Annotated in this window: 39 protein-coding genes (2 of these 39 running past the window's edge); 23 read left to right on the forward strand and 16 right to left on the reverse strand. The window is 32.5% G+C overall.

The window, feature by feature from the left end; all coding sequences use genetic code 11:
• The 18 genes from WNY78_RS04120 to uvrB form a co-directional block, all read left to right on the forward strand.
• On the forward strand, positions 1-2178 hold the 3' portion of the coding sequence (locus WNY78_RS04120; protein ID WP_342871920.1) for a T9SS type B sorting domain-containing protein. The gene continues 1218 nt to the left of window position 1, outside the view; only the last 2178 of its 3396 coding nucleotides appear in the window; its start codon lies off the left edge, out of view; it ends in the stop codon at positions 2176-2178.
• Between the two features lie 7 nt (positions 2179-2185).
• Entirely contained in the window at positions 2186-4603 is a 2418-nt protein-coding gene (locus WNY78_RS04125) for a T9SS type B sorting domain-containing protein (protein ID WP_342871921.1), read from the forward strand.
• A gap of 47 nt (positions 4604-4650) precedes the next feature.
• Positions 4651-6486 (forward strand): gliding motility-associated C-terminal domain-containing protein, encoded by a 1836-nt coding sequence (locus tag WNY78_RS04130; RefSeq protein WP_342871922.1) that lies wholly within the window; start codon positions 4651-4653, stop codon positions 6484-6486.
• 178 nt (positions 6487-6664) lie between these two features.
• Complete coding sequence (locus tag WNY78_RS04135) at positions 6665-11506, forward strand: choice-of-anchor L domain-containing protein (RefSeq protein ID WP_342871923.1); 4842 nt, start codon at positions 6665-6667, stop codon at positions 11504-11506.
• A gap of 172 nt (positions 11507-11678) precedes the next feature.
• Positions 11679-17345 (forward strand): choice-of-anchor L domain-containing protein, encoded by a 5667-nt coding sequence (locus tag WNY78_RS04140; RefSeq protein ID WP_342871924.1) that lies wholly within the window; start codon positions 11679-11681, stop codon positions 17343-17345.
• A gap of 129 nt (positions 17346-17474) precedes the next feature.
• Positions 17475-19811 carry a choice-of-anchor L domain-containing protein gene (locus WNY78_RS04145; protein ID WP_342871925.1) on the forward strand — a complete coding sequence of 779 codons (2337 nt, stop codon included), beginning with the start codon at positions 17475-17477 and terminating at the stop codon, positions 19809-19811.
• Positions 19812-19875: 64 nt separating this feature from the next.
• A complete protein-coding gene (locus tag WNY78_RS04150; RefSeq protein WP_342871926.1) occupies positions 19876-23748 on the forward strand; it encodes a two-component regulator propeller domain-containing protein in 3873 nt (1290 codons plus the stop codon).
• Between the two features lie 150 nt (positions 23749-23898).
• Entirely contained in the window at positions 23899-24030 is a 132-nt protein-coding gene (locus WNY78_RS04155; protein WP_342871927.1) for a hypothetical protein, read from the forward strand.
• Positions 24031-24222: 192 nt separating this feature from the next.
• Complete coding sequence (locus WNY78_RS04160) at positions 24223-25422, forward strand: hypothetical protein (RefSeq protein WP_342871928.1); 1200 nt, start codon at positions 24223-24225, stop codon at positions 25420-25422.
• Between the two features lie 42 nt (positions 25423-25464).
• On the forward strand, positions 25465-27183 hold the full coding sequence (locus WNY78_RS04165; protein ID WP_342871929.1) for a tail fiber domain-containing protein: 1719 nt from the start codon (positions 25465-25467) through the stop codon (positions 27181-27183).
• A 4-nt stretch (positions 27184-27187) separates the two neighbouring features.
• Positions 27188-28162, forward strand: a complete 975-nt coding sequence (locus WNY78_RS04170) for a hemagglutinin protein (protein ID WP_342871930.1) — start codon at positions 27188-27190, stop codon at positions 28160-28162.
• Between the two features lie 4 nt (positions 28163-28166).
• Positions 28167-28961 carry a T9SS type A sorting domain-containing protein gene (locus WNY78_RS04175; protein ID WP_342871931.1) on the forward strand — a complete coding sequence of 265 codons (795 nt, stop codon included), beginning with the start codon at positions 28167-28169 and terminating at the stop codon, positions 28959-28961.
• 13 nt (positions 28962-28974) lie between these two features.
• A complete protein-coding gene (locus tag WNY78_RS04180; RefSeq protein WP_342871932.1) occupies positions 28975-29385 on the forward strand; it encodes a lipocalin family protein in 411 nt (136 codons plus the stop codon).
• 12 nt (positions 29386-29397) lie between these two features.
• Entirely contained in the window at positions 29398-31092 is a 1695-nt protein-coding gene (locus WNY78_RS04185) for a tail fiber domain-containing protein (protein WP_342871933.1), read from the forward strand.
• Positions 31093-31098: 6 nt separating this feature from the next.
• Positions 31099-32889 (forward strand): tail fiber domain-containing protein, encoded by a 1791-nt coding sequence (locus tag WNY78_RS04190; protein WP_342871934.1) that lies wholly within the window; start codon positions 31099-31101, stop codon positions 32887-32889.
• A gap of 72 nt (positions 32890-32961) precedes the next feature.
• Entirely contained in the window at positions 32962-34701 is a 1740-nt protein-coding gene (locus WNY78_RS04195) for a tail fiber domain-containing protein (RefSeq protein ID WP_342871935.1), read from the forward strand.
• A gap of 22 nt (positions 34702-34723) precedes the next feature.
• The gene (locus WNY78_RS04200) at positions 34724-36076 is read left to right on the forward strand and encodes a serine hydrolase (RefSeq protein ID WP_342871936.1); all 1353 of its coding nucleotides are present in this window, start codon (positions 34724-34726) and stop codon (positions 36074-36076) included.
• Between the two features lie 49 nt (positions 36077-36125).
• Positions 36126-38132, forward strand: a complete 2007-nt coding sequence (gene uvrB / locus WNY78_RS04205; protein WP_342871937.1) for an excinuclease ABC subunit UvrB — start codon at positions 36126-36128, stop codon at positions 38130-38132.
• 219 nt (positions 38133-38351) lie between these two features.
• Here uvrB and WNY78_RS04210 read toward each other — a convergent pair whose 3' ends face one another.
• Positions 38352-38753: a TerB family tellurite resistance protein gene (locus WNY78_RS04210; protein ID WP_342872326.1), complete on the reverse strand. Its 402-nt coding sequence runs from the start codon at positions 38751-38753 to the stop codon at positions 38352-38354.
• Positions 38754-39187: 434 nt separating this feature from the next.
• Between WNY78_RS04210 and WNY78_RS04215 the strand changes: the two genes are divergently transcribed.
• Together WNY78_RS04215 and WNY78_RS04220 are read left to right on the forward strand one after the other, a co-directional pair.
• Positions 39188-39433, forward strand: coding sequence for a DUF1456 family protein (locus tag WNY78_RS04215; protein WP_342871938.1), 246 nt, complete (start codon positions 39188-39190; stop codon positions 39431-39433).
• Between the two features lie 103 nt (positions 39434-39536).
• Complete coding sequence (locus tag WNY78_RS04220; RefSeq protein ID WP_342871939.1) at positions 39537-40136, forward strand: hypothetical protein; 600 nt, start codon at positions 39537-39539, stop codon at positions 40134-40136.
• Positions 40137-40150: 14 nt separating this feature from the next.
• Here WNY78_RS04220 and WNY78_RS04225 read toward each other — a convergent pair whose 3' ends face one another.
• The 3 genes from WNY78_RS04225 to WNY78_RS04235 all read right to left on the reverse strand — a co-directional run bounded on the left by WNY78_RS04225 (position 40151) and on the right by WNY78_RS04235 (position 42704).
• The gene (locus WNY78_RS04225) at positions 40151-40552 is read right to left on the reverse strand and encodes a hypothetical protein (protein WP_342871940.1); all 402 of its coding nucleotides are present in this window, start codon (positions 40550-40552) and stop codon (positions 40151-40153) included.
• Positions 40553-40660: 108 nt separating this feature from the next.
• Positions 40661-41851, reverse strand: coding sequence for an ADP-forming succinate--CoA ligase subunit beta (gene sucC / locus WNY78_RS04230; RefSeq protein WP_342871941.1), 1191 nt, complete (start codon positions 41849-41851; stop codon positions 40661-40663).
• Between the two features lie 196 nt (positions 41852-42047).
• Positions 42048-42704 carry a hypothetical protein gene (locus WNY78_RS04235; RefSeq protein WP_342871942.1) on the reverse strand — a complete coding sequence of 219 codons (657 nt, stop codon included), beginning with the start codon at positions 42702-42704 and terminating at the stop codon, positions 42048-42050.
• Between the two features lie 123 nt (positions 42705-42827).
• Here WNY78_RS04235 and lysA point away from each other — a divergent pair, with 123 nt between their 5' ends.
• Both lysA and WNY78_RS04245 read left to right on the forward strand, forming a co-directional pair.
• On the forward strand, positions 42828-44033 hold the full coding sequence (lysA, locus tag WNY78_RS04240) for a diaminopimelate decarboxylase (protein WP_342871943.1): 1206 nt from the start codon (positions 42828-42830) through the stop codon (positions 44031-44033).
• A gap of 31 nt (positions 44034-44064) precedes the next feature.
• Complete coding sequence (locus tag WNY78_RS04245; RefSeq protein WP_342871944.1) at positions 44065-44550, forward strand: hypothetical protein; 486 nt, start codon at positions 44065-44067, stop codon at positions 44548-44550.
• A gap of 103 nt (positions 44551-44653) precedes the next feature.
• Here the strand turns inward: WNY78_RS04245 and WNY78_RS04250 are convergent, their stop codons facing one another.
• The 12 genes from WNY78_RS04250 to WNY78_RS04305 form a co-directional block, all read right to left on the reverse strand.
• Positions 44654-46210, reverse strand: a complete 1557-nt coding sequence (locus WNY78_RS04250; RefSeq protein ID WP_342871945.1) for a carboxypeptidase-like regulatory domain-containing protein — start codon at positions 46208-46210, stop codon at positions 44654-44656.
• 64 nt (positions 46211-46274) lie between these two features.
• Positions 46275-46850: a hypothetical protein gene (locus tag WNY78_RS04255; RefSeq protein ID WP_342871946.1), complete on the reverse strand. Its 576-nt coding sequence runs from the start codon at positions 46848-46850 to the stop codon at positions 46275-46277.
• Positions 46851-46861: 11 nt separating this feature from the next.
• A complete protein-coding gene (locus tag WNY78_RS04260) occupies positions 46862-47323 on the reverse strand; it encodes a type II secretion system protein GspG (protein WP_342871947.1) in 462 nt (153 codons plus the stop codon).
• 17 nt (positions 47324-47340) lie between these two features.
• The gene (locus WNY78_RS04265) at positions 47341-48744 is read right to left on the reverse strand and encodes a M20/M25/M40 family metallo-hydrolase (RefSeq protein WP_342871948.1); all 1404 of its coding nucleotides are present in this window, start codon (positions 48742-48744) and stop codon (positions 47341-47343) included.
• A 78-nt stretch (positions 48745-48822) separates the two neighbouring features.
• Positions 48823-49701 (reverse strand): PPK2 family polyphosphate kinase, encoded by an 879-nt coding sequence (locus WNY78_RS04270; protein ID WP_342871949.1) that lies wholly within the window; start codon positions 49699-49701, stop codon positions 48823-48825.
• A 7-nt stretch (positions 49702-49708) separates the two neighbouring features.
• Positions 49709-50872, reverse strand: coding sequence for a sigma-54 dependent transcriptional regulator (locus WNY78_RS04275; protein WP_342871950.1), 1164 nt, complete (start codon positions 50870-50872; stop codon positions 49709-49711).
• Positions 50873-50874: 2 nt separating this feature from the next.
• Complete coding sequence (locus WNY78_RS04280; protein ID WP_342871951.1) at positions 50875-51759, reverse strand: DUF6268 family outer membrane beta-barrel protein; 885 nt, start codon at positions 51757-51759, stop codon at positions 50875-50877.
• A gap of 26 nt (positions 51760-51785) precedes the next feature.
• The gene (locus tag WNY78_RS04285) at positions 51786-52667 is read right to left on the reverse strand and encodes a mechanosensitive ion channel domain-containing protein (protein WP_342871952.1); all 882 of its coding nucleotides are present in this window, start codon (positions 52665-52667) and stop codon (positions 51786-51788) included.
• A gap of 2 nt (positions 52668-52669) precedes the next feature.
• Positions 52670-53983 (reverse strand): ABC transporter permease, encoded by a 1314-nt coding sequence (locus tag WNY78_RS04290; RefSeq protein WP_342871953.1) that lies wholly within the window; start codon positions 53981-53983, stop codon positions 52670-52672.
• Position 53984: 1 nt separating this feature from the next.
• Positions 53985-54911, reverse strand: coding sequence for an ABC transporter ATP-binding protein (locus WNY78_RS04295; RefSeq protein WP_342871954.1), 927 nt, complete (start codon positions 54909-54911; stop codon positions 53985-53987).
• Between the two features lie 275 nt (positions 54912-55186).
• Positions 55187-56302, reverse strand: coding sequence for a molecular chaperone DnaJ (gene dnaJ / locus WNY78_RS04300; RefSeq protein WP_342871955.1), 1116 nt, complete (start codon positions 56300-56302; stop codon positions 55187-55189).
• A 52-nt stretch (positions 56303-56354) separates the two neighbouring features.
• Positions 56355-56900: a nucleotide exchange factor GrpE gene (locus tag WNY78_RS04305; protein ID WP_342871956.1), complete on the reverse strand. Its 546-nt coding sequence runs from the start codon at positions 56898-56900 to the stop codon at positions 56355-56357.
• Between the two features lie 157 nt (positions 56901-57057).
• Between WNY78_RS04305 and WNY78_RS04310 the strand changes: the two genes are divergently transcribed.
• Positions 57058-57671 carry the 5' portion of a YceI family protein gene (locus tag WNY78_RS04310; RefSeq protein ID WP_342871957.1) on the forward strand. It continues 61 nt past the right edge of the window, so the window shows 614 of its 675 coding nt (coding positions 1-614); the start codon lies at positions 57058-57060; the stop codon falls past the right edge of the window.

Genomic DNA, 57671 nt, shown 5'->3' on the forward strand with positions numbered 1-57671 from the left:
GGTGGTTTTCAAAACTTAAGTCGCATTGGCTTACCTCCTTTTATACAATCCTTGTTTAATTCTCAAATTGATATCATTCAAAATGGAATTAGTACAACAGAGCTTAAATTGTGTGTAGGTGATAGTTATACCTTAACAGCTGAAGAAGTTCCAGGAGCTACTTATGCTTGGACAAAAGATGAAGTTATATTATCTGAAACAAGCTTTGAATTAGATATTAATGGTCCTGGATTTTATGAAGTTTTTATAGAACCTAATAATGGCGAATGTCCTATTGAAGGTGAAGCTGTTGTTGGTGTGTTTGATATTCCAACGGCTACGCAACCTCAAAATATGGTCAATTGTGATTTGACAGATAGTTCAGTTTTTGATCTCACCACTCAAGATGCAGAAATACTAGACACTCAAGACCCTTTGCAATACACGGTTCATTATTACACATCACAAGAGGATGCAGATGATAATATGAACGAAATTATTGACGATTTTACTTCCGAAGAAAACCCTCAAACTATTTACGCTCGCGTAGATAATAATGATAATCCAAATTGTTATGCAACAACATCTTTTGCACTTACTGTTTTTATAACACCTGTGATAAACACACTAGATGATATTACTGTTTGTGATACAGATTTTACTGCAAATAGTATGGACGGATTAACAACATTAGACTTAGATATTCAAAATGCTGGAATTCTTGGTACTCAAGATCCTTCACTTTACACAATAACATATCATCCAACACAACAAGATGCAGATGATAACACAAGTGCTTTTGCAAATACATACACCAATACAACAGCTTATACAGAAGAGATTTTTGTACGAATAGAAAATAATGCAAACACAGATTGTTTTTCTACAAGTTCTTTTTTATTGAATATAAACGATGCACCAGAAGCTATTGACACGACATTAATACAATGTGATGAAGATGGCATTCCAGAAGGATTTACAAACTTTGATCTCAATCAAGTATTTGATGATATTACAGGTGGAGCTGCCAATAGAACCATTCAGTTTTATGTATCGCTTGAAGATCTAGAAAACGATGAAGACGAGCTTAATGCAGATGCTTTTGAGAATTATTTTGATCCGCATATCATTTATGCTTTAGTCACCAATACAGAAACAGGTTGTACCAATATTGCTGAGTTAACTTTGCAGGCAAGTTCAACCTCTTCAAACAATACAAGTATAGAAGCTTGTGATGATGATGGCACTGAAGATGGATTTGTTAATTTTAATCTCGCAAGTGCGTTGGACGATATTCTCTTTGGGATTGATCCTGATCTAGACGTCACTTTCTATGAAACTTATGACGACGCTTTATTAGAAGATAATGCTTTAGGAACTAACTTTACAAATACAACTGCCTATAATCAAACTATTTATGCTCGTGTAGAAAACATGAATGCTTGTTTTGGGATTAGTGAAATAGAGCTCACCGTTTTTGAGTTACCTAATATTGTCATTCAAGAAGACATTTATTATTGTTTAAACACATTTCCGCAGACAATCGTATTAAATGGAGGATTAATAGACGATACTCCAAACAATTACTATTATGATTGGTCTACAGGTGAAGATGAATTTGAAATTGAAGTCAACGAACCTGGAACATATACTGTGAGAGTGACCTCTACAGATGGTTGCTTTAAAGACAGAACAATTAATGTACTAGCCTCAGACATTGCTTCATTTACAGATATTCAAGTAACAGATGCAACAAATAACAATACGATTTCAGTTTTTGTATCAGGAGATGGTATTTACGATTATGCCTTAGATGATCCTGAAGGACCTTACCAAGACAGTAACATATTTGAAAATGTGAGTTTTGGGTTTCATACAGTTTATGTAAGAGATATAGAAAATGATTGTGGTATTGTAGATGAAATTGTTTCGGTTATAGGGTTCCCAAAATATTTCACTCCAAATGGAGATACGTTTAATCCTACTTGGCAAGTCAAAGGAATTTCTAGCGACTTCCAACCTAATTCTCAAGTTCTAATTTTTGATCGCTATGGGAAATTATTAGCAGAAATTGATCCTCTTGGTCCTGGATGGGATGGTACTTTTAATGGTTTTAATATGCCTGCAAGTGATTATTGGTTTGTTGTTACCTTAGAAGACGGTCGCGTTTTTAAAAGTCATTTTGCCCTAATTCGTTAAACCTACTATGAATAAACTATTTTCGATTGCTTTATTATTTTTCATTACTACCTTATCATACTCACAAACGCCCAATGATTGTATAAATGCTATACAAATCTGCGGAAATTCTAACATTGACCTAGATGTCGCTGGTGTTGGAACTCAAGAATTTTTCGATAATGAATGTAGTATGGTTGAAAACAATACTATTTGGTTTAGACTTACTTTTGAACAAGCTGGTAATTTTGGTTTTATATTGACGCCAAATAGCACTGCAATAACAGAAGATTATGACTTTGCATTATTTGGACCAACAGACTCTTGTTCAAATCTAGGCGCTGCAATTCGATGTTCATCTACAAATCCTTTCGCAGCTAATCAAGGTAATAATCTTACTGGAATGAACACAACAGATCCAGATCCTGATGAAGGACCAGGAGAAGATGGTGATAGTTTTGTTAGTGAAATTGATGTCTTGGCAGGAGAAACCTACTATCTATTAATTGATAGACCTGTTGGTAATAGTCCGTTTAGTTTAGAATGGACAGGAACTTCAGAATTCCCTAATCCGCCAGAAAACCAATTGGCAACTACTGATGTCATAGAACTTAATGAATGTGATAGAATTGCGCCTTTTGGAGATGGTATCACTCAATTTGATTTAGAAGCTAATACTTTAGGTCTTATTGGAGGTCAAACAAATGTTGATATTACGTATCATGATTCTGAAGAAAATGCTGTTTTAGGAATTAATCCATTAGCTAGTCCTTATACAAACACCAATAATCCTCAATCTGTTTATGCAAGAATACTTAACACTGTTTCTTTATGTTTTATAACAACCCAAATAGATTTAAATGTTACTGAAATTGGCATCTCAACACCATCTGATCTTGAAATTTGTGACAATCCGTTGTTACCAACTGGAATTACCGAATTTGATTTAACATCAAAAATTCCAGAAATTTTAAACGGATTAAATCCTGATGACTACAGCTTTACTTTTCATGTATCTCAAGATAATGTAGAGATGAACTCCAATCCTATTTCATCAATATTTCAAAATACTGCACCAGGAAATCAACAAATATTTGCACGTGTTGAGGAAATCGCAACACAATGTTTTGCATTTGTACCTATAAATTTAATTGTCATTCCGCTTCCTGATGCATTTGACACCACATTAATACAATGTGATGAAGATGGCATTCCAGAAGGATTTACAAACTTTGATCTCAATCAAGTATTTGATGATATTACAGGTGGTGCTGCCAATAGAACTATTCAGTTTTATGTATCGCTTGAAGATTTAGAAAACGATGAAGACGAACTAAATGCAGATGCTTTTGAGAATTATTTTGATCCGCATATTATTTATGCTCTAGTCACCAATACAGAAACTGGTTGTACCAATATTGCTGAGTTAACTTTGCAGGCAAGTTCAACCTCTTCAAACGATACAAGCATAGAAGCTTGTGATGATGATGGCACAGAAGATGGATTTGTAAACTTTAATCTCACAAGTGCATTGGATGCTATTCTCTTTGGAATAGATCCAGATCTAGACGTCACTTTCTATCAAACTTATGACGACGCTTTATTAGAAGATAATGCTTTAGGTACTAATTTTACAAACACAACAGCCTACAACCAAACCATTTATGCTCGAGTTGAAAACATGAATGCTTGTTTTGGGATTAGTGAAATAGAGCTCACCGTTTTTGAGTTACCTAATATTGTGATTCAAGAAGATATTTTTTATTGTTTAAACACATTTCCGCAGACGATCATATTAACAGGAGGTTTAATAGACGACACACCAAACAATTACTATTATGATTGGTCTACTGGTGAAGATGAATTTGAAATTGAAGTCAATGAACCTGGAACATATACTGTGAGAGTAACCTCAACAGATGGTTGTTTTAAAGATAGAACAATTAATGTACTAGCCTCAGACATTGCTTCATTTACAGATATTCAAGTTACAGATGCAACAAATAACAATACGATTTCAGTTTTTGTATCAGGAGATGGTGTTTACGATTATGCATTAGATGATCCCGAAGGTCCTTACCAAGACAGTAATATATTTGAAAATGTGAGTTTCGGATTTCATACGGTTTATGTTCGCGATATAGAAAATGATTGTGGTATTGTAGATGAACTTGTTTCAGTAATTGGGTTCCCAAAATATTTCACTCCAAATGGAGATACGTTTAATCCTACTTGGCAAGTCAAAGGTATTTCTAGCGATTTCCAACCTAATTCTCAAGTTCTGATTTTTGATCGCTATGGTAAATTATTAGCAGAAATTGATCCTCTTGGTCCTGGATGGGATGGTACTTTTGATGGTTATACGATGCCAGCAAGTGATTATTGGTTTGCTGTCACTCTAGAAGATGGTCGTGTTATTAAAAGTCATTTTGCCTTAATTCGCTAAGTATAAGTATAAAAAAATATGTAAATTTAAAGTATTAATCAACTCTCATGAGGTTTATCAAATCTGTATTTATTCTATTCATTTTTGTTTTTACAACATCCTCATTTGCCCAAGACATTCAATTATTTCAGCAGTTTAATGGACGATATGATTATACTGCAATTGGTAATACATTAAATCCATTTGAAAATAATCTCGATCAAAGCTTTTGTTTTCCGTTAGAATCATCGAGTGCAGATTTAAATCTATCTACTTCAAATACAATTACTGCAGCCTACTTGTATTGGGCTGGTTCTGGAAGTGGTGATACTAATGTGACACTCAACGGACTTTCAGTTGATGCAGATGATACGTATACTGTAGATTACATTGAAGGAACTACCACATATACTTATTTTTCTTGTTATACTGATATCACGAGTTTTATCATTTCCGAAGGAAATACAACCTACCAATTATCAGATTTAGACATTACAGACGCCTTAACAAACACCAACTACTGTACAAATCGTACAAATTTTGCAGGATGGAGCATTTATATCGTTTATGAAGATGCTGCACTACCATTGAATCAAGTAAACTTATATCAAGGTCTAGAAATAATCAATAGAAATAATCAAGAAAAAATTATTGAAATTGATAACCTAAATGTGATTGATAATGTTGGAGCAAAAATTGGATTTCTGGCTTGGGAAGGTGATAATAGTTTAAATTTTGGTGAAAGCTTATCTATAAATAATAATGTGATTTCAAATCCGCCTTTAAATTTAGGCGACAATGCGTTTAATGGTACCAACACGTTTACAAATTCTAGCACCTTTTATAATTGTGATTTAGATGTGTATGATATTCAAGATAATATAGCTATTGGTGATACGAGCGCAACGATTAAATTAACAACTGGTGACTTTGATGAAAATGGACAATTTAGAGCAGACCTTATCATTATCAATAATATTATTACGGTTTTAAATAGTCAATTACCAGATGCGACCATAGTTTTAGATGATTTTATTATTAATTGTGGTGACAGAACTGTTGTGGTAGACTACACCGTTTTTAATGTTAATAGCACAGATATATTACCTGCAAATACACCAATTGCTTTTTATGCTGAAGGGACTCTCGTTGGACAATCACAAACTCAAAATGATATTGCTATTGATGCTTCGGAAAGTGGCACAATCACACTAACTCTGCCAGATGACATTGGTGATATTATATTACTAACACTAGCGGTTGATGATGATGGCACAGGAGCAGGTACAGTTGCTGAAATCATTGAAACTAATAATAGTACAGACAGTATTATAGAATTATTAGTCTTACCTCCTATTCTAATGTTGCCAAAACATTTGGAGTGTAATGAAGGCTTTAATAGTGCAACATTTAATTTGGTTGACATTTTTTTAAGTTCAGAAAACATAGAAAGTGGTTTCTTCTTTTACGAATCTTTAGAAGATTTAGAAGCAAATGATAATGAACTTATAAACCCAGAAAATTATTCTAACTCTAACAATCCGCAAACCATATATGTTAAAGTTGATAATCCGCCTTGTTATGATATTTATGAATTTCAGGTATTGGTTGAAAATTGTCCGCCTTATGTTCCTGATGGATTCTCACCAAATGATGATGGCACTAATGACTGGTTTAACATTCAAGGATTGTATGATATTTTTGAAGAACATGAACTCAAAATTTTTAATCGTTATGGTACCTTAATCTTTGAAGGTGACAATGATAAAAAATGGCATGGACTTGTCAATAGAGGTCTAAATAATCATGGTAATATTGTTCCTGTTGGCACCTATTTTTACATTTTAAATCCCAATGATTCTAATTATGGACCTTTGATGGGTTGGGTTTATGTGAGTTATTAAAACTAACAACATTCTAAATTGTAAGAATTTTACTCTGCATTGTTAAAATATATTGTATTTCGTCGTCTTTTCTTGTATTTCAACTTAATTACCTCTACTTTTCGACCCAACAAAAGATCAATATTTAATAATAGTCCCAAACTAAACATTATTGACTTCATAACTTAACCGCTTACAAATGAATTTATTCAGAAAATCCCTCAGCCTTTTTGCATGTTTATTATGTTGTACACTTAGTGCTCAACAAATTAATATAGACGATTCATTTACAGAACAAGAACTTATAGAAAACAACCTTATTCAAGGTTGTGTAGAAACCTCAAATATTCAATCACAATTTAATGGTGAAATCAACGGTTTTAATAGCTTTGGTTATTTTGAACGTGCAGGATCTTCTTTTCCTTTTGAAAATGGAATTATGTTATCAACGGGAAACGCTATTTCTGGAGGTAACACTCAAAACAACGCCATTTTAAATGAAGGGCAACCTAACTGGGCAACAGATCCAGATCTTGAAGCTGCTTTAGGAATTACAGGAACTTTAAACGCTACATCAATTGAGTTTGACTTTATATCTGTAACTAACCAAATACAATTTAACTACATATTAGCTTCCGAAGAATACTTTGGGGATTTTCCTTGTAACTATTCAGATGGTTTTGCATTTCTTATCAAACAAACTGGTACAGCTGATCCTTATGTAAATATTGCGGTTATTCCTGGAACCACTACTCCTGTGAATACGAATACGATTCATGATGAAATTGTTGGATTCTGTTCAGCATCAAATGAAGAGTATTTTGAAGGTTACAATCTTGGTGACACCAATTATAATGGTAGAACTGTTGTGATGACAGCAATGGCAGATATTCTACCAAATGTACAATATAGTATCAAACTCGTTATTGCAGATCAAACCGATAAAAATTATGATTCGGCTGTATTTATAGAAGGTAATAGTTTTAATGCAACGGTAGATTTAGGTGATGATATTCAAACCTGTGCAAGTACTGTAACATTAGACGGCAATATAGATAATCCTGATGCGACATACTCATGGTATCTAGATAGTAATTTATTAGCTGGAGAAACACAATCTACTTTAGATGCAACACAAACTGGAGTTTATAGTGTTTTTGTTGAAATTCCTTTAGCAGGCTCAACATGTGTTATTGAAGATACAATTAATGTGACTTTGAGTTCTACTCAAGCTGCAGGTGCTATTACAAATTACGAATTATGTGATGATGCTAGTGGTAATGAACAAGAAGTTTTTGATTTATCTACTAAAGATGCTGAAGTTTTAGCTTCGGTTCCTGCTTCAAGTTATGTGATTTCTTATCATTTAACAGCTAGTGATGCTCAAAATGACAGTGGTGTGATATCTGGCTCATTTCAGAATATAACAAATCCGCAAACCATATATGTTAAAATAGAAGATACCGTTAATGGTTGTTTAGCATATCAAAGTTTTGATTTGATAGTGAATCCATTACCAATTATAACGGCTCCTACAGAATTAATCGCATGTGCAGATAGTGCAATAGATGGGTCAACAGTAATAGATTTATCTGAGAAAGATGATGAAATCACAAATGGAAATTTAGATTTAGTTGTCACTTACCATTTAACACAAGATGATGCTACAAATGGCACAAATGCTATTGCATTACCTTATGCTAATACAAGCACCAACGAAACGATTTTTGTTAATGTAACAAACAGTATTACTGGATGTTCTACGACAACAACATTAGATTTTGAAGTTATCAATAAACCTATTATTAATCAAGAGGATCATTATATTGATGCTTGTGATACAGATCATGATGGTTTTGCAATATTTGATTTAAGCTCTATTATTGATGATGTTTTAGAAGGACTTACAGGAGTTACAGTTACTTTTCATGAAACTCAAGAAGATGCAGATTTAGGTGTAAACCCAATTGCAGACGACACAAATTACACTAACATTAATAGCAATGTACAAACCGTATATATTAGAGTAGAAGATAATGTTACAGGATGTGCCTCAACAACTCCAATTGAAATACACACCAACTTATTATTAACAGCTACAAATATTAGAGATTATGGCCTTTGTGATGAAGATAATGATGGTGAAGAAGAGTTTGATTTTAATGATATTACTGATACAATTTTAGGAGACCTAGAAGAGATCATGGATTATGACATTGATATTGAGTATTATTTAACCGAAGAAGATAGAGACAATCAAACAAACCCTATTGATATCACTTTGCCTTTTGTACCAACAGAAAATCCTCAAACTATTTATATCACGTTAACGAGTCCTACGTGTCAAGAAGTATCAGATTTTGACTTAATAATAAACCCAATCGTTGAATTTGATTCTATTGGTAATCAAATTATTTGTGATGAAGATCAAGATGAAATTACAACACTCAATTTAAGTGATTTTGATTTATTGGTAACTGGAGGTCTAGCAGATTTTACAGTTCGTTATTTTGCTACAGAAGAAGATGCAGAAAACAATTCAAATTCGCTACCAATAATTTACACAAATACAAATAGTACAGAAACACTTTATGCTAGAATAACATTTGGACCAACCTCATGTGCAGATATTAATTCTTTTCAAATTGAGATCTTACCTGCTCCAGTATCTAATGAACCAACAGATATTATTATTTGTGATGATGACCAAGACGGAATTTCAATCATTAACTTGAATGCTAAAATTTCAGAAATAGTAAATGATACAAACAATACAAATATCACGTTTCATACGCTTTTTGTTGATTCAGAAAATGGGATGAATGCGATAACTAATACAGCATTTTATCCTGCTTCTACGAGCACTATTTTTGTGAGAATTGAAAATGCAACTTCAGGATGTGCTAGTTATGAAAGTTTTGATGTGATTGTAAATACTGTACCTATTATCAATAATATTAACTTATATAAATTTTGTGAAATTGGAGATGATGGATTTGGAGAGTTTATATTTTCAACTCAAGATGTTGATATTTTAAATGGTCAAACAGGTAAAGAAGTATTCTATTTTGAAACTGCAATAGATGCAGAAAACAATATTAATGCAATAGACAAAGATGCTGTTTATATTAATCAATCAAACCCACAAACCATTTATGTTCGTGTTGAGAATATTACTGATCCAGACTGTTATTCTACCTCATCATTTATAATTGAAGTTGGTACAAATCCAGAATTTAATGAACCTACAGATATTTTTATCTGTGATGACATCACCAATGATGGTAGTATAAATTTTGATTTTAATGTTCAATTAGCTGAAATTACACAAGGCTTTTCAGATATTCAAGATGTTACATTTCATGCTTCACAATTAGATGCCGAAAATAACAATGACCCATTACCACTAAGTTTTGACAATACAGTAAATCCGCAACAAATTTATGTAAGAATCAATAATGGTTCTATTTGTGAATCATACACCTCTTTTGTACTTAATGTCATTGCTGCACCAGATGTAAATCCCTCAATTCCATTAGAACAATGTGACAATGATTATGATGGGATTACCACATTTGACTTAACACAAACAGAATTTGATATTCTAGATGTAAGACATGATAATATTGTGATTTCATATCACGAAACAATTGAAGATTCATTTTCATATACTAACGCAATACCAGATCCCACAAATTATACTAATCTTACAAATCCGCAAACCGTTTATATTCGTGTTACTAATACAATTTCAGATTGTTTTGTTTCTCTACCTCTAGAGCTTATTGTTAATCTTCCTCCTGCAATTAATCCAATTAGCAGTTATGAGATTTGTGATACAGAAACAGATACGACAGATTTAACTCAAATAAACGCAGTTTTACTTATAGACACTGAAAATGTGGTTGTGACTTATTTTTCTTCGGAAGAAGATGCTCGTAATCAAGTCAACGCTTTAGACACTGATTATACGTATCTAACAACTAACGATTTGTTATTTGCACGTGTTTCCTTTTCAACGACACAATGTTTTTTCATTCATTCATTCAATCTAGTTGTAAATCCTTTACCAGTTGCTAATCAACCTATTAATCTAGAAGCATGTGACGATGATTTTGATGGCTTCTTAGAGTTTGATTTATTACAACAAAATGCACAGGTATTAGGAAATCAAAATCCAAATAACTTTACAGTAAGTTATTATTTAGACCAACTATTAGCAGAAGAAGGTGTTGATGACCTTGGAGATTCTTATGAGTCTTTAACAAACGAAACTATTTATGTAAGAGTTGAAAATAATATGACTGGATGTTATAGTACGACATCATTTATGATTATAGTATTTGAAAGACCAGTTTTAGATATTGGTGAGCAAGTAATATGTTTAGAGAACTTACCATTAATAGTAAGTGCGAATACAAATAACGCTGGAGATGTATATCAATGGTCAACAAATGAATCAACTCCAGAAATTGAAATCACAGAAGTTGGTACCTACTCTGTCACAGTAACTACTATTCATGGTTGTGTAACTTCAGAGGTATTTACAGTAACAGAATCTGAAGCTGCAACTATAGAAATTACAGAAACCATCGATTTCTCAGACCCAAACAACATCACAGTAACCATTAGTGGTATTGGTAATTACTTGTATCAATTAGATGATTATCCTCCACAAGAATCAGGATTTTTTGAAAATGTAAGTTTAGGTTATCATACCATTACGATTATAGATTTAAATGGATGTTCTGAAGTTAGTAAAGACATTGTGGTTATTGATGCACCTAAATTTTTCACGCCTAATAATGACTCTTATTTTGACACTTGGCATATTACAGGTGTAGAAACTTTGACAGGTACTATGGTCTATATTTATGATCGCTACGGAAAATTGCTAACCACATTAGACTCGCAATCTAGAGGTTGGGATGGCTATTATAACGGAAATCTTATGAGAGCAAGTGATTACTGGTTTGTTGCCGATGTTAAAAAAGGCAATATTGAGTTTCAAGTAAAAGGCCATTTTGCACTACGATTGTAATGCATATGAAAATAGCATAGTGACCTAAACAAGTCGTTTAACCAAAAAAGCACCTCTTAGACTAAAAATACTCAGCAATGGGTATTTTTTAATTAGCTTACCTACCCTAAATTTACGCTTCCCAAAAGTAAGTCTAGAATGACTTAACCTAAATCACAATTAGTTGCTAATAATGATAAGGGATTACTTTTGCTTTTTTGTACTGTTTTTAGTTCTAATAACTGGAGCTAAGGCGCAGCAAATCACAACAGATGATACGCTACCTCTTCAATCACTTATAGAGAATAATTTTGGACAAGGGTGTGTTGAGATATCAAATATCTCATCTTCAATTAATGGATCTATAAATGGACTTTCAAGTTATGGATCTTTTGAAAAAGGAGCTTCAAATTTCCCTTTTGAAAACGGCATTCTATTAAGTACAGGAAATATTACTTCCGCAGGAAATACAATTAACTCAAACCCTTTAAATGAAGGTGGTAATAATTGGGGAACAGATTCCGATTTAGAAAACGCTCTCGCACTAACAGGAACTATAAACGCTACAGCAATTGAATTTGATTTTATTTCCGTAGCAAACCAAATTCAGTTTAATTATTTATTAGCTTCCGAAGAATACCTTGGCACCAACCCTTGCTCCTATTCAGATGGTTTTGCTTTTTTAATTAGAGAAGCAAATTCTACAGGACCTTTTACAAATATTGCTATTATTCCTAGTACGTCAATTCCTGTAAACACAAATACAATCCATGATGAAATTGTGGGTTTTTGTCCTGCATCAAATGACACTTATTTTGATGGTTACAATCTTGGAGATACCAATTATAATGGACGCACAACTGTTTTAACTGCAACAGCATCTATACAACCTAATGTGCAATATAGTATCAAATTGGTGATCGCAGATCAAGGTGATAAATTTTACGATTCCGCAGTATTTATTGAAGGGAATAGTTTTAATGCAACAGTTGATTTGGGTCCAGATATTGTGACGTGTGGAGATGCAGTAGAACTTAACGGAAACATAGACAACAGTCAAGCAAGTTACGAATGGTTTCAAAACGGAACTCCAATTACTGGCGAAACGAATCCAACTTTAGAAGTTACCGAGTCTGGAACTTATAAAGTACAAATAAGCATTATATTAAATAATACGTCTTGTGTAATAGAAGACGAAGTTATAGTCACCTTAAATTCTGAACAAGATTCTGGTGAGATTTCAGATTATTTAATTTGTGATGATCCTTCTAATGATGGTGTAGAAATGTTTGACCTTTCAACCAAAGATCTTGAGATAGAACTTTTATTACCGCCTTCTAATTATAATATTACTTATCATATCTCTTCGGAAGATGCGCAGAACGGAGAAAACCCATTACCAAATAATTACCAAAACACATCGTCTCCTCAACAAATTTTTGTTCGCACAGAAGATTTAGACAATGGATGTTTGGCTTTTGCAACGTTTAACATCATTGTTAACGAACCTCCAATTCTTGAAGAACCAACAGCAGTGACTGTTTGTGATGATGGGATTGCAGATGGACTGACGATGATAAATCTAGATGAAACGACTAATGAAATCACTAATGGAAATCCTAATCTTTATGTAAGCTATCATTATTCTCAACAAGATGCTAATACAGGTCAAAACCCATTATTTTCTCCATACAGCAATATAAATCCTAATGAAACTTTATATATTAGAGTGTATGATGCAACTACAGGATGTTCTAGTACAACTTCTGTAGATATTTCTGTACAAGACAATCCTATGGTAGACACTACCAATCCTCAATACATCAATGCTTGTGATGACAATGAAAATGGTATAGCCGATTTTGATCTAACGAGTGCTATTGAAGAACTCTTAGACGGTTTAACAGGAGTTAATGTAACATTTCATGAAACTTATGAAGATGCAGAAACAGGAGATAATCCTATTGCAGATCCAGATACCTATCAAAATATAGTACCTGGTTTACAAGTTATATATATTCGTATTGTTGACGAAGTGAGTGGTTGTTATATAATTGTGCCATTAGAATTACACTCTAACCTTCCAGATAGTGGATTTGGAGGCGATGTTTTTAACGTTTGTGATGATATTTCTGCAGATGGTATTGCAGATTTTGACCTCAACGAAGTAGAACAAGACTTAACTAATGGTTATGATGAGTTTGGAGTTACATTTTATGAAACAGAAGACGACCTTAATAATGAAATAAATCCTATTGACAAATCAATTCCTTACACAGTTACATCCAGTCCAACCACTATTTATGCCGTAACATCAGATGGAGATTGCGCATCAGATTTATCAATTAATTTAGTTATTTATCCACCAGTTGATATTCAAGGACTTGAAGATGTAGATTATTGTGATGAAGATACAGATGGTTACACCACCATTTTTTTAGAGACATTTAATAATCACGTAAGTCCTAATGCTAATGCGTATAACATTAAATATTATTTAACAGAGGAAGATGCAATTAATAATGAAAACATCTTAGAACCTTATTATAATAATGTTTCCAATCCGCAAGTGGTTTGGGTTAAAGTTACGAGCACAAATACAGGATGCTACGATATTGCTCCTTTAACAATTAATATCTCAAATGCTCCAACGGCAAACGTCCCAACAGATATTATTATTTGTGATGACAACCAAGATGGGATTTTCAACATAGATTTAACAACCAAAATCTCCGAAACTGTATCAAACACGAATAATCTCGATATTACATTTTACACCGATTATAATGATGCTTTTAATGCTGAAAATAGCATAGTAACTCCAACTAGTTATGATTCAACATCACAATACATTTTTATAAGAGTAGAAAACGCAACTACAAGTTGTTTTACTGTTGTTTGGTTTTACGCTTACATTAATACCGAACCAGATTTTATACCTATTACTAATTTTGAAAACTGCGAAGCAGATGGCAATGGCATAGCCGATTTTTTCTTTTATTTAAAAGACACAGAAATCCTCAACGGTCAAGCAGGAAAAGATGTTTTGTATTTTGAAACTGAGCAAGATGCTATCGACAGAACAGGAATTATCGATAAATACGCAGCATATCAAAATACAACAAGTCCACAAACAATACATGTGAGAGTTGAGAATATTTCAGATATTAGTTGCTTCGGAACATCGGAGTTTGAACTTGAAGTTGGCTCGCTTCCACCATTTAATGAACCACAAGATATTTTTGTCTGTGATGATGTTTCTAACGACGGAATTGAAAATTTTGATCTCAATCTTAAAATTTTAGAAATTTCCGAAGGTATTGATCAAACATTGAGCATCTCCTTCCATCCTTCTCAATATGAAGCCGATCAAGACCTTAATGAATTTCCTTTAGATTTTGATAATTATACAAATCCGCAACAAGTCTATGCACGAATTGAAAATGGCACGTACTGTCACGCCATCGTAGAATTTGACATTAATGTGATCCAGATTCCAGATGTGAATGCACCATCAGAATTAATACAATGCGATACAGATAATGATGGTTTTGTAACTTTTGATTTGACACTTGTTGAATTTGAAATTTTAGATGTAAGGCAAGATGATATTGTGATTTCATACCATGAGTCTATTGAAGGTGCAGATACAGATACTGAAATTATAAGTGACCCAGAGAATTATACTAATACTTCAAATCCGCAAACGGTCTACATTAAAATTAATAATACTGTTTCTGATTGTTATGTCACTTTACCTATTAATTTAATTGTTAATCTTCCTCCTGAAGTCATTGATTTCCAGACGTACCAAATTTGTGACAACATACTAAATGAGTTTAATCTCAATACTATTAATACTGAAGTTACTAACGAAGCAGAAACACTTATAAGCTATTATAATTCATTGGCAGATGCACAGGTAAACACAAATTCTATAGATACAAACTATACGTATCAAAGTACTGATGACACTATATATATACGATTAGAAAACCCAACAACAGGATGTTGGACGACCTATAATTTTGATTTGATTGTCAATCCGTTACCAATTGCAAATGAACCCTCTACATATTTAGCTTGTGATGATATTACTAATAATGGTGTAGAAAATATCGACTTAACATTTCAAAACAATCAAGTTTTAGGCTCACAATCTAGTACACTCTTTACTGTAACTTACTACAATACAGAAGCAAATGCAAATAATGGCAATAATAGTTTACCAAATGATTACGTAGCTAATAACGGTGAAATAATTATTGTAAGATTAGAAAATAATATAACAGGTTGTTATGATATTACTCAATTTGATGTGCTAATTTATGAGCATCCTCAACCTGCACTACCTACTATTTTATGTGATGATGATTATGATGAGATTACAACATTTGATCTAACGATTTCAGAAAGTGATTTATACGCTATTATTCCAGATTATATTACAATTTCATATTTTGAAACGCAAGAAAATCTCAATGCAGATACAAATCCAATAGTAAATCCAAGCAATTATACTAACACTTCTAATCCTCAAACCATTTACATAAAAGTATTCAACACGCTCGCTAATTGCTATACTGCTGTCCCATTAGAACTTCAAGTTAATGTACCTCCAACGATTAATGAATTTGGAAGTATTGAAATTTGCGATAATGCAACTAGTAGTTTTGAATTGAATACTATTGACCAGATTATTGTTGATAATAATACAAACGTTGTATTGAGCTACTATGATAATGTAGTAGATGCTCAAAATAGCACCAATGCTTTAGACACAAATTACAATTACACAACAACAAGTGATACAATTTATATTAGGATAGAATCTCAAACTACAGCATGTTTCTACATCTACCCTTTTCAATTAACTATTTTACCATTACCAATTGCAAATCAACCTGATCCATTAGAAGCTTGTGATGATGATTTTGATAGTTTATTTATCTTCGATTTAACACAACAGGATAGCCAAATTCTTGGAACTCAAAATCCAAATAACTTTACAGTAACCTACCATTCTACAAACAATGATGCTAACTCAAATACAAATGCATTACCTGCTAACTATAATGTCCAATTTGTTGAGACTATATATGTTCGTGTAGAAAACAACGCAACTGGATGTTATAGTATCACAGAATTTATAGCTTCAGTAAGACGCAAACCAGAAGTAGAAATTCCAGATCAAGTGGTTTGTTTAGACAATTTACCATTAATAGTAAGTGCCAATACAACTATGTTTGGTGACACATATTTATGGTCAACAGGTGAGATCTCATCAGAAATTGATATTACAGGAATTGGCACATATTGGGTTACAGTCACTTCAGAGTATGGTTGTGAAACCACAAGTGTATTCAACGTTACAGAGTCTGAAGCTGCAACAATAGATTTCACTGAGACTCTAGATTTCTCAGACCCAAATAATATCACAATTACGATAAGTGGTATTGGTAATTACTTATATCAACTAGATGACTTTCCTCCTCAGGAATCTAACTTTTTTGATAATGTATCTCTAGGTTATCATACGATTACCATTATAGATTTAAATGGTTGTGCAGAAGTCACCAAAGAAATTGTTGTTATTGATGCACCTAAATTTTTTACTCCAAATGGCGATGGATATTTTGATACTTGGCATATAATAGGTGTTGAAACTTTACCAGGAACTATTGTTTACATTTTTGATCGCTACGGAAAATTGCTAACCACATTAGACTCGCAATCTAGAGGCTGGAATGGCTTTTACAACGGAAACCTTATGAGAGCAAGTGATTACTGGTTTTTAGCAAAAGTAAAAAAAGGTGATATTAATTTTGAGGTGAAAGGTCATTTTAGTCTACGATTATAATACCAATTATGATTTGAAATGGTTTTGACTTTAAATAATTTAAGTTATCATTGGTAGTATATAATCTTAACATTTATTAAGATTAAAGAACTCCTTCAATTAGTATCTTTGCAATCGTTAAAATTGCTAATGAAAACGACCTTTAAAATCTTATGCTTTCTATCTACAGTATTGGCTTTTGGCCAAAACATTTCTGTAGACAGTCAAACGTATTCTGCACAAGAATTAATAGAGAACATACTAATTGATAGTAACTGTATTGACAATGTGATGGTTACAAATGTGGTAGGTGGTGATTTTTCTTCTACTGACCAAAGCTATGGCTATTTTGATGCTACTGGTACAACATTCCCTTTTGAAACAGGTATCGTTATGAGTACTGGACGATTAGCTAACGTTCCAGGTCCTAACACTTCACTAAGTGATGACGATGCTCCAGGTTGGATTGGTGATGCTGATTTAGAAAATGCACTTAACGAAAGCAATACAACCAACGCAACCATTCTAGAATTTGATTTCACATCTGTTGCTACAGAAATAAGCTTTAGATATCTTTTTGCTTCGGAAGAATATCAAGAAGGAAACCCAAATACATGCCAATACTCAGATTTGTTTGGTTTCTTAATTCGTCCAGCCACAGGAACTCAATATACCAACATCGCTTTAGTGCCAGGAACTCAAACTCCTGTAAAAGTAACAACAGTTCATCCAGATATTCCTGGAGGTTGCCAAGCACAAAATGAAGCCTATTTTGGAAGTTTTAATCCAGCTGCATCTCCTACTAATTTTGCTGGACAAACTAAAATATTAACTGCAACTGCCCAAGTGATTCCTAATGAAACCTATCATGTAAAATTGGTAATTGCAGATGAGCAAAATTATAGATTTGATTCTGCCGTTTTTTTAGAAGCAGGAAGTTTTAGATTGTCTACAGATTTAGGCCCTAATCTTTTAATAAATAATGGTAATGCTATTTGTGGTGATGACACGTATACCATCCAATCAAATGAACCTGGAACTAACAACAGTTATAAATGGTTTAAAGATGGTGTTCAATTGTTGACAGAAACCAATTCTTTTTTAGAGGTTGATGAAGCTGGGACTTATAATTTAGAAGTTACTTTAGATAATAACTGTTTATCTTATGGTGAGGTTATTATTGAATATTCTGAAAATCCAATTGTATTCGATTCGGTTTTAATTGAGTGTGATCAAAATCAGGACGGAATAACATTTTATAATCTTTTCAATGCTGAAAGTGATGTTACCAATGATGATCCATCTCTATTTATTTTAGGTTTTTACCTAACCGAAAATGATGCAGAAAACGAAACCAATGTCATTGTTGGTGCTGCCAATTTTGAGAATACCATTCCGTTTCAAACCGTTTACGCTCGTGTAGAGAACCAAGCCAATTGCTATAGCATTGCTGAAGTTGAACTTCAAATATCTAATAATATCGTATTTATTCCAGCTCTAGAAGCGTGTGATGGTGATGATGTAGATGGATTTGCAGATTTTAATTTGAACGATATTACGACTTCCATTTCAAGTCAAATTCCAATGGATGCGACCGTTACTTTTTATTTGAACGAAGCTGATGCTTTTGCAGAAACCAATAGTGTGTCTGGCACATTTCAGAATACAATACCAAACACGCAAACCATCTATGTAAAAGTTGAAAGTAATAATCAATGTTTTTCAATCTCTACTGTGCAATTAGTTGTTTTATACACACCTGTTTTATTAGAGGATGAGTCGTTTATTTACTGCTTAAATAGTTTTCCTGAAACCATAACTTTGGTTGGAGGTGTGCTAAATGATGAGCCTAACAACTATTATTACGAATGGTTATTTAACGGAACTTCAACAGAAATCAACACCACATTTAACGACATCAACGAAGTAGGAACTTACACAGTTATCGTCACAGATCCTAATGGTTGCTCGTCTAGTAGAACGATTACTGTTTTACCATCAAGTGATCCTGAGATTGAAGATGTAATCATTTCCGAAGGTACAACATTGAATAATACAGTCACGATTATTGCTACTGGTGATGGTGATTTTGAATATGCATTAGATACTACAGATAATGGTTTTCAAACCGAAAACACGTTTACTAATGTCGCTCCTGGTTTTCATACGATTTTTGTTCGTGATACTAATGGTTGTGGAATTACAGAACAAGTAATTTCGGTGCTAGGTTTCCCAAAGTTTTTTACGCCTAATGGTGATATTTTTAATGAGCGTTGGAAAGTTTACGGTGTGAATTCTAACTTTAATCAAGGTACAAATATTCAGATTTTTAATCGCTACGGAAAATTGCTAACCCAATTTACCAATGAAAGTGCTGGTTGGAATGGAACATTTAATGGTCATCCTCAACCAAGTGATGATTATTGGTTTGTAGTAACACTAGTTGATGGCAGAACATATACTGGCCACTTTGCTTTGAGGCGATAACACAAACTTTTAATATTCAACTCATTAATATTACTTAACTTTAGATTCAAAATAATAGCTGTTAATGAATCGTATAGTTTCGGCATGTCTTGTTTTAATAAGTTTAAGTTGTTTTGCTCAAGATTCTAAGCAAATATCTTTTCGTGAACTTGCAGTAGCACAAGGCTTATCTCAAAACAGTGTTGTTAGTATTGCTCAAGATTCTATTGGTTATATGTGGTTTGCCACTCAAGATGGACTTAATAAATATGACGGCATCAATTTTACGTTTTACAACAAACAATTTGAAGATGTAACCAGACCGACATATAGTAAGTTAGGAAAAATATATGTAGACCAACTTGGCGTTTTATGGATTATTAGCAACTCTGGGATTCTCGAAAAATTTGACAATAAAACGGAGACATTTAAACATATCCAAACGATTGAGAATGCTAGTGTCGTTTTTCAGAATAAAAAGAAAGACTATTATATAGGTACCTACGGAAATGGGCTTTACAAAATTGATCGTTCTACAAAAGATACACTTCGCGTATTTGACAATGCGTTTAAAAATCTTAATACTTACGATTTTCTTGAAGTCAATAACACTCAATATGTCGCGACATCAACTCACGTTTTTAGAATAGATGATAAAGAAATTTCTACAGTACAAATAGAAAATGATGACACTAATTTTAGCACTCTCACGATTTCTAAAGATAATACAGTATGGCTTGGGAGTTTTGGCAACGGACTCTATTATAAATCTAAAAATTCTAATGCCTTTAAAAAGTTTAACCATTTACAACTACCTTCAGCATTAAACATTCAAGATATTTTAGTTGATAATAACGATAATTTATGGATAGCTACTTATGGAGATGGCTTATACATATTAGACCACACAAAAACTAAAGTATCGCATTATACCGAAAACAAAAACAATCCTTATGCGCTCCAATATAATGATGTGCTTAGCTTGTATCAAGATTATACAGGTACGGTTTGGCTAGGAACAGATGGTGCAGGTTTAAGTTATTATGATGAACATCTTACTAAATTTAATGTCATAACAAACGACCAAACTCCAAAAGACATACCTGTAGATGTGGTAAGGGCAATTGCCTATGACGATTCAAAGATGATGTGGTTTGGAACGTCAGGAAAAGGGTTAACAAAGATTCATATAGACAAAGGGATTTATAAATCTTATACAACAGAAAACTCTAAAATTGCTAGTAATCGTATCATGAGTTTACTATCAGATAATGGTAACTTATGGATTGGTCATCAAGGTAAAGGCTTACAAATATTAGACTCAAAGGGTAATTTTGAAACGATTGAAGCTTTAAAAAACGAAACCATTTGGAAAATCTATAAATACACTCCAAATCAATTTTGGTTATGTACTAGAGATAGTGGCATCATGCTTTATGACAAAAATAAAGGCATTATTAATCAATATACCGTAGACAATTCTGGTTTAACTTCTAATAATATTAGAACCATAGAAAGAGGAAATTTTAATGAGATTTGGATTGGTAGTGAGGTTAACGGTTTGTTTCTATTAGATTTTCAATCGCAAACTATTAAACCAATACCAAAAATTCCTAATAAAATCAAGTCTCTATATTTTAATGATAATATCTTATATGTTGGTACCAACGGTAATGGTTTAAAAAGTTATAATACGTTGAGTAAACACATAAAAACATATACTAATGAATCTGGTCTATCTAACAATGTCATTTATGCAATTCTACCAGATGAAAAAGGTAATTTATGGCTAAGTAGCAATAAAGGCATTTCAAGATTTAATCCTAATGATAAATTCAAAAAATTCATAGAAAACTATACCGAAAACAGTGGTTTACAATCTTTTGAGTTTAATACTGGCTCCTATTATAAAGCAATTGATGGAACACTTTTTTTTGGCGGATTAGAAGGTGTTAATTGGTTCTTGCCAAGTGAATTAACGATTAATGAGGTTGTTCCAAAAACTGTGATTTCAAAGTTTGAAATATTTAACGAAAAAGAGCCGATGATTCCCGAGGCAACATTTCGGCATAATCAAAATACAATAACGTTTACGTTTGCTAGTTTGCATTATTCAGAACCTTCAAAAAACTTGTATCGTTATAAATTAGTTAATCATGATGCTAATTGGTCTGTACCAAATTATAGTAATGTAGCACATTACACCAACTTACCTCCAAATGAATACACATTTTTAGTAACATCAAGTAATTATGAAGGTGTTTGGAATAAAACACCTGCAACTTACACTTTTGAAATATCAAAGCCATGGTTTAAAAGTGGTGTAGCCTATGCCATCTATAGCATTTTATTTTGGTTAGCTTTATTTGCTATATACAAATACTTTAGGTTTAAATGGAAATTAGAAACCCAATTACGATTAGAACATGCAGAAGCTGAAAGGCTCAAACAAATAGATGAATTCAAAACCAAATTATATACTAATATTTCTCACGAATTTAGAACGCCATTAACCCTAATTTCTGGACCCATAGACCATCAATTATCTAGAGACACTTTAAAACCCGAAGATCGCAAAGAACTTAATTTAGTGAAGCAAAACGCAAATAGGTTACTCAATCTAGTTAATCAAATGTTAGACTTATCATTAATAGATTCTGGTCAGTTGCGATTACTCGTTGAAGAAGGAAACCTTAATGTCTTATTAAAACAAATCGTTGCTGCTTTTCAATATAAAGCAAATGACAAACACATACACATTAACAGTAAAATTGAAAACCTGACCAATGTATGGTACGATGTAGATATTATTGAAAAAATAACAACTAATTTATTATCTAATGCCATAAAGTATGCACCAGAACATACTGAAATTATCATAGATGCAAATGCATTAGATCATTCTCTAGTCTTGTCTATAATTAATGTGAATACTAGTATTTCTAAGCAAGATTTTGAAAAACTGTTTCAACGATTTTACCAAAATAATGAAGCATCTGATGGTGTAGGCGTTGGCTTAGCCCTTGTTAAAGAGTTAGTAAACCTCTCAAAAGGAAGTATTACTGCAAATACTGTAGACAAAGATAAAGTTCAGTTTACGGTGACTTTACCAATTAATAAAAATGCTTTTAATGCTTCGGAAATTAAAACTGAAACAAAATATCAACCTCCTATTGAAGACCTAAGTAATTTAACAACAAACAATACAGACCATCCGCTTTTACTCATTGTAGAAGATGAAAAAGATATTAGAGCTTTTGTCTCATCAATTTTTAAAGACAAGTATCAAATTATTGAAGCAGAAAATGGACAAACAGGTATAGATTTAGCGTTACAATACATACCAGACATCATTATTAGTGATGTTATGATGCCAGTCAAAACTGGTATTGATTTATGTAATACTTTAAAATATAATGAATTAACAAGCCATATTCCAATTATCCTACTCACTGCAAAAGTTGGTGAAAACAATGAAATTGAAGGCTTAAAAACTGGAGCAGATGCTTATATCACAAAGCCATTTAATAGCGAAAAATTACTTTTAAGAGTAAGAAAGCTCATCGAAAATAGACAACAACTTCAAAAGCATTTTAGTAAAGACTTTAGCATCAACCCAGAACTTTCAATCACATCAACTGAAGCCGATTTCTTAAAACGCTTAAAGCAGGTTTTAGATCATAAAATTACAGACTCAAACTTTACTAGCGAAGCATTTGCTGAAGCCATGCATATGAGTAGAACACAATTGCATAGAAAACTAAAAGCCATTGTTGGCAAGAGTGCTACAGAATTCATAAGATCGCAACGCTTAAAATTAGCAATAGATTTACTAAAAAAATCTGATGCTACCATTTCTGAAATTGCATATCAAATTGGATTTAACACTCCTTCATATTTTATTAAGTGTTTCAAAGAAGCTTATAACTGTACTCCTACCGATTATATTTCGAAATAAACCAAACCCATAAATAACTGTTTTTCAGTTGATTATTTTAAATATTTCAATCATGTTACATATGTTACATGATTTGAAACATATCTTTTACCCTCTCCTCAAGCTTCTATATAATTTTACATCACAGAGAATCCCTAGCACATTTTTAAGATGGATAACGGTCTAAAAGAAAAAGATGAAAAGATATACCTCAGTATCGATCATTTAAAAAAAGGAACTTATAAACTCAATATTTTATTGAAAAACGAAATCATTAAAACGATAGAATTTATCAAACGATAGTAAAGAAGCTATTAATCAGTTGAGAAAGGGAATCAATAAATATAAACGTGGAGTTTGCGTTGGTTCCTTTTTTTCTAAATCAAGAATTGAATTAGCCTATACTCTAAATACATTAAAAAATAACATTAAAACACTAACCTACAGTTAATTAAAATCGATAAAGAGAAACATCAACACAAATAAACTCATATTATGAAAACAAAATTCACTTTACTTCTCTTTCTATTAAGCTTCCTAGGATACGCTCAAAACGGAATCAATTACAAAGCTGTAATTAAAGATGACTTAGGCAACGTCATTGCCAATAGTAACACTATTACAATTCAATTTACTATTCTAGAAGGTATAAGTGCATCTTACCAAGAAACACAAACACCAACCTCAGATAATAACGGAATAATTATAGTAAACATTGGAGAAGGCACACCAATCTTTGGTGATTTTTCAACTATTGAATGGGAAAATGGCACTCAATATTTAAATGTACAAATTGATATTGGTAACGGACTAGAAGACATGGGAAATAGCCAATTTAAAACAGTTCCTTATGCTCTAGCATCTGGAGACAAATCATGGGAAACAGAAGTTGACAATGTACATGTACTATCAAAAAATGTGGGAATAGGCACAGATACTCCAACCGAACTTTTGCACATTCATGATGAGGACAAAGTAGGTATAAATTTAACTGTTCCTAGTTATTCAGATGAAACTCAAATAGAATTTAAAAATGGTGATATCAATGGACTTCACTCCTTTTTCAAACTTTCTAATCAGTCTGATTCATTTAAAATAGCTTTAGATACAGATATTACTACTACAGTTGGATATGAAGATAAACTTAGAGTAAACTCTATAGGTTTGGCATTACAAAACGGTGTAACTATTAATGAATTTTCTGAAGATAACACCTTATCAGGCAATAGCAATTTAGCAGTTCCAACTGAACGTGCAGTAAAAAGCTATATAGATGATGTAGTTGGTGATAAAGTGATTTTCAAAGTTAGAGGTAATGGCTTTGCTGTAAAAGATATTGATGGCGCTACTGAAGTAGAGACAAATATCTGGGATATAGAAGTTTATGACACAGCAAATGCTTTTAATACAACTAGTGATCGATTTGTTGCCCCAAGCTCTGGTTACTATTTTCTTCATGCATGTATAAAACAGTCAAACTTTATCACGCCAGCATTTTTTAGAATACGATTCAATGTAGATGTAAATTCAACATATAGCACTATTGTAGATGGAGATGATGTAAAAACAGAAGTTAGTGGTATTTACTTTTTAAGTGCTGGACAAGATGTTTATGTGCTTTTAAGAAATTTTTCTGCAGGAGAAGATGAGCGTATGGATGGAACTGGTAGCTGGTTTGAAGGTTATAAACTCTAATATAAAACGCAATGCTTAGATAACTATATAAATAACAAACGCATGAAAACAAAAATTACTTTAGTAATCCTATTGATAAGCCTAATAGGTTATGCTCAAAATGGAATCAATTACAAAGCTGTAATTAAAGATGACTTAGGAAATGTCGTTGCAAACCAAAACGTTGATATTAGATTTACAATCTTGCAAGGTGCAATTAACGCTTATCAGGAAACGCACGATACTACAACAGATAGCAATGGTATAGTCATTGTAAATATTGGAGAAGGCACTGTAGTATCAGGAACATTCTCAGCAATAGTATGGGGAAATGGTGTTTTTTCTCTTAAAACCGAAATAGATATAGAACAAAATGGGAGCTTTGATATTGAAGAAACCACAGCCTTTAAAACAGTACCATATGCAATTTTAGCAGAAAAATCCTTGACAACAAGAAACATTGAATTGCCTTACTATGATGAAGGAATTCAAGAAAGTGGTGCAACCTTTCATATACAAAACGATGGTATCAATGGTCGTTACGGAATCGCAGGTTCGACAGGAGTTAATGCAGAAAACTTGCCAAGTAACAATGCAGGTGTACTGGGAAATGGAGTTGGAGCCCATGGTGTTTACGGTTATGCAGAAACGAGCTTTTGGGCAGGCGTACAAGGGGTTTCTAATTCCTCAGAAGGAGTAGGCGTACAAGGCTACGGTTTTGGAGGAGGTGTTGGAGGTCATTTTTATACGACTTCAACAGGTGTAGCTGCTTTGACTACAGGTAGAGGAAATGTTGGTATTGGTATTGACGAACCAGAAATGAAACTCCATGTTGGCGGAAACCTATTTATACAAACCAATATAGGAAATATGATCATGGGTTTTCCTGAAAACGGTAATCAATGGCAACTTTCTACTCTAGGACAAGGCGCAGAATTACAATTTCAATCTAAACCAGATGGAAGTAATAATTTCGATACTAGATTTAGAATGAGACAAGATGGGGAATTTCAAATTGGTAATATTAGCACAGCAAGCGCTTGGTTACATGTTAAAAACAACTCAAATATTAATAAACCTCTTCTCAAACTCGAAGAAGAAGGTAATGATTATGCCAGATTAGAACTAACTAATGATGCCTCAAATGGTGCTTATTGGCACGTGGCTGGACTTCCATCTGCCACAGCATCTAGTGCTCGTCTTAATTTTTATTTCAGAAATGAAAATGGAGCAGCAGATAGAATGACTATAACAGGAGATGGAGAGGTTGGTATTAATGGGAGTCCAACTGCGAGACTTGAAATTTTTCAAAGAAGTCAGGTTGTAGGAACTGGTTTACGTTTTGATGATGGTACAGCCAATTCTGATTGGGATATTACTCATGGTTTCTCACTTCGTTTTCATTATGGAGGCTTATTAAAAGGGCTTATTAATCCAAATACAGGAGCTTATACACAGTCTTCAGATGTTACTCTCAAAAATAATATACAAAACTTAAATACTGTTTTAGGTCGTGTAAATCAACTTAGACCTACAACTTATTATTATAAAGATGATACTACAAAAACAAAAACCATAGGGCTTATTGCGCAAGAAGTAAAATCTATTTTTCCAGAAGTTGTTCATTTCTCTGAAGCAGACGGATTATATGGAGTTGATTACGCTGCCTTTGGAGTTATTGCTATAAAAGCAATTCAAGAACAACAAATGACCATAGAAAACCAGCAAAAGCAAATTGATGAACTCAAAGCATTAGTAACAACATTAATTAATAAAAAATAATATTATGAAAACGATAATAACGATATATAGTTTACTCTTTGTTGTTTTCTTCGGAAATGCACAAACCATAGAAAAATTTAGTATTGATTCTGGAGGTGCATCAGCTTCTGAAGGAAGTATTCAAATCCTATATACCATAGGTGAAGTCAATGTGCAAGAGCTAAGTACTCCTAGTGTTTCAATTTCCGAAGGATTTATAAATGCAGATTTTAGAATTATCATAGATCCAATTGTCTTTTTACAAGGACCATCTTTAGTGCCTACAGCAATCGGATTAATGAATGACACACTTAGAGAAAGTGCACTTTTACCAACTACAAGTCCTTATGAGGATAATGCGACGTGCAATGCGTCAGTATTTAATACTACAGGAGATAATGCCATTGTAGATTGGATTTGGCTTGAGTTGAGAGCTGCGAATGATAATCAAAAACTCATCAATGCTCGTTCTGCTCTAGTGCAAAGAGATGGTGATGTTGTAGATTTTGATGGGATATCATCTGTTGTAATGCAAGCTGCACCAACCAATTATTTTGTAGTTGTTAAACATAGAAACCACTTGGGTGCAATGAGTGCTGCAACAGTAAATCTATCTGATAATGTGACAACGATAGTAAATTTCACAAATAGTAGTTTCTCTACATTTGGCAGCAATGCACAATCTATTTTAAACTCTGGCAATACAGCGCTTTGGGCTGGTGATGCGAATACAGATGATTCTATTACCTTCTCTGGCAACAATAATGATGTGAATGCTATTAAAGATTACATCCTTGCAGATCCTAGTAATATCTTAAATTTTATTACTTACGTGTCTGCTGGTTATCTCAATTTTGATATTGATTTAAGTAGTGCGACTCGATTTTCTGGTTCTCCAAACGATAGTAATATTATTAAGGATAATGTTCTTAACCATCCAGGAAACTTATTAAACCTACCAACATTTATAATAAACGCAACTGTTCCACCCAAAAATTAAAATCATGAAAACTTTTTATACATTATTTTTCGCATTATTATTTACAACTTCAAGTTTTTCGCAAGGCTATCAATTTGGTATTGTGCACAACTCAGACTATAACTTTTCTATTGTCGCTATTCCAGATTTTGATGCAACCAATACAGATATTTCAGATATTGGTTTTGCATTAATGTTACCAGCAGGTGATGCAGATATTCTAAATATTACACAATTTAATGGTAGACTTTGGACACCAAACCAAGTGACTGCTGCTCAATTATCAAGTTTTGGATTAGGCGATGGTACTCGAGATGCTTTTGTAATGAATTTACCACCTGGACAAACAATATTGTCACATACTACAAACGTCCCTTTTGTTTTAATGTCTTTTGATGTTAGTAATATGCCAACAACAGGTTTACTAGAAATCTTAGTCAATACAGATCCAATTGCAATGGGACTTGGAGGTGCTGTAGATAGTTTTTATAACTCAAATATAGATGAGACGACGACCCAAAACTATTTTAATGGATTAGTCATTGGTCAAGAAGATTTCATGTTTGAAACATTGAGCTTAGAGGATATTGAGCTTGAAAATTACACCGTTTCTGTATATCCTAATCCTGCGATAGAAATGCTGAATGTCAATACCAATCTCGAAGTTATTGAATTGACTTTATATGATGTTTTAGGCAAACAGGTTCTTAACACGAAAGACACTAAATCCATGACAGTGAATCAATTAAACTCAGGCAGTTACCTTTTAAAAATTGAGACTACCAGAGGTTATATAACAAAGAAAGTAATTATAGAATAAATATAATAAGATCATGAAAACATTTAAAACACTTAGTATTCTACTAGTAACTTTTATCCTATTTAGTTGTAGTAGTGATGATGATAACAACAGCCAACAACAATCTACTCAAGAATTATTAACCTCAGGCAAATGGTATCAAGAATCTCGGACTCCTGGAAGTTATACAATTTGTGATAAAGTAAGTTACATCCAATTTACGACCAATAACAATTTTGAACTAGAAAGCTTTGAAGAAAATGGAGATGATTGTATATCGTTGGGATTGATGACAGCAACATATACACTTACTGAGAACATGACTATTGAAATTTCTTTTGAAGGTGAATTGATTTCCACAGAAATAATAGGAATTTCTGCACAAGAATTGACACTATTAACTTCTGAAAATGAAACTTTAGTTTTTGATAAAACAGAAGGTTAAAATCTAATAATTATGAAAACAAGACTTACATTTCTTTTAGTATTCCTATCGGGAATTCTATTAGCACAAAACGGAATTAACTACAAAGCAGTTATAAAAGACACTAATGGAAATGTAATTGCTAATAGTCTAGTTGCTGTACAGTTTAGAATTCTTGTAACAACAGATCTACTTCTAGCTTACGAAGAGATTCATACTCCAACTACAGATGAAAATGGTTTTATAACTATAAACATAGGAGAAGGCACTAGTAGTGAAGAATTTCCTGAATTCATTTGGCGTGCTTATGATGATCATTTTCTTAATGTACTAATAGATACAGGAGGAGGATTTATAGACATGGGTACAACTCAATTTAAGCAAGTACCATTAGCAATGTATGCATCACGTTCAGGATATGCAAGTGTTGCATTAGAAGTATCAAACCTTAAAGGTCTTGATAGAATAATCGGAGATAATGGTAGTGGTTGGAGATTAGCCGGAAGAAATCCAGATTATTATGGATCAGTAGGTTCAAACGCTGTAGATCTAAGTCTGAGCTTCACAGAAAATATAAATGGAGGTGCAACTGGAGATTATTCTTTTGCTTCTGGCTTTGACACACTTTCTTCAGAATTAGCTTCAACAGCAATGGGACAATTCACAATAGCATCTGGTGTTGTTTCTACAGCAATTGGAGCAGGTGCAGAAGCTACAGGAGATTTTTCTATTGCTATGGGTCTTAATACTCAAGCCACAGAATATGCTTCAACTGCTTTAGGACATAATACGACGTCATCGGGAAATTTCTCCACAGCTTTTGGAAATTCTACTACAGCATTTGGGGCAAACTCAACAGCGTTAGGTTATGGCACTATAGCTTTGGGATCAGGTTCTCTTGCTGGTGGAGACGATACATCTTCAATAGGAAGATATAGTGCTGCTTTTGGGAATGAAACTGTTGCACAGTCTTATATTTCGTTCGTCATTGGTAGATATAATACATATGGTGGTAATTCAGATAATTGGGAAGACTCTAATCAACTTTTCGCAATTGGCAATGGAAGTTCAAATACTAATAGAAGTAATGCTATGACTGTTTTAAAAAATGGTAACACAGGGATTGGTACCGATAACCCTCTAGAACTATTACATATTAATGGTGGACGACTTAGAATTGGTACAGAAACCATTGAAGATACTGGCAGTAATCGTTTATCATTTAATGCAGATTTATTACCTGATGTTAATGAAGGTATGCAATTAGGTAATTCTAGTTTCCGTTGGCAAGGTCTTTGGGCTACAGATGGTACAATTAACACCTCAGACAGGCGAGATAAAACAAATATTAAAACTATTAAATATGGTCTTAATGAAGTTCTAAAAATGAATCCTGTAAGCTATAACTGGAAAAATAGAAAAAATCAAGACACCAAATTGGGCTTAATTGCTCAAGACCTATTAGAGTTAGTTCCTGAAGTTGTAAAAACGCATGAATGGCAAAACGCTTCTGACGATGAGAATGCAACATTAAAGAAAGTGGAATTAGATAGACTTGGTGTGTATTATTCAGATTTAATTCCTGTACTCATCAATGCGATTAAAGAGCAACAAAAGATTATTGAAGACCTCAATACAAAAAATAGTAATCTAGAATCTAAAGTAGAGCAAAACTATCAAGCATTACTTTCTCGAATGGAGATTATAGAATCTAAAACTTCAAACTAACAGATTATGAAAGGACTAAAAATATTTATCACAATATTATTAATTTCTGCTTACGGTTATTCGCAAAACGGAATTAACTATAAAGCAGTAATAAAGGACACTAATGGAAATGTGGTTGCTAATCAAAATCTAGATTTTGTATTTAATATAGAGCATGAAAACGTTTCTATATATAGCGAATCACAACAAATAATGACAGACAACAACGGTATTGCAATCGCTACAATTGGAAATGGTTCTCCAAGTATTGGCACTTTTGATACTATAGATTGGAAACTGAGAAATTTAGAATTAAATGTACAAATTGACTTAGGAGATGGTTATGTTGACTTCGGAAATAGCCCGTTTAACGCAGTACCTTATGCAATAAATACTCTAAAACCTCAAGGACTTAAAGCCTTAAATCAAGGTAATGGTATTGGATGGCGAATTTCTAATGACTCAGAACCAGGAATTTACGGAAACATAGGAGGTCATGCCATAGATTTTTCAGCTCAAAGTTTAGTCACTAATAGAGGAGCAACTGGTCTATTTTCTTTTGCTTCAGGCGCAGCAACTATTGCTAGTGCAACATATTCTGTAGCATTTGGTGGAGCAACGAGTTCAACTGGTGAAGCATCTTTCACTTCAGGAAGTTATACAAGGGCTTCAGAAAGTAATTCAACAGCAATGGGTTACAATACTGAAGCATCTGGCAGTAACAGTTTTGCAATTGGAAATAATAGTGAGGCTTCTGGGTATAGTAGTACTGCTATGGGAAGTTCAACTCTTGCAGAGGCATATATTTCAACAGCTGTAGGTCGTTATAATGTAGGAGGAGGAAATGAAACTGAATGGTTAGGCTTTGACCCTCTGTTTGAAGTAGGAAATGGTACAAGCAATTCAGCAAGAAGAAATGCTTTAACAATAGCAAAAAATGGACAACATACCATAAATAGTGAAGGTATTGGGTTGCTAATTTCAGAAGCTGTAAATCCAATAGTTATCTCAGATTCGCAAGCTAATTCAATAGATATCTCAAATTCTGGTTTTATCGGAATTAGAATTGATACGCCTTTTTCTAATGGAATCTCAATTTTAAATGCTCAACAAAATGGCATATCTGCATCAGCAATTAATATTGGTGGTAACTTTTCAGGTGGTAATGTTGGTGTTTATGCGAGAGCATCTAATCACAATAATCCTGATATCATTCTAGGAGGAAGTAGTGGTAATGCAAACGATGACGGAATCATTTCTTCTAATCCTGAAATTTCTGGTAGTGATATCTATTTGAGAAGTAACGATGCTGTTGTAATTCAATTAGACTATGACGATACTAATAATAGTAGTTTTATTGTTAGAGATAGTGATGATGTCAATGTTTTTTCAATCAATGAATCTGGTAATGCAACGTTATCAGGATCATTAACTCAGAATTCTGACCGTCGACTTAAAAAAGATATTGATGATTTACAATATGGTTTAAATGAAATATTACAACTTAAACCTAAACAATACTATTGGAAAAAAGCAGAAAATCAAAATACAAAATCTTTAGGACTTATAGCTCAAGACGTTCAGCCTATTATTAAAGAAATTGTGACTGCTCAAGATAATGCTGAAAAAACTTTAGGAATAAGTTATAATGAATTAATTCCTGTACTCATCAATGCCATTAAAGAACAACAACAAATTATCAATTCTCAAAAGAAAGATATTTCAGAATTAAAAAATGAAGTATTGAAAACTTCAAAAAGTAATTACGAAGCTCTATTATCCAGAATAGAAGACTTAGAAGCTAACCAATCAAATTAAAATATTATGATCTTTTTAATTAAAAATCACAGCTTGTCCCGAAACTTTAAGAACCATTATACATCATTAAAAATGATAAATAAAACATTGCAAATTCTTATCATATTAATTTTAATTCCAATTATAGGATTCTCCCAAAACGGTATCAATTATAAAGCACTTATAAAAGACGATAACGGCAATGCTATTTCTAATCAAACAGTTGATATAAAGTTTAAACTCCAATCTGATAATGGCTCTACTCTAACAGAACTTTATCAAGAAAGCCATAGTATTACTACAAGTCAAAATGGAATTGCAATTTTAAATATTGGAAATGGCACATATATTTCTGGAGCATTTTCCAATATAGATTGGAATCAAACCATACTTTTAAATACAGAACTTGACATTGAACAAGATGGTACTTATATCAATCTAGGATCAGAACCCTTTAATTTTGTTCCAAGAGCTTATTATGCTGAAAAAGCTCAAACAGCCCAAACTGCTATTACTGCTCAAACTGCATCCAATGTTAGTGGTTTAGAAGCTGTTAATGAAGGTTGGCGTTTAATAGGCAGTAATACGGATGTTGGTTCTTATGCAGTTGACTTGAGCCAAAGTTTTAGTAATGAATTTGGAGCCACAGGATACGAATCATTTGCTGTTGGAAGGGATGCTCATGCTATCGGTTTTAAATCAGTAGCGATAGGCGATGCTTCAAAAGCCACAGGAAATGGATCTTTTGCAATTGGATCAATGGCAGAAGCTAATGTAAACTATTCCTATTCTATAGGAGTTGAAACCATTACAAATAGTTTATATTCTTTATCAATTGGTCGAGGTAACCTAGGACTCACTACTTCTGCATTTGAAATTGGTAATGGATTAGGTATTCCAGGAAACGTTGTTAGAAATAACATATTTACCATATTTAAAAATGGTAATGTAGAAACAAACGGTACTATAAAACTACTTGAAGATAGCACTTCTGATGTAGCAATACGTACTAAAGGAGCTGAAGCACTATGGTTTAATGGCTCGTATTTTAGTTGGGGTTTTGGTGGAACTTCAAATTACTTTGCTAAAGATATTGGTATTGGAATTACCAGTCCAAGTGCTAAATTACACATAAGCGGAAACAATGACACTGGACTTGGTAATAATAATGGGTTGTTAGTATTAGGAGATACAAATGGAAATAATATCTCTATAGATAACAACGAAATCATGGCCAAAAACAATGGCAATGCCGCAGATTTAAATTTACAAATAGAAGGTGGTAATGTAAAGATTGGTGGCACAGTATATATAGGTGATGAAACTATTGTAGATGGAGGCAATAATACTTTACGAATTAATGCAAGTTTAATTCCTGATGTCGATAACAGTTCAATTATTGGAAACCCAAGTCTGCGTTGGAAAACTATTTATGCAACTAATGGCACTATCAATACCTCAGATAGACGGGAAAAGAAAAACATTAAGAATCTAGACTATGGTTTAAAAGAAATCTTGAGAATGCAACCCGTAAGTTTTAACTGGAAAAACGATAACAATCCAGATATAAAGTTAGGACTAATCGCTCAAGACTTATTAGAACTCATTCCTGAAGTTGTAAAAACTCATACTTGGGAAAAAGATGAAGGATCAGATAAGTTAACCAAAAAGGAGCTTGACCGCTTAGGTGTGTATTATTCAGATTTAATTCCTGTACTTATTAATGCTATTAAAGAGCAAAACGTAGAAATTGATAACTTAAAAAAAGCTCTTGAGGCACAAAAATCATTAGAAGAGCGTATTGCAAATATTGAACAAAAAATTAGTAACTAATCCTGAAACCAAAAGAACTATCATGAGATTCATTTACAAAATCACTTCTAGTATTATAGCTTTATTATTTATCTCGACTTGTTATTGTCAAGTGAATTCTGTTCAAATTGACAGTATCATAAATAGCGCAATACAAATCGATGGACCTGGAGTTATTGTGTATCTAAAAAAAGGTGATAGTGTTTTCTATGAAAATGCATTTGGAAAATCTAATATAGAACTCAATGTTAATATGACTACTAAAAACGTAGTAAATATTGCAAGCGTCAGTAAAGAGTTTACCGCTATTAGCATTTTACAATTAATTGAAAAAGGCAAACTCTCGTTTGAAGACAAACTCAATAGCTTTATACCAAATTATTCAAAAAATGGAGACAACATAAAAATCAAACATTTATTATCCCATACCTCAGGATTAAAAAGTCATACAGATACTATTTGGGCAAATACTGATGCGAGAAAATATTTCAATTCTACGCTAGAAGTCATAAACTATTTTAAAAAAGACACCATCAAATTCCAACCTGGAGAAAGGCATGATTATAGCAATATCAACTTCAACATATTAGCCTACATTATCGAAAAAGTATCTGGTTTGACATATACAGAATATATTGAAAAAAACATTTTAGAACCGCTTGAAATGACCAACACAACCATCCCAAATGAAGGTGAACTTATCATGAATCAAGCTACAGGTTATGAATTTAAAGACGGTAAAATGGTACATGCCAGATACCATTCTGTCAATCAAACCAGAGGATCAAGTTCTATACATACTACAGTTGAAGATTTATCTAAATGGTATGATGGTCTCATGCAATCAAAAGTGATTTCTAGAGAAACGTTACAAAAAGCATGGTCACCTTACCAATTAAATAATGGTGATCTTTCTCAGTATGGTTATGGATTCTACAACGATCAAAAATTTAATAAAACGGCCATTTTCCACAATGGATTTATCTTTGGCTATTCTACATCAGACCTATATTTTCCGGAGGATGAACTTCTCATCTTAGTGGTTTCTAATATCAGCGATATTACAGTTATTAATACTAATGCCTTAATTTTTAATATCGCAGCGTCTGTCTATAATGATAATAGTCCGAAAATATCAGTAGACCTATTGGATACCTATGTTGGATTTTATAAAATGAATGACGGATTTAGAGCAAAGATCTATAGAGAGGGTTTACAATTATTCATTTCTGTGGATGGACAACCTGCCAATAAATTATTCCCAGAGTCTCAATCATTATTTGTTGTAAAAGATTTTCCAGCAAAAGCAGAATTTATTCCGGCATCTGGTAACCAAATGAATATAATTCTTTCTATGGGACCAGATCGTTTTCAAGGTGTTAAAGAAAAAAAGTAAATTAGAAATCTGAATTGATTTGCCTAAATCTTATTCGTAACTTTGCTACATGCGTTTCAAAGTACAATCTGAATTTAAACCTACAGGAGATCAACCACAAGCTATCAAACAATTAGTTAATGGAATAAACTCCAATGAAAAATACCAAACCTTACTTGGTGTTACAGGTTCTGGTAAAACATTTACAGTTGCTAATGTGATTGAAGACGTGCAACGACCAACTTTGGTTTTAGCACATAACAAAACATTAGCAGCACAGTTGTATTCTGAATTTAAACAGTTTTTCCCAGAGAATGCTGTGGAGTATTTTGTATCCTATTATGATTATTACCAACCAGAAGCCTACATCCCAACGTCTGGTGTTTATATAGAAAAAGATTTATCTATCAACGAAGAAATTGAGAAGATGCGTTTGAGTACAACCTCTTCCCTACTTTCTGGTCGTCGTGATGTGATTGTCGTTGCTTCTGTGTCTTGTTTGTATGGTATTGGAAATCCTGTGGAATTTCAAAAAAATGTGATTTCGTTGGAAATTAATCAAGAAATTTCAAGAACCGATTTACTACATAGTCTCGTTCAGAGCTTATATTCTAGAACAGAAGCAGATTTCAAGCATGGAAATTTCCGAATAAAAGGAGATACCGTTGATATCTTTCCTAGTTATGCAGATGATGCGTTTAGAATTCACTTTTTTGGTGATGAAATTGAAGATATTGAGCAGTTTAATATTCAAACTAATGAAGTGATTGAACATTATGAGCGACTCACGATTTATCCTGCAAATATGTTTGTTACGTCTCCAGATGTGTTGCAAGGTGCTATTCGTAATATCCAAGATGACTTAGTAAAACAGTATGATTATTTCAAGGAAATCGGGAAACATTTAGAAGCTAAACGTTTGAAAGAACGTACTGAATTTGACCTAGAAATGATTAGAGAATTAGGCTACTGCTCTGGGATTGAGAACTACTCTCGTTATCTCGACGGACGATTACCAGGAACAAGACCTTTTTGTTTATTAGACTATTTTCCTGATGATTTTTTAATGATTGTTGATGAAAGTCACGTGACTATTTCTCAAGTTCATGCCATGTATGGAGGTGACAGAAGTAGAAAAGAAAATCTTGTAGAATACGGATTTAGGTTGCCTGCTGCTATGGACAATAGACCTTTAAAATTTGAAGAGTTTGAAGCCATACAAAATCAAGTCATCTATGTGAGTGCAACTCCTGCAGATTATGAATTACAAAAAACAGATGGGATTTTCGTAGAGCAAGTTATTAGACCTACAGGATTATTAGATCCTATTATTGAGGTGCGTCCAAGTTTAAATCAAATTGATGATTTAATTGAAGAAATTCATCAACGTATCGAGAAAGACGAACGTACTTTGGTAACAACTTTAACCAAACGTATGGCTGAAGAGTTGACTAAATATCTAGATCGTATTCAAATACGATGTCGTTACATCCATAGTGATGTTGATACTTTAGAGCGTGTTGAAATTATGCAAGATTTAAGAAGAGGTGTATTTGATGTTCTTGTTGGTGTCAACTTACTTCGTGAAGGTTTAGATTTACCAGAAGTATCTCTCGTTGCAATTTTGGATGCAGATAAGGAAGGTTTTTTACGTTCTGCTCGCTCATTGACTCAAACAGTAGGTAGAGCTGCGCGACATTTAAATGGTAAAGCCATTATGTATGCAGACAAAATCACCAAGAGTATGCAAAAAACGATTGATGAAACAGATTATAGACGAGTAAAACAAATTGCTTACAATACTAAACATAACATCACTCCTACCGCTTTAAATAAGAGCTTGGATAGTGCCTTGACTAAAAACTCTGTGAGTACATATAGTTATGAACTTGAAGCTGCTAGAGCTGCAGAACCTGAAAGTGAATATCTTACAAAAGGTGAATTAGAAAATAAAATACGTGAAAAACGTAAATTGATGGAACAAGCTGCAAAAGCTTTAGACTTTATTATTGCTGCTAAGTTAAGAGATGAGTTAAAAGGATATCAGAATAAATTAGAAAAGCTGAATGTGTCTTAGGTTTTCTAGTCAAGGCGTTAATCTTACTTTATTTAGAATCTCGAAAAGACTTAGAGGTGCAAAGAGTTTTGATAAATAAAAAAATGCTTTATAGTTTTAATTATAAAGCATTTTGTAATTTATAAATATTGAATAGAATTAATTCACAATTTTTTAACCATAATACAGGTCACAATTGAGTAAGCCTTGCGACTTAGCGTCTTTGTGAGAACACATGTATCAATTGTATTGAACTTTAAAAATATCAATCAAGAAATCTGGTGGAACCATTTTATTAGGAAAACTTTCCATGAGATCTAAAACACGATTTATAGATTCGTGACTTAAACCCATTCGTAGCCCAAAATTGTGAAGTTTCACTAATTCTTTACTAGAAATATGTTTATCGAGATTCATTAATAAAACTAACCTATGAAATTGTACAATACGCTCACTGTGCGATTTTAAATGTACGTAAGTTACAGGATGTTCAAATAAATAATCGAAGTCGTCTTTTGATATTTCTAATTGCTTAGCAATACTAAACAAGAATTTATATTCAATGGATTTTATATTTTCGTCTGCTTGGGCAAATGCTATCATTTCTGAAAGTAAGCTAAGCTTTTCTACACGATTTATCATATGCGAGGGATTCATGATTTTTACTTTTTATAAATTTAACAAGTAACTTTAAGTTATAATCGTTGATACCAAGTAGCTTATCGAATAATTTCGTGTCGTTCGTCGCACTTTTCCTACGTTTATACTAGATAAAAATACAAAGTATTGATTTTCAGCAATTTAAAAACACGTTGCCGTTCGTCGATTTTTAAACTTTCAGAAATCATTATCGATGAACTACATGTTACAAAATCATTAAATTTTAATTACTTTCGTATGAAGTCAAAAATGATATAAAAACTAGCCTTTTTATTTTTGATTTATAGACTATAAACTTTTTAATGACTTTTTAATTACAGTGTCACTTAGACAAGCTCAGTGACCGAACTATAATAAACTCATTAGATATTTAAATTGAGCTAAAGACGGAAAGCCAATAGCTAAAAACAACAAAAATGACAAACAACGACATATTTAAAAAACTAAGAGTAGCACACAAACTACGTGATAATGATATTATAAAAATATTAGAACTCGTTGACTTTAGAATGACAAAAAGCGAACTCAATGCGATGTTTAGACGAGAAGATCATCCTAATTATATGGAGTGTGGTGATCAAGTTTTAAGAAATTTTCTAAATGCATTAATCATTCATTTACGTGGACCAATGCCAAAAAAAGGAGAAAAAAAGAAGGCTTAAATTATAATCTCAAAGCAGATTGTAGGTTATATTGATAATGAATCTAAGAAAAGTTCACATATTATTTTTCATACTACCTTTGTGGTGCAGTGCTCAATCTAAATTGACCTCAATTCATCCAATGGATTGTGATTCGACACTAATTACCTTAGACACAAAACATATTGAATTACTTGATAGCCTTATAGAAAAAGCTCAAAACTCTCATGGCAAAGCCAAAATTGAATTTGAACATCAGTTCTTTTGTGCGATACCAAACTCAAATGATGGTATGCTTGACCTTTTATATGTAGACGAAGTAAATAGTAGAGAGACAGATAAATTACCACCAATTGATAATGGTATCCATCGGTTTATTTCTTTTTATAGCAAACTAGAATCTATCGAACTTAATCAATATTATAATAAGTACATTAATATGTGTGTTGATGGTTTTTATGGAGCAGATTATAATAAAAACGGATTTCAAATCTACGAACGACTAGAAACAGATACCAAAACAATTTGTGCTATTTTATTACAACGAAATGAAACAGACATTAAAAGTGTCTTCCGTTTTATATTTGATAGTTCACATCCAGAAAATGAATTAAATCAAGAAATTTATGACAATATCTATCCTTTAATTTATGCAGAAAATGAACAACTAGGTTATTTATTTAAAACCTGTTTAGAAGATTTAATTAAACAGAAACGCCATTAACTACTACATCTTCATCATAGCTTCACATACTTTTCTTGGCATGCTTCTATACAAAAATAAGAGACAATTAAATGGTTCCCTTCAATTTCAAATAAAAGCTCAAATGGAGAGACATCACAATCCTGAACTGTAATTGTCATTTCCGTTTCTGAAAAAGTTCCTGTTGAGGGTTGGCCAATTTCCGAAGATATACCACATAAATCTGCATTTGAGTTTATAGTTCCTTCAGATAGAAATGTTATCGTCTTTTCACTATCTACATTTGTAAAGTCTCCACTTCCATCACCTGGATCCATATACACTTGCGAGAGTTTCCAAGTTCCTATTAATTCGGCATCTGTGATTTTTGCTTTGTCATCATCTGAGCAAGCAAATAATGAAAATACCATTACAATATATACTCCTAAATTTTTCATGATGTGATACTTTTATTATTAGATGCAAAAAATTAGAAAAGGTTGCGTAAAAAAAAGACCTATTATGTCAAAAACACAATAGGTCTGTATATTATAATTAAAGAAGTTTTATGCTAATACTTGCTGAACTTTATCTGCAGCTTCTTGAAATTCTGTAGCACTCATTACTGCTAATCCAGATTCATCAATTAATTTCTTAGCGATATCTGCATTGGTTCCTTGTAAACGTACAATAATTGGTACATTAATATTACCCATGTTTTTGTATGCATCAATCACACCTTGAGCAACACGATCACAACGAACGATACCACCAAAAATGTTAATCAAAATTGCTTTTACAGCTGGATCTCTTAAAATCAGTTCAAATGCAATTTCTACTCTTGCAGCATCTGCAGTACCACCAACATCTAAAAAGTTAGCTGGCTCTCCTCCTGCTTGCTTAATTAAATCCATCGTTGCCATTGCTAAACCTGCACCATTAACCATACAACCAACGTTTCCGTCAAGGTCAACATAATTTAATCCATGCTCTCCAGCTTCAACTTCTATAGGATTTTCTTCACGTAAATCACGTAAAGCAGCTAAATCTTTATGTCTAAATAATGAGTTATCATCTAAAGATACTTTGGCATCTACAGCCATAATTTTGTCATCACTTGTTTTTAACACTGGGTTAATTTCAAATAATGAAGAATCAGATTTGTCATAAGCTGTATATAAAGCAGTCACAAATTTTGTCATGTCTTTAAATGCTGCTCCAGATAATCCTAAGTTAAAAGCAATTTTACGTGCTTGAAACGGTAAGATTCCTGTTGCAGGATCAATTTCTTCATGGAAAATTAAATGCGGAGTTTCCTCAGCTACAGTTTCAATATCCATTCCACCTTCTGTAGAATACATAATCATATTACGACCAGTACCTCTATTTAAAAGTACAGACATATAGTATTCTTCTGGTTCAGAAGCTCCAGGATAGTACACATCTTCTGCGACTAAAACTTGGTGAACACGTTTACCTTCAGCAGATGTTTGAGGTGTTACTAAGTCCATCCCAATAATCTGTCCTGCGATTGTTTTTACTTCATCAAGGCTTTTAGCTAGCTTTACTCCACCACCTTTTCCACGTCCACCTGCATGAACCTGTGCTTTAATCACGTGCCAACCTGTACCAGTATCTTCGGTTAATTTTTTAGCTGCAGCTACTGCTTCATCAGCATTTTGTGCAACAATACCACGTTGAATACGTACGCCAAAACTGCTTAATAATTCTTTTCCTTGATATTCGTGTAAATTCATAATAAATTATCTATTTATATTTTCCTTGTAAAAGGAAATCTTTAAAATTTATAGTTTGTCTTCGCTTTAATCTCGATAGCTATCGGGACCGAAGTCATTAAAATAGTTGTAATAGCCACAAAAATAAACATACTAAAGGTTTTTACCAATAGTTTTTATCATGAACTCATTTAAACTGTTCATTTTAGTTTAAACATCAATCTTTTAAACGCTTAATTACAGAAAATGCTCTATCTACCAACTCATCTTCAACCACAATTGTAAATTCATTGGTTGTAGAAACGACTTCATATAAGGTAATATTTTCCCAAGCCAAACGCTTAAATATTTGATAATATAATCCAGCAATTTTAGAATTGCCATCTGGCAGATAAATACTAATCGCACTTAATTTATCCTGAAAACCAATTTGAGTCTCATTCTTGAACGCCTTTAAAACACTATCCTTTTCTGACGTTGAGATAATAATATTACTTTCAAACATACCACGAGTAAAGGCGTAGAATATTTGATGATTAGCACTAATTTTTTCTAAAACTCGAGAATGACTATGGATTAATGTCTTTGAATTCTGAAATGTAAAATCACTGAGATTTGAACGTACCGTAATATCCCCTAAATTTTTAAATACCTTTTTTAAGCGAACTGAATTTTCAAGATTTAAAGGCTGATGATAACGTCGTAAAGCCATCATAATCGCTCCATCTTTCACTGGTTTACGTAGCATTTCTGAAATTGGCTTGTTCAGGTCTTTTGCTAAAGCAGAAAAATTAATAATCTGTCTAGACAAGCCTTCTTCTAAAAAAGGACTTGATACAATAATGTCTTGTACACAGGAAGCAATTGTCTTCATAAACTATAATTGTTAACTATTTAACATTTTGTGTAAAATTAGCAATATTTTTTCATTTTTTATGTTTTAACTGACGTTTACATATACATTTGATGCTTAAATAAATTTTAAGAATAAAATCAAATGGAACACAATACCTTATTACAAATTGCTGCAGACTATGGAAGTCCGGTTTATGTTTATGATGCTGAGAGAATCCAATTTCAGTATAAACGATTAACATCTGCATTTAGTAAGGTCAAAAAATTAAAATTAAACTATGCTGTTAAAGCATTGTCAAATATTACGGTTTTAAAATTGTTTAATCAATTAGGTTCAGGATTAGATACGGTTTCTATACAAGAAGTTCAATTGGGATTAAAAGCTGGTTTTAAACCAGAACAAATCATTTTTACACCTAATGGAGTGTCTTTAGCGGAAATTGAAAAAGCTGCAAAACTAGGCGTTCAAATTAATATTGATAATCTTTCAGTTTTAGAACAATTTGGAACGAAGCATCCAAAAGTTCCTGTTTGTATCAGAATAAATCCACATGTTATGGCTGGTGGAAATACTAATATTTCCGTTGGACATATTGATAGTAAGTTTGGGATTTCTATTCATCAAATTCCGCATTTACTCAGAATCGTTGAAAACACAAAAATGAATATTAACGGCATACACATGCACACTGGAAGTGATATTCTTGATATTGATGTGTTTTTATACGCAAGTGAAATATTATTTGATACGGCTAAAAACTTTAAAAACTTAGAGTTTATTGATTTTGGATCTGGATTTAAAGTCCCTTATAAAGAAGGTGATATTGAAACCAATATTGAGGAGTTAGGAGAGAAATTATCAAAACGTTTTAATGAATTCTGCAAAGCCTACGGAAAACCCTTAACCTTAGCTTTTGAACCTGGAAAATTCTTGGTAAGTGAAGCTGGTTATTTCTTAACTAAGGTAAATGTTGTAAAACAAACGACGTCTACTGTTTTTGCTCAAGTAGATTCTGGATTTAACCATTTAATTAGACCAATGCTTTACGGATCACAACATGAGATTATTAATATTTCTAATCCAACTGGTCGAGAACGCTTTTACTCTGTTGTTGGTTATATCTGTGAAACCGATACGTTTGCTAATAACAGGCGAATTTCAGAAATAAAAGAAGATGATATTTTAGCGTTTAAAAATGCAGGAGCCTATTGTTACTCTATGGCTTCTAATTACAATTCGCGTTATCGTCCTGCAGAAGTACTGTGGTATAATAAAAAAGCACACCTTATTAGAAAGCGTGAAACTTTTGATGATATTTTGAATAATCAGGTAGAGATTAATATATAGAAAAGTCCTACATTAGAGATTATTCTTTGATATGAAAAAAATTTTAATTGTTCTAGCAGCATTAGTTTTAACATCCTGCGGAAATGATGATGACTCACCATCTTGTAATGTTGTTGACTCTGTGGCAAATATCACAATCGATGGTAACGAGATTCAATTTGTCAAATATGGATATGGACTGCATTTATTACCTAGTGGACGACATGAGCTAGATTTTTTTTATAATTCTGTGGACGATTCTGCAGGTTATCACAGCTATTTAAAAATTACGATTCTTTTTAAAGACACTGGAGAAAATGTTATCACACAATTGATTTATAATTCAGATGCTGTTATCATTTTTTCTGAAGGTGATTTTAGCAGTCAGGTGATTTCTAATAATCCATATTGTTTTGAAGCTAATTTTTCAGGATCTATTCAAACAGATGAAGGATTACTAACGATTTCTGAAGGTTACGCCTCTTTTGTCTATGATGAACCTTTGGAGGATTATTCTATTGGAAGATTGAACAATTAGAACTGTTTTTAAAACAATTCGTTTTAGTTGAAAATATTTTATATAAATTTAAGAATCACATCATTAGTGTTAAATCTAGATGAGTTTAATGATCAAGTATCTCCTAATTCTTAGTACTCTTTAGTGGAGAGTTAATCCAGTATTTATCTAAATCTAGAGCGTTACTATTTATCTTGGATTTTCTGAGCGACATAATTTTATTAACAAATATTAAATTATCTGGCAACTCCCTATTTTCAAAAACCTCTTGTACAAAATATTCTCTAAATTGATCTGCATCAATAAAAGATAGCTCATTTAATTGTCGTCCAGCTAAATCTGAAATCTTCCTTAACTTATACTCAATACCTTTCATTGATTTAAAATCTTCAATTTCGTCTTTAGACAACTCTTCACTCAATGTAATCTTGAGTTTTCTATTTGATATTAAATCTACACTCGCAATTTTTAATCGCTCGTTATTATATTCAAATTTGAAACGATTTTTTTTAGTAATTGTTTTTTTATCAATGTCGTTACTTAGAGTTACAAAAAAAGCATTATCGTTGGCATCAAACTCTACTGTATTAACTTTAAAACCATTATCACTTTTAGCTTTAAAAGAGTTATAGAATGACACATAATTAAGATACATTTTACCATGCCTCGGCACATACTCTACCGTTGAAGAATAAAAAGGCTTCTCGTTTTTTAATTCATAGCCATTATATTCAATTTTATGAATTGCAAATGTATCATAAGCTATATATATAACGCCTGTTGCTGAGTTTTTAGCACCTGCTGCAGCTTCCGTAGCGTAAAATTTTATTTCATAAATAGGCTTACCGTCCAAATAGGTTTTATTAGTCAATCTAAATACGTGATTATATAGAAAATCTTCTTTAAAAACATTTACAAATGAAAATGATTTTTTCTCATAATTCCTAATAGGATTATGCATATTTAAAATACTCAATTCATTACCACCAAAACCAGTGATTGTAGCTTGCTCTATGAACTTCAAGTTTTTATTATCATAGGAATTAGACAATACAGTATCTTGAGGGAATTCAGTATTTTTATTAAAACTATATAGTGCAGCTTTATTGTCTTTATAGAAAATTTTATTAGTTTGAAAACCAGCATCAAACTCTTCCATAATGCCTTCATTAAGATTAAAATATCTGTTATTTAACACTTGATATTCTCGATAATAACCAATATAAGAGTGCGGATTTGTTGGGTAATTTAAAGGAATATTTTGAATTGCATTTCTCACAATATCTCTAACCGGAACATAATCTTCTTTTGCTCTTTTAGGATCTTTCTCTGCAATAATTGTTACTACTGCAAGTGATTCTATCTGAGGATTTAATTTAATAATATTTAGAGAATTCCCTGATAATGTATTGACATCAATTTCTAAGGTTTTATATCCAATACACGAGATGATAATAATTGTATTATCCACTTTATAAGTTATTGGCAATCTAAAACTACCATCATCATCAGAGATAACTCCTACATTTTGATCCTTCACAGCAACAGAAGCAAACATCACAGGTTCACTCGTTTTACTGTCTATTATTTTACACAATAACTCTTGCGCATTTTGAGATATGCATAGTATAGGGAACAGAATAAAAGCAATTAAAACTATTTTCTCTTTTACAAATTTCATAGTAGGAATAATTTTACAAGAAAAATAAGACTTTTATATTACAATCTAAACTTCTAATTAAAGTTTATTGCTTAACAGTTCCTCTAAAATGATTTACTTTTGGATTAATAGGATTTCCAGAAGATCTTCTAAAAGACGCTAACTGTCCACAATGCCAAATCGCATCTGCAATTGGACCATTTACCTGATTCCAAAACGGAATTTCATTCTCACCAAAAATAATTTTATACTGTGAAATATCATCACTAGCTCTTAAAATATCTGCAGCTGTTTTTAGATTTATCAAGGCTTGTTTACGTTTTTCTGCATATAGCATTTTAGATGTATCAACTTTATCATTTGGTTTCTTCAAAGTAGAGTTTACTATGATATAAGACAAATCTAAAATATGATCTATAGTCTCTGCAGTAGAACGCACATCATCATTTGGCTTGTGCGCTAAATCGGTTTCTGTTAAGCCTTCACTAGACCAATAAAATCTAAAACCTAGAGCATCAACCATACGTGCTGCAACTGTTCCTGCTGTAAATTCTTTAGAATATTCTGGGATTTCATAATACGGAATTTCCGCTTCGGAAACGTCTTGCGCAAAGCTCATCGTTGACATCAATAGTATTATAATTAAGTAAATATGTTTCATGTTATTTGTATTTATTGCTTTAATGTAATGTCATCGTCTGTATTTGGAGTGTTATCTTTTCCGAGGGAAAATAAATTATACGTTAAACCATCATCTGATAATTTATAGTAGAATTCATTTTTCCAGTCATCTTTTGTAATGCCTTTTAATAACGGATTATTTCTAATAATAGTTTTTAATTCAATGGGATATGCTCCTATTTCTTTCTTCTCTTTTTCTAATAGCATTACTATTTTTGAAAGTCGTTTTTTTGTGTTGTTATTTTTAATATTAGGAAAAACAAAAACCATAAAAATGATAGCAGAAAATAACATTACCATCAAATAAAGAACACCTAACTTTTGTGAAGGATACCACATTGTTTTCTTCGGAATGTTATGGGCTTTCTCGAATTTTCGTCGTTTCCGCTTTTTAAACCAGAACTTAATATCAAGACACCATTCTAGCAATTCAGCTAATAATTCAGCAAACAAATGATTTAGGTTTAGTGTTAATCTCTTAATTCTAAATCGTTAGAAATAGTATCAGTTCCATAGGTATCCATTAAATAAATTAGAGCTGTCATTGAGGCTGCACCTAACTCTAATTCTCGTTTATTAACATGTTCAAACGTATCATTTGCTGCGTGATGATGATCAAAATAACGTTGAGAATCTGGACGTAAACCAGCTAAAACAATATTATCATCTTTTAAGGGTCCAATATCTGCACCACTGTAACCCGCTTCAAAAAAGTGAATCAAATAGGGTTTAAACAATGGCCTCCAACTTTGAATTTTTGCTAACATCGCTTCACCACATTGAAAACTAAAACCACGAGGAGTAAATCCGCCAGAATCACTTTCTAAAGCAAATACATGCTTTTCATTTTTTGATTTTGCGACCTCAGCATATTTTTTTCCACCACGCAAACCGTTTTCTTCATTCATAAATAAAACAGCTCTAATAGTACGTTTAGGACGAATCCCACTTTCTTTTAATAAACGTAGCACATCCATAGACTGTACTACTCCTGCTCCATCATCATGAGAACCATCACCTAAATCCCAAGAATCTAAATGACCACCAACTACGATAATTTCATTTGGAAATTCACTTCCTGTAATTTCACCAATGACGTTATAAGATTGTACATCTGCGAGTTGTTTACAGTTTTGACGGAAAAAGAAATTAAGGTTTTTATTTAGTGCGATCATTCCGCTTAATAATTCGGCATCATTAGTACTAATTGCAGCAGACGGAATACGTTGACTGTTTGGCAAATCGCCATAACCCATGCTTCCTGTGTGCGGATAATCATCCAATCTCAAATTCAAAGACCTAACAATGGTCCCAACAGCACCATATTTTGCAGCTTCAGCAGCTCCAGCATAACGCTCTACAGAACAACCACCATAAGCCTCAAAGGTGTTTATCAAATCGGCTTGCATTGGTCTGTTTATGAATACTATTTTTCCTTCTACTTTTTCTCGACCTAAAGTTTTTATATCCTCATAAGTTGCAACCTCTATAATTTTAGCTTTTATACCTCCATTTGGTGTTGCAATAGAACCTCCAAGCGCACAAATATTAACATTTGTAGTGACTCCTGGAGACGTTTCAAAATAAGCAAACTCTGGAGCACCTCTAACCCAACGTGGCACCATTACAGGTTGCAACCACACTTTATCAAGGCCTAATTTCTCTAACTCTTCTTTGGTGTATTTTACTGCTTTTTCTGCATTTAATGAGCCTGATAGTCGTCCACCAATTTGATTAGACAAATGATCTAACCATTGGTAACTCATACCATTTGTTAAAGAATTGGAATAGATTTTTTTAAGATTTTCCGCATCTGTTTGTGCAGAAATTTGAACCGTTGTAAATAGAAATACAGCAATAAGAATGTGCTTCATGAGACGTTTTTTTTCAATGAAGCCTAAAGATAGTATTTTATATAAGTAACAATTAAAAAGAAAACTTAAAAAAACAGATTACTCATTTTCTAATTCTTTGATATACTCATCGAGATTAGCTTTTACCTTATCATCTAATTCTGGCTCTACAATATCTTTATATTGTGCAAGAGTATCATGCAAAATTTTAGCAACAATAAGTCGTGCTGTAGGCTTATCATCTGCAGGAATTGTATACCAAGGCGCATGATTTTTAGAGGTTCTATTTATGGCATCATTATAACACGTTTGATAATTATCCCACAGTTTTCTTTCACCCATATCAGCAGGTGAGAATTTCCAATTTTTTTCAGGTTTGTGTAAACGTCTTAACAATCTATTTTTTTGTTCTTCTTTTGAGAGATGCAAATAGAATTTAAAAATGATAGTTCCGTTATCTGCAATGTGTTTTTCAAAGTTATTAATTTGATTAAAACGTTTATCCCAAAAGGCATCATTTACATCATCTACAGAGTTAACATCAGGTAAGTTTTCTCCCAAAATATATTCTGGATGCACACGAGTTACCAGCACATTTTCGTAATGTGTTCTATTAAAAACACCAAATTTTCCACGAGCAGGAAGCGCTATATAATGACGCCATAAATAATCGTGTTTGCGTTCTAATTCCGTAGGCACTTTAAAACTATGCACCACAACACCTCTGGCATTAAGATCTTTAAATACTTCACGAATCATACTATCTTTCCCAGCAGTATCCATACCTTGAATACAAATAAGAACTGCATATTTACCATGAGCATACATCCTGTTTTGAATTTTAGCTAAATCCTCACAAACGTTTTCTAGTTCGTTTTCGATGTCTTTTTTATCAGCATTTAAATCAAAAGTTGTAGCAATTTTTTCTAACTGAACTTTATCTGTAACCTTAAATTTATTGATGTTAATTGTATTCATAATCTTATTATTTAGATGCAAACATTTTCACATCATTTTCACTAACTTCTTTCTCTCCTAAAATAATTAAACGTTCAATAACATTTCGTAATTCTCTAATATTACCAGTCCAATCATACTCTTGGAGTAATTTTATAGCTTTAGATGAAAACTCTTTTTTTGCTGTTCCTTGTTCTTCGGAAATTTTAGTTGAAAAATGATTAATCAACAACGGAATATCATCACGTCTATCATTTAAAGCAGGAACTTTTATCAGAATAACTGCAAGCCTGTGGTATAAATCTTCTCTAAAACGGCCTTCAGCTATTTCCTTTTTTAAGTTTTTATTTGTTGCAGCTACAACACGAACATCTACTTTTATGTCTTTATCGTTACCAACTCGTTGAATACGACTTTCTTGTAAAGCTCTTAAAACTTTAGCTTGAGCAGATAAACTCATATCTCCAATTTCATCCAGAAAAATCGTACCTCCATTTGCAGCTTCAAATTTACCTGCTCTATCTTTTACAGCACTCGTAAATGCACCTTTAACGTGACCAAATAATTCACTTTCTATTAATTCAGATGGTATTGCAGCACAATTAACCTCAATTAAAGGTCCTTTTGAACGATCGCTTTTTTGATGCAACCAATGTGCAACGAGTTCTTTACCTGTTCCATTTGGTCCTGTAATTAAAACTCTAGCATCTGTTGCTGCTACCTTTTCTATCATGTCTTTAATATGAGAAATAGCATCACTCTCGCCAATCATCTCATATTTTTTACTCACTTTCTTTTTGAGCATTTTATTCTCAACCACTAAAACTTTAGTATCAAGTGCAATTCTAACTGTATTGAGTAATCTATTTAAATCTGGTGGTTTTGAGATATAATCAAAAGCACCTAAACGCATAGTATTTACAGCAGTATCTAAATCACCGTGTCCAGATATCATAACCATTGGTATTTCTGGTTTTATCTTTTTTACTGCTTCTAGCACTTCAACACCATCCATTTTTGGCATTTTAATATCACAAAGTACCAAATCAAAATCTTCCTTTTTTATTTTTTCAATACCTACAAGTCCATCCTCTGCTTCATCTACTTCATAGGCATCATTTTCTTCAGAAAGTATTTTAACCAATACTCTTCTAATTGCTGCTTCGTCTTCAATTACTAAAATCTTCGCCATTTTTATATTTTAAATTTTAAACCTGTTCTTAAATAAAATGCATTTACATCGTCTAATTTAAAAACTTCATCTCTATTTTCATCACGTAATACATTATTTAATCTAAATGTATAGCCTGTATACATGTATGCTACTAAATGTTTAGTGAAACAATATTCATACCCAAGTCCTGCAACAGCAACAGATAAAGAAATATTATCTACTTGTTTTCCGTTAATTTCTTGAGGTCGTTGTAGATGTGCAAAATAACCATCTAAACTTACAAAGGTTTGTAGCATGCTCTTTTCAGTAAAAAAATACTTTAAATTAGATTTTGGAACACCAGCACTAAAAGACCATTTTTCATTAACTCGCCTATAATAACTCACAAACGGTAATGGAAAAGGTAAACCTGTAGTTGCGTTATAAGTTAATCCTAAAATTAATCGATATGGACGTTTTGCTGTTGAATCCTTAGTTCTATCATTGATAGCAAAAGCACCTCCATTTATAAAAAAATCTTCAGAAGTGATTTTTGATGTGAGCGTAGAAGCAATTCTAGGATTAAATTTAAATCCTAATCGCCATTTTTCACTAGTTTTAAAGGTGTAACCAATATTTAAATCGATGATATTTATGGTTTCAAAAAGTGAGGTATCAAACGCATATTCATCTTCTAAATTCAATAGAATGCGGTTATACTCAGCGCCAATAATAAGGTAACAATCTTCATTAGTCTCAATAGGATAGTTTACTAATGCTCTTAATCTTGTGTATTGATCTTGAGAGTTGCTCTTTGGAATAAAAGAATATTCTAATCGTGCTAAATCTGTTAGTTGTGCATTTGCGAATTGAGACATAAAGCACAAAAACACAATACAAAAACACTTACCAGATTTATTAATCATATTTTTTTATTACTTTTTTGAATGTATTATTTAGGTTTTTGAATAATATGTATATCTCTCTGCGGAAATGGGATAGACACGTTATTTTCTCTAAATAACTTATCAATCTCAAAACGTATATCACTCTTAGGAAATTGTGCTTTAAAACTATCTGCTAGCGTGAAAACTAATTTAAAATCTAACGAACTATCTCCAAAATTTGTAAAAACCACAGTTGGTTCTGGAGAACTTATCACATCAGGATGCGTTCTAGCTGCTTGTAACAACAATTTTTTAACCAACTGAACATCACTACCATAAGCTACTCCAACTTCAACATTTTCTCTTGTTGTGGATCCGTTTTGTGTCCAATTGTATAAACTATTTTCTAAATATAAATGATTAGGGATGACCAATACTTTATTATCTATAGTTACTGCTCTTGTAGTTCTTAATTTAATTTCTTCTACGCGACCAACTTTACCGTCAATTTCAATAATATCTCCAACATGAACAGATTGATCAATTAATATAAATACTCCAGAAATTATATCTTGAAATAAGGTTTGTAAGGCTAAACCAATACCAATCATCAATGCTGCAGAAGCTGCAAATACAGCTGTAACATTAATACCAACTGAATGTAAAGTCACTAATAAAATAACGAGATACACTAACCATCTAAAGTAGCCAAAAACAACATTGAACTTACTCTTATCTTCTGGTGGAAGTTTTCTGGTTATAAGCCTTAAAAATAGTCTTAATATAAGAGTGGTTATAAAAATTACAGTAATAACGATAACAACATCAAAAATGGAAATACTTATATCTTTACCAAGATCAACATGTTGACTCATGAAAGATTTTAAATTTACCCATGCTGAGCTTTCTGTAATTGAATCTTCTATATCAGATAAATCTTGAACCATTACTAATATTTAATCCATTTATATAATTCTTTGTAACTAGGCTTTTTACCATACATTAGTATACCTACTCTGTAAATTTTAGCAGCAAACCATACTGTAAAAACAAATGTACACACCAATATAGCAAACGATAAAACTTGTTGCCAAATAGGAACTCCAAATGGAATACGCATTAACATAACTACAGGTGACGTAAATGGAATAAACGAAAATACTGTAGATACAGTACCATGAGGATCTTCAATAACAGTAAAAATCCCAACATAAACCGCTAGAATTAATGGCATTAAAATAGGCATCATAAACTGTTGAGTGTCTGTTTCATTATCGACAGCTGCACCAACTGCAGCATATAATGAACTGTACAGTAAAAATCCTCCGATAAAAAAGAACATAAATGCAATAACCAAGTTAGCGATTGGTAGGTTAAAAAAGGACTGTAATCCTAATTGAATCTCATTAGCTATTTCAGGATTTTGCATAGCTTCAGTCATCATTTCTTGCTGTGGCGTTTGCAACTCTGATAAGTTAATACCAAGAATTGCTGAAGCTACGAGCATCAAAACACTTCCTAAAAGCACCCAAATTGCAAATTGAGTGATTCCTGCTAATGATGTTCCTATAATTTTACCCATCATCAATTGAATAGGTTTTACAGACGAAATAATAATTTCAATAATTCTACTAGTCTTTTCTTCGATGACACTTCGCATGATCATATTTCCGTAGATAATAATGAACATAAACAGCAAATAACCTGCTGCTCCTCCAAAAGCTAATTTTAAATAACTATCTATTTTAGATGTTTTTTCTCCTGTAAAGGTTTCTTGTGCAATTGTAATATTAGTTTCAGAAGCTTCTATTTGTTTAATATCTACTCCATTATTAAACAATTTAGTATCTGACAATTTCTTTTCTATTTTTTTCTCCAAACTAGTCATGATTCCTATTGAAGGTGACTCATCTGAGAAAAATTGAACTTCAGATATTATATTTAAAGTGTCATTACTTTTTTGAATGTAAAGCAATCCAAAATCTTCTTTGGCTTTGGTGAGTTCTTTTGCAGTTTCTAGATTGGTATCTGTTAAAATAGTATATGTGGTATGCTCTGTATTTACAAATTCGTCACTTAAAACTCCTGTTTCATCTAGTACAGCAATGGTACGATCTTTATCATTATTTAGTTGAGATAGGTAAGCTACAACTGCAAATAATGCAACCATGATTAATGGACTAACAAACGTCATGACAATAAACGACTTGTTCTTCACCTTAGTGATATACTCTCTTTTTATAATGAGTGGTAAATGGTTCATTTTAGTTGTTCTTTACAGTTTGAATAAAAATATCACTTGCACTTGGCACGACTTCTACAAAATGATGCACTTCTGCTTTTGATGTTAAAAAAGACAATAAGTCATTTGAAGTATCTGTCGCATTTAATTTAATGTTGAGTTTTACATCATCATTAAGGTTTCTAAATGTTGCAGGAAACGCTTCAAACTTTTCTTTTATAATTCTAGTAACGTCTTCAACATTATCTGTTTGCAAACCAACTTCAAACGTGTTGGTTTTAAATTGACGTTTAATATCTGTCAATTTACCATCTAGTACTTTATTAGACTTATGAATTAAAGCAATGTGATCACAAAGCTCTTCTACCGACTCCATACGATGTGTTGAAAAAATTACAGTTGCACCTTCATCTCTAAGCTGAAGAATCTCATCTTTAATAAGATTTGCATTAATTGGATCAAAACCTGAAAATGGTTCGTCAAAAATTAATAGTTTAGGTTGATGCAAAACCGTTACAATAAATTGTATTTTTTGCGCCTGACCTTTACTAAGTTCTTGGATTTTTTTATTCCACCAATCACCAATTTCTAATTTATCAAACCAGTATTTTAAACGTTGTTTAGCTTCCGTTTTTGACAACCCTTTAAGTTGAGCAAGATATAAAGCTTGCTCACCAACTTTCATAGATTTGTATAGTCCTCGTTCTTCTGGTAGATAGCCAATATTTCTAATGTGTTCAGGTTTTAATGGTTCACCATCTAATAAAACACGACCAGTATCTGGCATTGTAATTTGGTTGATTATCCTAATAAGTGTTGTTTTTCCTGCGCCATTTGGACCTAACAAACCAAAAATACTTCCTTTTGGAACTGAAATAGATACATCGTTAAGCGCACGAAAGTCTCCGAAGTTTTTTGATACCGAATCAGCGACTAGTAGGTCATTCATATAAATTGATAAATTGGTTGAATTTAATAGCGGTAAAGATAAAAATGTTAACGAAGTAATGCACGCTTAATCACTTAAATTTTTAACTCTAAGAGTATTTTATTACAAAAAAACAAAAGCGTTAATCATCATATAATGTGACTTTTACATTAAAAAACAAAACCCACCCTTAAAACAAATTAAGGATGGGAAAAAATTGCTATGAAAAAGAAAAATTATCACTAATAGAAATTAGTGATAAATCAAATATAGTGTTTTTTATTAAAACTGTCTTCTTATGAAAACATATCTTTTACTTTTTCAAAAAACGATTTATCTGTACTTTCTGGTTTTGGGTCAAAGTGTTCATCATTTTTCATGCTTTCAAAAAATGCTTTTTGCTCTTTGTTTAATGTTTTAGGTGTCCAAACATTAACATGAACTAACAAATCTCCACTTCCGTAACCATTAATACTCGGAATTCCTTTACCACGTAAACGTAATATCTTACCAGATTGCACTCCTGCATCTACCTTAATTCTTACTTTTCCTGTAACGGTATCAATTTCAGTAGACGAACCAAGAACAGCATCTGGCAAGCTCACGTATAAATCATAATGTAGATTATCGCCTTCTCGCTTTAATGTTGCGTGTTCTTTTTCCTCTATAACGACTAATAAATCTCCAGATATTCCATTTCCTGGAGCTTCATTACCTTTTCCTGTAACTTTAAGTTGCATCGAATCTACAACACCTGCAGGTATTTTTACAGATACTGTTTCTTCTTGTACTTTTAATCCTTGTGCATCAGCATCAGCTGGTTTTTTGTCAATACTCTGTCCTGCTCCACCACATGTTGGACAAGCTGAGGCAGTTTGCATACGACCTAAAATAGTATTGGTCACTCTAGTCACTTGACCTTGACCATTACATGTTGAACAAGTTTTATAAGTTGTTCCTGGTGCTTGAACTTTACGTTTTACTTTTATTTTTTTCTCAACACCATTGGCAATTTCTTCCAAAGTTAAAGACACTCTAATTCTCAGGTTACTACCTTTAACACGTCTTTGGCCTCCACCAAAACCGCCTCCAAAGCCAGAGAAACCTCCTCCACCAAAGATATCACCAAACTGGCTGAATATGTCATCCATATTCATACCACCACCTCCTCCAAAGCCACCAGCACCATCAAAGGCTTGGTGACCAAATTGGTCGTAACGTGCTTTTTTGTCTGCATCACTTAAAACTTCATATGCTTCTGCAGCTTCTTTGAATTTTGCTTCTGCATCTGAATCATCTGGATTTTTATCTGGATGAAATTTAATTGCCATCTTACGATAAGCTTTCTTTACTTCTGAAGCAGATGCGCCTTTATTAATACCTAATACTTCGTAATAATCTCTTTTTGCCATACCTGTATGCTTAACCATTTCCGAAGAAATGATTTATAATTTTATTTTTTAATTATTGTCCGATTACAACTTTAGGAAAACGAATTACTTTTTCTCCAAGTTTATATCCTTTTTCAATAACATCAATAATTTTACCTTTTAAATCCTCTGTTGGTGCAGGGATTTGAGTAATCGCTTCGTGGTTATCTGCATTGAAAGCATCACCTTGACGCACATCAATTTTAGCTAAACCTTTTTTCTCTAAAGTTGATAACAATTTATTGTAGATCAACAAGACTCCCTTTCTTAATTCTTCGGCTTCTTTATCGTCTTCAATATGCATTAAAGCGCGCTCAAAATCATCAAGAACAGGCAATAAAGAGAGAATAACCTCTTCACTTGCTGTTGTAAACAAATCTATACGCTCTTTAGTTGTACGTTTTTTATAATTTTCAAATTCGGCAAAAAGACGCATAAACTTGTCTTTCTCTTTTGCTAAATCTTCTTTAAGCTGCTCTTCTACTGTTAATTCTTGGGTTTGAGATTCGTCAACAGTCTCATTTATATCGTCTTGAACTTGTGGTTCTTCTACAGTTTGATTTTTATCTTTTTTACTCATTTTTCTCAAAATTTTTAAATCTTTGATTTAGGATTTGCAAAAGTACTGCCATTATTATAAAAATGTCAAAATGTCATCATAATATTTTCTTCGGAATTGCAGATACACTAAGCAATGCGTATTTTTGTAGGAATTAAACACTAAAACAAAACGGAATATGAGAACGAAATTTTTAAAATTTTCAATGATTTTAGCAATAGCAATTGCTTTTACAAGTTGTAAAGACAAAGCTGCAGAAGCTAATACAAGTGATGCAGAAGCTGCTGCTATAAGTGAAAGTTCATCACAAAAATATATTGCAAATGTTGGAGAATCTTCTATTGCTTGGAAAGGTTTTAAACCAACAGGAACGCATAACGGAACTATTAATTTAGAAAGTGGAATCTTTAAAACAGACGACGGTAAATTACAAAGTGGAACGTTTTTAATTGACATGACGTCAATCACAGTTGCAGATCTTGAAGCTGGTGATGGAAAAGAAAATTTAGAAGCGCATTTAAAAGGAACTGTTGAAGGTAAAGAAAATCACTTTTTTGATACTACTAAATTTCCAAGTGCAGCTTTTGAAATTACTAGTACCGAAGCTTTAGCTGCAGGTAAAACTAGACTTTCTGGCAACTTGGCTATAAAAGGTCAAAAACACAACATCTCATTCCCTGTAACTATTACAAATACAGATGATATGATGACTATTGAAAGTGAAGCATTTACTATTGATAGAACAAAATGGGGAGTTAACTACGGATCAAAATCTGTTTTTGATGATCTTGG

The sequence above is a fragment of the Psychroserpens sp. AS72 genome, from assembly GCF_038900375.1.
Taxonomy (GTDB): Bacteria; Bacteroidota; Bacteroidia; order Flavobacteriales; family Flavobacteriaceae; genus Psychroserpens.

Excerpts from the sequence above, each read along its gene's own strand:
- WNY78_RS04160 (WP_342871928.1), top strand. The coding sequence starts at position 24,223 with ATGAAAACAAAATTCACTTTACTTCTCTTTCTATTAAGCTTCCTAGGA.
- WNY78_RS04135 (WP_342871923.1), top strand. The coding sequence starts at position 6,665 with ATGAATTTATTCAGAAAATCCCTCAGCCTTTTTGCATGTTTATTATGT.
- WNY78_RS04250 (WP_342871945.1), bottom strand. The coding sequence starts at position 46,210 with ATGAAATTTGTAAAAGAGAAAATAGTTTTAATTGCTTTTATTCTGTTC.
- WNY78_RS04200 (WP_342871936.1), top strand. The coding sequence starts at position 34,724 with ATGAGATTCATTTACAAAATCACTTCTAGTATTATAGCTTTATTATTT.
- WNY78_RS04285 (WP_342871952.1), bottom strand. The coding sequence starts at position 52,667 with ATGGTTCAAGATTTATCTGATATAGAAGATTCAATTACAGAAAGCTCA.
- WNY78_RS04235 (WP_342871942.1), bottom strand. The coding sequence starts at position 42,704 with ATGAAGACAATTGCTTCCTGTGTACAAGACATTATTGTATCAAGTCCT.
- WNY78_RS04275 (WP_342871950.1), bottom strand. The coding sequence starts at position 50,872 with ATGGCGAAGATTTTAGTAATTGAAGACGAAGCAGCAATTAGAAGAGTA.
- WNY78_RS04190 (WP_342871934.1), top strand. The coding sequence starts at position 31,099 with ATGAAAGGACTAAAAATATTTATCACAATATTATTAATTTCTGCTTAC.
- WNY78_RS04290 (WP_342871953.1), bottom strand. The coding sequence starts at position 53,983 with ATGAACCATTTACCACTCATTATAAAAAGAGAGTATATCACTAAGGTG.
- WNY78_RS04270 (WP_342871949.1), bottom strand. The coding sequence starts at position 49,701 with ATGAATACAATTAACATCAATAAATTTAAGGTTACAGATAAAGTTCAG.
- WNY78_RS04280 (WP_342871951.1), bottom strand. The coding sequence starts at position 51,759 with ATGATTAATAAATCTGGTAAGTGTTTTTGTATTGTGTTTTTGTGCTTT.
- WNY78_RS04150 (WP_342871926.1), top strand. The coding sequence starts at position 19,876 with ATGAATCGTATAGTTTCGGCATGTCTTGTTTTAATAAGTTTAAGTTGT.
- WNY78_RS04195 (WP_342871935.1), top strand. The coding sequence starts at position 32,962 with ATGATAAATAAAACATTGCAAATTCTTATCATATTAATTTTAATTCCA.
- WNY78_RS04130 (WP_342871922.1), top strand. The coding sequence starts at position 4,651 with ATGAGGTTTATCAAATCTGTATTTATTCTATTCATTTTTGTTTTTACA.
- WNY78_RS04215 (WP_342871938.1), top strand. The coding sequence starts at position 39,188 with ATGACAAACAACGACATATTTAAAAAACTAAGAGTAGCACACAAACTA.
- WNY78_RS04210 (WP_342872326.1), bottom strand. The coding sequence starts at position 38,753 with ATGATAAATCGTGTAGAAAAGCTTAGCTTACTTTCAGAAATGATAGCA.
- WNY78_RS04125 (WP_342871921.1), top strand. The coding sequence starts at position 2,186 with ATGAATAAACTATTTTCGATTGCTTTATTATTTTTCATTACTACCTTA.
- WNY78_RS04180 (WP_342871932.1), top strand. The coding sequence starts at position 28,975 with ATGAAAACATTTAAAACACTTAGTATTCTACTAGTAACTTTTATCCTA.
- sucC (WP_342871941.1), bottom strand. The coding sequence starts at position 41,851 with ATGAATTTACACGAATATCAAGGAAAAGAATTATTAAGCAGTTTTGGC.
- WNY78_RS04265 (WP_342871948.1), bottom strand. The coding sequence starts at position 48,744 with ATGAAGCACATTCTTATTGCTGTATTTCTATTTACAACGGTTCAAATT.
- uvrB (WP_342871937.1), top strand. The coding sequence starts at position 36,126 with ATGCGTTTCAAAGTACAATCTGAATTTAAACCTACAGGAGATCAACCA.
- lysA (WP_342871943.1), top strand. The coding sequence starts at position 42,828 with ATGGAACACAATACCTTATTACAAATTGCTGCAGACTATGGAAGTCCG.
- WNY78_RS04165 (WP_342871929.1), top strand. The coding sequence starts at position 25,465 with ATGAAAACAAAAATTACTTTAGTAATCCTATTGATAAGCCTAATAGGT.
- dnaJ (WP_342871955.1), bottom strand. The coding sequence starts at position 56,302 with ATGGCAAAAAGAGATTATTACGAAGTATTAGGTATTAATAAAGGCGCA.
- WNY78_RS04155 (WP_342871927.1), top strand. The coding sequence starts at position 23,899 with ATGGATAACGGTCTAAAAGAAAAAGATGAAAAGATATACCTCAGTATC.
- WNY78_RS04145 (WP_342871925.1), top strand. The coding sequence starts at position 17,475 with ATGAAAACGACCTTTAAAATCTTATGCTTTCTATCTACAGTATTGGCT.
- WNY78_RS04175 (WP_342871931.1), top strand. The coding sequence starts at position 28,167 with ATGAAAACTTTTTATACATTATTTTTCGCATTATTATTTACAACTTCA.
- WNY78_RS04255 (WP_342871946.1), bottom strand. The coding sequence starts at position 46,850 with ATGAAACATATTTACTTAATTATAATACTATTGATGTCAACGATGAGC.
- WNY78_RS04170 (WP_342871930.1), top strand. The coding sequence starts at position 27,188 with ATGAAAACGATAATAACGATATATAGTTTACTCTTTGTTGTTTTCTTC.
- WNY78_RS04140 (WP_342871924.1), top strand. The coding sequence starts at position 11,679 with ATGATAAGGGATTACTTTTGCTTTTTTGTACTGTTTTTAGTTCTAATA.
- WNY78_RS04225 (WP_342871940.1), bottom strand. The coding sequence starts at position 40,552 with ATGAAAAATTTAGGAGTATATATTGTAATGGTATTTTCATTATTTGCT.
- WNY78_RS04245 (WP_342871944.1), top strand. The coding sequence starts at position 44,065 with ATGAAAAAAATTTTAATTGTTCTAGCAGCATTAGTTTTAACATCCTGC.
- WNY78_RS04185 (WP_342871933.1), top strand. The coding sequence starts at position 29,398 with ATGAAAACAAGACTTACATTTCTTTTAGTATTCCTATCGGGAATTCTA.
- WNY78_RS04295 (WP_342871954.1), bottom strand. The coding sequence starts at position 54,911 with ATGAATGACCTACTAGTCGCTGATTCGGTATCAAAAAACTTCGGAGAC.
- WNY78_RS04305 (WP_342871956.1), bottom strand. The coding sequence starts at position 56,900 with ATGAGTAAAAAAGATAAAAATCAAACTGTAGAAGAACCACAAGTTCAA.